Source organism: Sorangiineae bacterium MSr11954, assembly GCA_037157815.1.
Lineage (GTDB): Bacteria > Myxococcota_A > Polyangia > Polyangiales > Polyangiaceae > Pendulispora > Pendulispora albinea.
Map to the genome: position 1 here is coordinate 10,251,205 of CP089984.1, position 57,671 is coordinate 10,308,875.

Sequence of the window (57,671 nt, forward strand, 5' to 3'; positions counted from 1 at the left end):
TCGTGCACCGCGATGCTCTGCGACGCGACGCCGCCCGCTCCCCCGAAGTTGCCCCCCACGAGCACATCGGAGCCCGACACGCCGAGGCGCTGACGCGGCATTTGCCAAACCGCGTTCGGGTTCGGCTCGAATCCGCAGAGCCCCGACGAGAACCAGCCGTTGCTCACCGGTTTGGCGCCATCGTCGAGCGACGTCCACTTCGTACCGTCCCATTTCGCCATGCCCGCCGAGGCCATGCGATCCGGAGAGCTCCGCGCGCCGCCCACGTGGTCGAAGCAGCCGGTCACATAGAGCGCCCCATCGTGCGGGAGAAGGTGGCTCACCACGCCGGTGCCACCTGTAAATGCAACACCGTTGCCGGCGAGCTCCCACTTCGTTCCATTCCATTTCGCCAAGCTCGCGGAGCCTTTGTTTTCATCGCCCAAGGTAAAGAGCCCACCCGCGTAGAGCGTTCCATGCGGATCGCGCGCCAAGGTCAGCACGCGCACCTCGGGCTTGGCCATACGGTACTTCGCGCTCCAGGCAGTGCCATCCCAATCGGCGATGAGGTCCGAGGCCACGCCGCCGATGGAGTGAAACTGGCCGGCCACCAAAACATGGCCGTCGTCGGGGACGATATCGAACACGAACGAGTCGGGATCACCGCCTTTTGCGCCGCTCCATGCGGCGCCGTCCCAAATCGCCAGGCCCTTTGGCCCGCCGTTCTCGAACTCGACGCCGCCGCCGACCCAGAGCTTTCCATCGATCCATGCGAGGCGGCGCGCGAGCCCCATGTAGCGGCCCACCACCTCGAGCCCCTTGCCGCGGTCGACCCAAATCTCGTCCGGATCGCCGGATTGCCCCACATTGGCGGCCAGCGCGAGCTCGCCGGAAGGCCCCACCGCCACCGCGTAAAAGCCGCCCGGTCCGAGCGCGCGTCCATTCCAATTCGTGCGCCCCGGCTCCCACGCACCATTGCGCCATCGCGCTAGACCGTCGACGCGTAGATCGCCCGCCCAGCGAAAATAACCCGCCACGAGCAAGCTGCCATCGACGTCACGGGCGATATCGTGAACGGTCGGCGTCGCGCCATCGCGCCCCGTGAGGCCCGCGAGCGTAAATCGTGTATCCCAATCGCCGAATGGGGCGCCCGATGCGGGCAGCGATGGCGGGCATTTCCGCGGTGCGTCTGCGTCGGGGCCCGCATCCGCGCCGGGGCCGGCATCGACGCGGGCATCGGGGGCGCCGCCATCGGGGATGTTCGTTCCGGAGTCGGGCACGGGGTGCGGATTCGTGCCATCGTCGCTGCAAGCGCCGACCGTGCAAGCCCCCACGCCGAAGGCGACCGCCACGAGCGAAGACACACGCGTCTTCATGGCGCCTTGACGGCAAACGGGATGCGCGCGACGCCCACCGACGGGCGAAGCGTGTCGCCGTCGCCGGTCTCGGCGATGGATCCGGCGAAGTAGACGGCGTCCGCGCCAAGGGCGAGCGACTCGACATTGGTCGCGGAGACGCCGCCCCCGAGGGCCGAAAACTTGGTGCCATCGAAGTAGAAGGCGTTGCGTCCTCCCGTCTCCGGCAAGAGGCTGCCCGCCGCCACCAGACGGCCCCCGCTCAGCGCGAGCAGCGACGCGACGTGGTGCACGCTCTGGCCGCTGGGCGCGGGGATACCATTGGCCGGTGTGGCGAGCTCCGTCCACGCATTTCCGTCCCAGCGCGCGAGCACCTTGCGGTTCGGTTGGTCCTCGAAATACGTGGAGACGTACACGGCATCTTTCGTGGCGGCGATGGCCGAGACGGTGCCGCCTGCGCCCTCGCCGAGCGCGCTCCACGCGCTGCCATTCCAGCGCGCGATCCGGTCGGCCGGGAACGCTCCAATCCGCGTAAAGTAGCCGCCGACGAGGGTGTCGTAACCCGAATCATTCGCGTGCGGTGCAAACGCGATGCGGTAGACGCCGCCATTGAATGCGCTGCTCCCCGTCTGCTGCACCAGCTTTCCCCCCTCCGAGCGCGCGAGGAAGGCCTTGGTGGCGTCGCCGCCGGCGACCCACAAGGATCCATCGGGCGCATACCCGATATCGTAAATGTGGGGCAGCTCCTCGGTGACGAGCGGCGACCACGCGCCGTCTTTCAACACCAGCACGAGGCCCGGCCGCTCCATCCCCGTCCGATTCTCGCACGCGAGCGCGACGACATCGCCTTTGCCGACGGCGATGCGCTCGCAATACGTGTTCGCGGGCAACGGCGGGCCGGCCGGCTTCCATGCGCCGCCCTCGTAGCGAACGAGCCGCGAAGAGAGCGGCGCGCCGCCGGCATGGCTCGCCGACGCGAGCCCGTAGACCGTGCACGACTCCGGCGCCGATGCCACCGCGGCGATGGATCCGGAGATGCCCTGTCCGCCCGCCCCCGCCGGCTTCCACGTGCGACCGTCGTGCACCACGATGCTCTGCGACGTCACGCCGCCCGCGCCCGCGATGTTGCCGCCCACGAGGAGATTCGCGCCCGAGACGGCCAGGCGATGGCGCGGCATCTCCCAAACCGCGGCGGGATTGGGCTCGTAGCCGCAGCCGTTCAACGATTGCCAGCCGTTGAGCACCGGCTTCGTGCCGTCGTCGAGGGACGTCCACTGCTTACCGTCCCACTTCGCCATGCCGGCCGATGCGATGCGCTCCGAGGAGCCCTCCCCGCCATTGACGTGGTCGAAGCAACCGGTCACGTAAAGTGCGCCATCGCGCGGGAGAATGTGGCTCACCACGCCATTGGCGTAGGTGAATGCCACCCCGTTGCCCACGAGCTCCCATTTCGTCCCATCCCATTTCGCCAAGCTCGCGGAGGCTCGGGTCTCCTCGCCGAGCACGAAATATCCGCCGGCGTAGAGCGTTCCACTGCCGTCGCGCGCCAAGGTGAGCGCGCGCGCAACGCTCTCCTGCTTGGGCAGCGAATACGCTCCGCTCCACGCGGTGCCATCCCAATCGGCGATGAACTCCGCGGCCACGCCGCCCATCACGCTGAATTCGCCGGCCACCAGGACATGGCCTTTCGCATCGGGGACGATATCGAACACGTACGAGTCGGGATCGCCGCCTTTCGCGCCACTCCATACGGTGCCGTCCCAAATGGCGAGCCCCTTCGGCCCTCCATTTTCGAACTCGACGCCGCCTCCGACCCAGAGCTTTCCATCGATCCAAACGAGGCGTCGCGCGCGGCCCATATGGCGGCCCACCACCTCGAGCCCTTTGCCTCGGTCGATCCAAATCTCGTCCGGATCACCGAACGACTTCCCATGCGCCGCCAGCGCGAGCTCGCCGGAAGGCCCCACTGCGACCGCAGAAAAACCGCTGAATTTTTGATCGAGCCCGTTCCAATTCGTGCGCCCCGGCTCCCAAACGCCGTTGCGCCAGCGCGCGAGGCCATCGGTGCGGAGGTTGCCCGCCCAGCGGAAATAGCCAGCAACGAGCAAGCTGCCATCGACGTCCCGGGCCATATCGAGCACGGAGGGCGTCCAGCCATCGCGCCCGGTGAGCCCCGGAAGGGTAAAGCTCGTATCCCATGGACCAAATGAGGCGCTCGCTGCCAGCGATGGCGGGCATTTCCCCGGTGTGTCGGCGTCGGCGCCTGCATCGCTGCCGGAATCGACGCGCGCATCGGGACCGCCGCCGTCCGGAGCTCCGGAATCGAGCCCAGGGTGCGGGCTCGTGCCATTGTCATCGCACGCCGCCAGAACACCGGCGCCCACACCGCAAGCGGCCGCTAAAAGCGAAAACATACGCATCTTCATGGTCGAGCTCCTTCGAGAGCGCCGCTCGACCCCCCAACGCGGCCATCCTATGGGACGGCTCAACCTTAGATCGATGTATACGTTTTGACATCTGGGAAGTTTGTTTTCTCTCTCATTGACGCAATGAGTACACAACGGCGCACTGCTCCACGCCAATGGAGCCATCGAGGCGCCGCGCGCACGTTCACGGTGCCTTCGCGGCAAACGGGAGGCGCGCGACGCCAACCGATGGGCGAAGCGTGTCGCCGTCGCCGACCTCGGCGATGTTCCCGGCGAAGTAGATGGCGTCAGCGCCGAGCGCCATCGATTCGACGGCGATGGCGGACACGCCGCCGGAGATGGGGGAGAACTTGCTCCCGTCGAAGTAGAACGCGTTGCGTCCTCCCGTCTCCGGCCAAACTTCGCCGGCCGCGATGAGACGGCCGCCGTCGAGCGCGAGCAGCGAAAGGAACGTGTGCACGCTCTTGCCGTGCGGCGCGGCGATGCCGTTGGCCGGGGTGGCGAGCTCCGTCCACGCCGTTCCGTCCCAGCGCGCGAGCACCTTGCGATTGCGCTGATTTTCGGGGTGCGTGGCGATGTACACGGCGTCCTTCGTGGCCGCGATGGCCGAGACGGTGCCGCCTGCGCCCTCACCGAGCGCGCTCCACGCGCTGCCATTCCAGCGCGCGATCCGGTCGGCCGGAAACCCTCCAATGCGCGTAAAGAAGCCGCCGACGAGGGTGTCGTAACCCGAATCGTTTTTGTGCGGTGCAAATGCGATGCGGTAAATGGCGCCGTCGAACGCGTCGCTCCCCGCCTGCGGCACCAGCTTTCCGTCTGCCCCGTGCGCGAGATAGGCCTTCGAGCCCTCGCCGCCGGCGACCCACAAGGTCCCATCGGGCGCATACCCGATGTCGTTGATCTTGGGCAGCTCCTCGGTGACGAGCGGCGACCACGCGCCGTCTTTCAACACCAGGACGAGCCCCGGCCGCTCCATCCCCGTCCGGTTCTCGCACACGAGCGCGATGGCATCGCGACCCCCGCCTTTGCCGACGGCGATGCGGTCGCAATACGCCGCCTCGGGCAGCGGCGGGCCCGCCGGCTTCCAGGCGCCGTCCTCGTAACGTACGAACCGCGAAGAGAGCACCACGCTGCCCGCGTGGCTCGCCGCCGCGAGCCCGTAGACCGTGCACGACTCGGGCGACGAGGCCACGGCCAGCATCTTTCCGGAGATCCCTTGTTCGCCCTTTCCCGCTGCCTTCCACGCGCGACCATCGAGCACCGCGATGCTCTGCGACGGCACACCGCCCGCGCCCGCGAAATTGCCACCCACCAGCACGTTCGAGCCCGACACGGCCAGGCGCTGGCGAGGCATGCTCCAAACCGCACGGGGGCTGGGCTCGAAGCCACAGGAGGACTCGAGCCACCCGTTGCTCACCGGCTTCGAGCCATCGTCGAGCGACGTCCACCGCGTGCCGTCCCACTTGGCCACGCCGTCGGATGCGATGCGGTTCGGGGAGTCCTCGCCGCCGTTGACGTGATCGAAGCAGCCAGTCACGTAAAGCGCGCCGTCGTGCGGAAGAATGTGGCTCACGACGCCGGTGGCCCAGGTGTAGGCGACGCCGTTGCCGGCGAGCTCCCACTTCGTGCCATTCCATTTCGCCAAGCTCGCGGAGCCGCGGTTCTCCTCGCCGAGGGTAAAGAGACCGCCTACGTAGAGCGTTCCATGGCCATCGCGCGCGAGGGTCAGCGCGCGCCCCGTGGGCTGATCGGGTATGCCATACGCCGGGCTCCACGCGGTGCCATCCCAATCGGCGACGAGCTCCGCGGGCACGCCGCCGATCTCGTGAAATTGACCCGCCACCAAGACATGGCCTTTTGCATCGGGGACGATATCGAACACGTAATCATTGGGACCGCCGCCTTTGGCGCCACTCCAGGTGGTGCCATCCCAAATGGCGAGCCCCTTTGGTCCGCCCTTCTCGAGCTCCAAGCCGCCGCCGGCCCAGAGCTTTCCATCGATCCAAACCAGGCGCCGCACGGGCCCCAGGTAGCGGCCCACCACCTCGAGCCCCTTGCCTCGGTCGACCCAAATCTCGTCCGGATCATCGATCCCACCCAAGGTGGCCGCCAGCGCGAGCTCGCCGGAAGGGCCTACGGCGACGGCGGTAAAACCGCCCTGGCCGGGATTGTGCCCATTCCAATTCGTGCGCCCCGGCTCCCATGCTCCATTGCGCCAGCGCGCGAGGCCGTCCACGCGCAGGTTGCCCGCCCAACGGAAATAGCCCGCGACGAGCAAGCTGCCATCGGTGTCGCGCACGATATCGTGCACGGTGGGCGCACCGCCATCGCGCCCCGTGAGACCTGCGAGCGTAAATCGCGTATCCCAATCACCGAATGCAGCGCCCGACGCCTGCAGCGATGGCGTGCATTTCCTCGGTGCGTCCGCGTCGGCTCCTGCGTCGTTTGCATTTCCCGCATCGGGGCGCGGGCCACCGCCATCGGGAACTCCACCGTCGAAGCCCGGGTGCGGGCTCGTGCCACTATCGTCGCACGCAGCCAGAACACCGGCGCCCACACCGCAAGCGGCCGCCAAAAGCGAAAACATACGCATCTTCATGGTCGAGCTCCCTCGAGAGCGCCGCTCGACCCCCCAACGCGGCCATCACATCGGACGGCTCAACCTTAGATCGATGTATACGTTTTGACATCCGAGAAATGGTTTTTTCGCCGTTGGCGCAAAGAGTACGACGGCGCACTGCTTCCCGCGCCAATGGATCCATCAGGGAGCAGTGCGTCGTCAGGGCGTTCAATTATTCAATCGTAACGTCATCCACGAACACATTGCCTTGGCCAAACCAGCCATGGACCCACACCGTGACGCTATTGGACGCGCCGGTGGTAAACGGCAGCGAGACCTGCTTCCAGGTGGAGGACGAGGTCCAGGTGCTGGCGGATGCGCCTCCGGAGACACCGACGAAGGCAAAATTGCCCTGGACCCAGGCCTTCAAGGTGTAGCTCTTATTGGGCTCCAATGTAACCGTCTGTTCGGCTTGACCATTCTGAGAGGCGGTCGCCGCCACCAAGAGCGCCTTGCTGCCTCCGTGCGTCGGAGTGCTGACAATCGCGTCGCCCGGCTGCCCCCTCCAGGGATCGAGCACGCCGCTCTCGAAGTCGCCATTGACGACCTTGCCCGGGGGCGGGCCGTTGCTCACCTTGAGCGTATAGATGGCGGTGCGGGAGCCGGACGGCGCCGCCCCCGTTACGGTAATGGGGTACGAGCCGAGCGCGGTCGTTGCCGAGGTCGACACCGTCAGGGTCGCGGAGCCACCGGCCGTGACCGAGGAGGGGCTCACCGTGGCGCTCACGCCTTGCGGCGCGCCGCTCACTTGGAGATTCACGGTCTGCGCCTGCCCCGACGTGACGGAGGTGCTCACGGTGGCCGTGGCCGACTCGCCGGGTTTCACGGTGCCCGATTCGGGGGCTACGCCGATCGAAAAGTCGTTTCCGGTGCCCCCGCTGGTGAAGGGCGCGAACGCTTGGGTGAAGAACCACGTGGGTTGGTCGATGCCGGAGCAATCGTTTCGCGCGCCCGTGCCCGGGCACTTGCCATTGTCGCGCTGCAGCGCCCAGAACGATATTTGGCTGATGCCGAAGGAGTTCGCCCAATTGAGCACGGGGTTGGCGTCGGCCTTCTGGAAGGTCTCGCCCGGGCCGAAGTCGTCGATGCCAATCATCTCCGTCACGCCGATCATGGCGGCGAGCTGCGCGGGTGTTTTACCCGGATACAGCTGCCCCAATTGATTGCGCAGGCCGGCGGCGGCCGTCTTCGTGTCCTCCGCCATTTGATGGTTGGGATTCCCATCGTAATAGTCGAAGGTCATGATGTTGACGATGTCGATCCGCGCGTTGTTGGACACCGCGTTGCGCATGACGGCGAGCCCCGTCTCCGCCAGGCCGTTGACGGTGGTGGGCAGCGTGTAGGTAACCTGGAGGGTGCGGCCATTGGCGGCCGCCCAATCCTCGACCTGCTTGACTGCCTTATTTCGGCGGTCGATGCCGGCGGTGTTGGTGAGCGAATTGTCTTCGATGTCGAAGTCGATACGCGTGATATTGTAGGTGGTGATGACGCTTTGGATGGCGGCGGCGATCTTGGAGACGTCCGTGCAGCTATCGGCGATCTCGGTGCCCGTATTTCCGGCGGTGTAGCCGCCGAAGGCCGGAATGACATCTCCGCCATTGCTGCGGATGGTCGCAAAGTCATTGCCGAAGATGGATTGGGACACCGGCATACCGGCATCTCCGTTCCAAAGAACGGTGCACGAGCCTCGGGACGCGGTTTGCAAAAACGCCATCGTCAGGAATTTTGCGCCGGACTGCTGAGACAAGGTCGCGGGGCTCTCCCCGGTCCAAGCCTCGAAGTAGGGAGCAAAGACACGGCTGGGAATCGCTGCGGCCGTCTTGACGGGGCCGGCAGCCTTGGTCTCGGCAACGCCACCCGTTGCAACGACGGCGGCGGTTGCCGCCGCGAGCACCATGGCCGGAAGGGCTTTGAACAATCGCATTTGCGCTCCTGTAACGTGAAGAGGAACTGAACGACGAGCGCGCGCGACCGTGCAACACGGGGACCATGCCCCCATCAATCGTCATCCCGCGGCGATGCGACCTCCCCGGTGATGGCCATGATCAACGCGATCAGCGTTACGGATCAACTTCGCCATGATCGACTCGATCAGGGTCCATGATTTTACCGCCAGGGCGCAAGCACCGCCACGCGGGGCTCATAAATCAAAAAATCAAACTCTCTATCTGCATCCATCAATCAATCCCGGCTGCATCTGTGCGGCCCCAGCATCCTGGCGGTCGATCCTTCTTCGCGACCACCCCGAAGCATCAACCGCCAGGGCGCTAGCGCCGCCAAGAGAAAGAGAACGAGAAAAATCAAACATCATAATCCCTGGCGATCCTGGCGCCCTGGCGGTTGATCCTTCTTCGCGACCACCCCAGAGCATCGAACCGCCAGGGCGCTAGCGCCGCCAAGAGAAAGAGAACGAGAAAAATCAAACATCATAATCCCTGGCGATCCTGGCGCCCTGGCGGTTGATCCTTCTTCGCGACCACCCCAGAGCATCGAACCGCCAGGGCGCTAGCGCCGCCAAGAGAAAGAGAAGAGAAATCAAAACATCATAATCCCTGGCGATCCTGGCGCCCTGGCGGTTGATCCTTCTTCGCGACGGCGCTCTCACTCATGAACGATGACGCGCGTCCCCGGATTTTTGTCGGTGGCCCGCACGGCGTGCCAACCCTTTGGCAAGACGGGCCCCGCCCACTCGAAGAGCACCTTTGCGTCGTGCGGTGTCATGTTTACGCAGCCGTGGCTTCGCTCGTGCCCGAAGTTGGAGTGCCAAAAGGCGCCGTGGGTGGCGTAGCTGCCGTGGAAGTACATGATCCAGGGGACGTCTTGGATCGAATAGGGCCCCTCGCTGGTGGCGTCGTCGTCCATGGTGGCGGCCGTGAACTTTTCACGGATTTGGAACGAGCCTTGGATCGTGTGGTGATCTTGGGTCTTGTCCTCGTCGTTGTGGCGGCCGGTGGAGACGATGGTGGCGTAGACGGGCTTTTCGCCTTCGTAGGCCACCAGCGACTGCGACTTTACATTGATATCGATCCACTTCTCGCCAGGCTTCAGATCGGGCGGGGGTGGCATGGCCCGAAGCGCGCGCCCGTCGAGATCCTTCATCCAGAAATTTTCGGCTGTCTCGTAGTAGGCGCGCTCGTCGACGATGTTCTTCTTTCCCGTGAGCTGCAGGATGGAAAAACGCGACAAGCTCTCGTGGCGGCGCACCCGCTTCTCCGCGTCGTCGTACTCGTAGCGCCAGGCGCGGGGGTTGGTGACGAAGCCGAGCGGCAGCTTTCGCTTCTCGTCGTCGCGGCCGACCCAAACGCCTTCGAACTCGGTCGTCGGTTTGTGCACCAGGATGTGATCCGAAGGGACGTAATAGCCGTCGGTGGTGCGCCACATTTTTCCGCCGGGTACTTTGATTTCTTTGTCGAGCGACAAATAAAACCCGCGCACCATACGAAGTACGATGAGGCCCGTCTCGCCCTTCAGCTCCTCGAAGGTGACCTGCGGCCGGCCCCCGCCATGGTTCTTCACGTACCAGGGCGCGTCGGCCCCGGACGCGGCCATCGCGGCGGCTTCGGGGGTGGGGAGCGCCTTGCCATCGGCCCCGCGCTTGGTCTTGCCGATGGCGAGCCCGCGCTCGGCCTCCGCGCGCTCTTTGCGCTGGGGAATGCGGCGGTAGAGCGGTGTGCCGTTGGTGAGGTTCAACCCGTAGTCGTAGGGCAGCGGCCCGTCGGTGTACGGGAGGTGCGCGGCGTTGGCGAGCTCCTTGTTGTTCAAATCGGGGGTCACGAACTTGCCGCACATGAAGCCGCCGGAGACGAGCTCGTACCAGCCCTCGGGGCAATTGCTCTTTTTGATGACGTGGGGCTTTACCTCCACGATGGCCCCTTTGCGAAGAGAACCGAGTCGGATGACGCCCTGACGCTCCTCGGCCGCCTTGCTCGGATCGCGCGGTGGAAATTCGGTCGCACTGAATACCGGCGCGGGCGACACGAGGGCCGCGACGCGCGGAAGGGCGGGGGCCGCTGACGCCCCGGCATCGCCCGGCGCCGAGGCCATGGGCACGACGGTTCCTTCCACGGCGGCGTCCGGCTCGTTCTTGGCCTCGTTTCCGCTGCCGCGGCACCCGGCGGAGGTAAATGCAAGCACAGCGGCCCCGAAGAACCAGGCTGAGCCGACCCTTTTCACCGACATGTTGCCCCGGTATCATAGCTACTGCCGTGGTTCCACTTCGCGGCGTCCCGCGGCGGCGCTAATCTCTGCCCCGGAGCACCATGATCCCCTTCGAGGAAGCGACCACAGCGGCTCGACGCACGCCCATTCGGGAGCTCGGGCTGACGATCGCGGGAACCGTCCTCGAGCCGGTGATTGCTCAGTTCGAAAAGGAGCTGCTGCGCGCGCGCATCACGCGCGTTCGTCCGCGCTATTACCTCTCGACGGAGTGGGGTGTTCCGGAGGAGACCGTCGCCATCGCGATTCCCTTCTACCTGGTGCGCCCGGAGCTCACGTTGATCCACGCCGAGCGGGCCTGTCACGTGGAGGGCGCGGGGCCAAAGGAGATACTGCAATATCTGCGGCACGAGATGGGCCACGTGATGAACTACGCGTACCGCCTGCACGACCGCAAAGATTGGTCGGAGCGCTTTGGCTCGATGTCGCGGCCGTATGAAGAGGAGTATCGCCCGCGCCCTTTCAGCCGCGAGTTCGTTCATCATCTTCCGGGTTGGTATGCGCAAAAGCACCCCGACGAGGATTGGTCGGAGACATTCGCGGTGTGGATGACACCCGAGCTGGATTGGCGCAAAGAGTACGCAAAGTGGCCGGGGGCGTTGCGCAAGCTCGAATATTGCGATCGCGTGATGCTCGAAATTCGCGAGCGCGATCCGATAACCACCTTGGCGGAGCTGGATGGAGACGTGGCGACGCTCTCGATGTCGCTCGAGCAATTTTATCAGGAGGCCACCAGCCTCCCCGGCGGGCATGTATCGGGGCTCGATCGCATGCTCTCCACCCTCTTCGCCGAGAGCCCCGAAATCGGCGTGCGCCTCGCCGTTTCGGACCTGCTCCGCCGCGTCGAGCGCGATCTTCCAGGCTCGGTGTTCCATTGGACGGGACATATGCCCGAGCGCACCCGATGGCTCATCGAGCAGATGGCCGAACGCGCCGATGCGCTTGCGCTCACCTTTCGCGTCGAGCGCGAACAAGAGCTGACGATTGCCATTACCAGCTTGGTGACGGCGCTCGCCATGAATTGGCAACAGAGTGGCCGCTACGAGACGTGACGGCGGGTACGTGACGGCACGACGTGGCCGCGGTGACCGCGGTTGACGACGCATCGTTCCATGTCGATAAATGGCGGAATGCTTACCCGAGGAGCATGGGCGTCACTGATCCTCCTCGCATTCGCGTGCGGTCCGTCCGATCCGGCGAGCCCGACCCCGGTGCGACCGAAGGACGATGCGACCATCATCCGTGAACCATCCAGCATCGCACGCGTCACCGCCGACGGCCCCCTTCGACAGGGATTTGGCGCGCCACCCACCGACACAGCCGTGACGGTGCACGTGGTGGGCACGCGCCTCGAGGGCGCGGAAGAAGTCCGCGTGGGGCCGGCGGACAAAGCCATCTTCGGGATCGTCACCGAGAACACGCCCACGACCCTCGCGTTCACCGTGAAGGTCCCGCACGGCGCGCCGCTCGGAAAGCAGCCGCTCACGGCGCGCGTCGCAAACGGTACGGTTTCGTACGCGGACGCGGTGACCATCGGCCCCATCGTCGCATCGCCGGACGGTCGCGACAGCCGCGACGCTTCGACGATCGACGCGAACCCCGCGTCGAGCGCGGAGCCGGCGGGCACCGAGGGTAGCCCGTTTCGCTCGCTCACCAAGGCCATCTCCGTGGCAGGCGAGGGCGATACGATTCTTCTTCGCGACGGCACCTACGACGCCCAGCACGGAGAGACGTTCCCGACCATCACGAGCCACTCCCCCGTGACATCCGCCCCCAACGTCCTCGCGGGGCTCACGATTAAAGGGGAGAGCGCCGAGAAGACGCGCATCGTGGGCCCGAGCAGCGAAGTGTGCGCGGTGGGCAAAGGGCAAGTGGGCCTCGCCCTCGCGGGAGATGCGCGGATCGAGAGCCTCGACGTGTCGGGCTTTTGCGAAGGCGTTTCGGTCAACGCCGGCGCGGCGACCGTGGTGGGGGTCCGCGTTCACCACGTCTATGTCGGCATCTATGCGCTGGGCCATGCGAACGTCACCTTGGAATCGGTGGACGCGGACGCCTGGGCCGACGCGGTGGAGGCCGTCGAGCAAGCGTCGCTCCATGTCGTGGGCGGGCGGCTGCACCACAGCTGGAACGGCATCAGCTTCCGCAGCCGCGGTACGCTCACGGTGACCGGCACCGAAATCGACGCCAACGGCGAGCCCGATGACGATGGAACGGGCGGCATTTGGCTGCCGTACGAATCGGTGGTCACCATCACCGACGCGAAGATTCACGACAACAACCCCTTCGGGATCCTCACCGGCTACAAGATAACGAGCCTGCCGCTCACGGTGACCCGCACCAGCTTCGTCAACAACGCTCGGGCGGGCCTCTATATCGGCGGACGGTGTACGGTCAAGGCGCGCGAGTCGACCTTTGCCGACAAGCAGCACGACGTATGGATCGAGTCGGGCGCCGTGCTGGACTTCGGCACCCCGAAGGATCCGGGAAAGAACACGTTCATCATTTGCGGCGCCTGCAACGCGTTCCTCGACGGGCGTTCGGCGGGAAACAAGCTCGACACCCCGCCCATCACGGTGACGGGAAATACCTGGATTGGGATCCCCGCGTCGCCCCCGGTCGGCTGTTCGGCCGCCGACAGCTCCGCGGCGACCCCACGCTATTGGCAAATTCGGAACCCTGGCTATTGCCCATCCGCCATTGGCAACGTGATCCTGAACTCACCCGCGGAGCAGTGAGCGCGCCGTCGGCGCGAGCCGCAGAACCTGCGGTTTGCCGACGGCGTGGCGGCCGAACACGTGCCGGCGCGGCGATTGCTCGAGCGCCGCGAGGTAGGCCTCGTGGGCGGCATGATCAGGAAAGCGCGAAAACCAAGCGAACCAATTCCCCTCGCGCACCGGAAGCGGTGGATAGGTATTCGGGCTCTCCTCGCTCACCAGGACGGCGGCCATCGATGCACCGCAATCGTTCAGCACCGGTTCGAGCTCGCGTTCGAAGAAGTCGAGGTAAGCCGAGTCGATGGGTGCATCGAGGGACAGGAGCGTGCCGCTCAAAAGGCCGCGCGCGGGCGCATCGGGCGCATCGGATGCATCCCGCGGCGCGCGGTCGCCGTCCGGGAGCTCGAAGCCGGAGCCTTCACGCGCGGGGCGCAAGAGGATGGCGTTGTTCGTATCGACCATGGTGGCGCGGGCGGCATCGCGGTGTTCTTTCCAAACCGTGCCGTCGTCGTAAAATGCGGTGAGCGCATTTCGGCGCGCGGCCATATCGTCGAAGCCGCGCAGCCATACGAATTGATTGGGATCGTCGAGATCGCGAAATTGGCCGATGATCTTCATGCCCGTGGCCTCTTGCGTCTCCACGAACTCGCGGTCGAAGAGGGCGATCATGGTGTCGCGTGTTCCAGGGCGAAGCGTGTATTGCCTGAGCTCGATGATGGGGGAGTAAGTCGGCATGGCGTCCAGATGCTCCAAGGTGCAACGTAAAACAGACCGGGTGTCCGGTTTTGTTAATACCGGCGGGTCGTCCGGTTTGTCAATCGAGCCGCCTGCGATTTGCGCTAGGGTGCCAAGCATGAGCGAGAGGCGTGCGGCGGGACGCAAGCGCACCAACGATCCGGACGGGATGCGGCGGCGCGTGCTCGACGTGGCCGCGGAGGCTTTTCAGGCGCGCGGCTATCACGCCACGAGCATGCACGAGATCCTGAGCGCGGCGGGGATGACGGGCGGCGCGCTCTACCATCACTTTCCGACGAAGAAGGATCTGGGGCTGGCGGTGATCCGCGAGCGGGTCGCCCGCGAAGTGAACACGACCTGGATCGAGCCCGTTCAATCGGCCCGCGCCGCGAGCGAGGGCATCTTCGAGGTCTTCGACGCGATCATCGCGAGCTTGGACGAGCGCGGCGCCGTGCAAGGCTGCCCGCTCGGCAACTTGGCGCTCGAGCTCTCGCTGGCCGACCCCGACTTCCGCGCGGCGGTTCGCGAGGTCTTCGAGACCTGGCGGCGCGCGCTCGCCGAGCGCCTGCGCACCGAGCGACGCGCGGGAAAAGGCGAGACGGATCCGGAGGCGCTCGCCACATTGATCGTGGCCTCGTACTCGGGGGCGATGGCCATGGCCAAGGCCGAACAAAGCTCGGAGCCGCTCAAGGTCTGCGCGGACGAGCTGGCTCGCGTGCTCGGTCCGCGAACGCGAAAGGGACAGGAGCACGCGCGCGGCGCCGCGTCTTCCAGGTAGACGCGCCGAGCATCCTGGTAGAGTTCTTGGCTCGACAACGATGGGCTCGAACCTCCCTACGCTTTCACACACCTTCGTCACCGCCCCCGATCACGCGCCGTCCCGCTGGATCTTCTTTCTCCATGGGATCCTGGGGAGCGGAAACAACTTCCGAACCTTGGCCCGGCGCTGGGTGCTGGCGCAGCCGAGCCTGGGGCTCGTTCTGGTCGACCTGCGCATGCACGGGCGCTCGCAAGGGTTCGAGGGGCCGCACACCATCGAATCGGCGGCGCGCGATCTCGCGACCCTCGAGCCAACCGTGGCGGAGCGAGGCGGAAGCGTCGCCGGCGTGGTGGGGCACAGCTTCGGTGGCAAGGTAGCGCTGCAGTACGTCGCGCAGCGCGCGGAGGCGGGGCGCGCGCTCGACGAAGCGTGGATCATCGACTCCACCCCGGGCGCCCGACCGAACGCGGCGGGCTCGGAATCGACGGTCCGCGTGTACAATCTGCTGCGGTCCCTCCCTCCTCTCTTTCCGACGCGCGCGGCCTTCAACGAGGCGCTCGCCGACGGAGGTCTCGACATCGGCATGATCCAATGGCTCGCCATGAACGTGGACAAGACCGAAGGAGGCTTCCGTTTCCGGCTCGATCTCGACGCCATCGGAGCGCTGCTTCAGGACTACTTCGCGCGCGACTTCTGGCCGGTGGTGGAGTCGCCGCCGGGCACCTCGGTGCACCTGATCATCGGCGGGCGCTCGCTCGTCCTCGATGAAGCGGACCGCGAGCGCGCAGCCCGCGCGGCCAAGAACGACCCCAGGGTCACGGTCGACATCATCCCCGACGCTGGCCACTGGGTTCACGTCGACGCGCCGGATGCGCTCTTCGACGTGCTCTCGCAACCCGGACCCGCCACGAACGGCTGATGCGCGTCACCGTCCTGACGCACCTCGAGAAGAAGGGGGACACGAAGTACGACGTGGTCGTGGACCAAGTCGCCGAGGCCCTGCGTTCGGAGAAGCACACGGTGAAGGTCCTGGCCGTGCACGGCGACGTGGCGGCGCTCATCGAGGGCATCCGCGCGCAGCGGCCGGGGCTCGTGTTCAACTTGGTCGAGTCGTTCGGGCGCCACTTCGCGGGTGAAATCGGGGTGGCGGGGGCTCTGCAGCTTTTGTGCGTGCGGCACACGGGGGGCGGGCCGGGCGAATACTACCTGCAGCAGGACAAAGCGCTCACCAAGGAGATCCTCGCCTACCACGGCGTCCCTTTTCCCAACTACGCCGTCTTCCGGCACGATAGCTATCCCGATACGAGCGGCCGCCTGCGCATGCCGCTCATCGTCAAGCCGCTGCGCATGGACGCATCCATCGGCATCGAGACCGACTCCCTCGTCCGCAGCGCGACGCAAATGATGAAGCGCATCGTGGCCATCCACGAGAAGATCAAGGACGCGGCGCTGGTGGAAGAGTACATCGAGGGCCGCGAGTTCTATGTGGGCGTGCTCGGCAATCGAAAGCCCATCGCGCTGCCGCCCATCGAGATGGACTTTTCGGGGCTGCCCGCGGGGATGCCGCGCGTCCTCGGGCGCCGCGCCAAATGGGTCAAGTCGAGCCCCGAGTACAAAGGCACCAAGTCGAAGATCGCCGAAATTCCAAACGAGACGAAGCTGCAACTGCAACGCGTGGCCCTCGACGCCTACCGCGCGCTCCGCGTGCGCGACTACGGGCGCATCGATCTGCGGCTGACGCCCGCGGGCGAAGTCTACGTGATCGAGGTGAACGCCAGCTGCTACCTCGAAAAATCCGGGGAGTTCGCCACCGCGGCGCAGGCTGCGGGGATTCGCTACGGCAGCTTGGTGAACGCGATCGCCAAGCTGGCGCTGGCGCGCTTTCGCCGTCCGTATTGAGGCGTTGGGGCTTGCGGCGGCGAGGACGCGCGCCCTTGCGCCGGCGGCCGCGGCGGATGTGCTGCGCGGGCGCGGATTGACAGCGGGGCGCGTCACCTTATTCTTTGCGGGTGGGCTCCCCCGAGCCCGGCGCCTCGCAGGTCCTCCCGGCACGACCATCGCGATCGCGAAGAGGGCTCGGCCCTTCGGGTCGTCGCTGCATGGTTTTCTCCCTATCGCACCCGAGCCGGGCGGGGCAATCGCGAGGAGAGCCATGGCCAATCGGCATTCGCACAAGAAACTACGGGCAGAAGTTCGGGCCCGAATGCGGGAGACGGGGGAGAGCTACCAAACGGCGCACCGGCGGATTGTCGCAGCCGCCGAGTGGAGGCAAGCCAAGCGACACCAGCCCGGCGCCGTCGATCTCGTGCCGTTCACCTTCTTCGGTACGCCCGCGTTCTTGTCCGTAACGGATGCGACCTTCGTCCAGGTGCTCACGGTGATGCAGCATACGCCGCCGTCGGCGCGCACATGGATGCCTCCCCGGACAGCCTGGCTCCGCCCGCGGGGGAAGAATTGAGCGCCTCGGCCGAAGGCGCGCCGCTCGGTGATGTCTCGGACACCGCGCGATGGGTCGCCTACTTTCGAGCCTTGGAGTCCGAGCGCCGCGATGCGCTCTTTCGCGATCCGCACGCGCGGCGGCTGGCCGGCGAGCGCGGACGCGCCATCGCCATGCGCCTTCGCAAAGGGCCGCTCGCATGGTCGCTCGCGGTGCGAACGCGGGTGTTCGACGAGCTCATCGTCGATGCCGTTCGAACGAAAGGCGTTCGCACGGTCGTGAACCTGGGCGCGGGGCTCGATACCCGGCCCTATCGCCTCGCGCTCCCGTCGAATCTGCGATGGATCGAGGTCGAGCTGCCGGACCTGCTCCAGTTCAAGCAGGACGCGCTCGCCGGCGAGCGTAGCGTGTGCGCCGTCGAACGCGTGCCGCTCGATTTGGGCGATCGCGCGGCACGCAACGCGCTTTTCGAGGGCATCGGCCGGAGCGATCCGCGCGCGTACCTCGTAACGGAGGGATTGCTCGTCTACCTCGACGAGATGGAGGTCGCCTCCCTGGCAGGCGATCTCGCGCGCGCCTTTCCCGATGGATCGTGGCTGCTCGAAAACGTGGCGCCGTTCGTCTTGGCGCGGCAGCGGCGCAGGTGGAACGAGCCCCTGCGCGCTGCGCGAGCCGAAATGAAGTTCGCCCCCGCCGAGGGCCTTGCGTTCTTCGCACGCCATGGGTGGGCGCCTCGAACGACGAAGTCGCTGCTCGACGAGGCCGAACGCTTGGGACGCGAAATGCCCTTTGCCAGACTATCGCGTTTCTTGTTCACACTTTTCCCATCGCACTACGAGAAGGTGCTCGGTGCGGTGGTGCACGCGGTGATGGAGCCGCGCTCGCCTGAAGACCCCTGAAAGCGCCGGTTACCGTACCGCGACCGTGCTCGCCTGAGGGCCCTTGTCGCCGTCTTCCTCCGCATACCGAACTTCTTCGCCGATGCGGAGACGGTTGAATCCGTGGTGCAGCACGCTGTTGCGGTGGAAATAAATCTCGCGCCCGTCGCGCGTCTCCAAGAAGCCGTAGCCCTCGTCGGCGAAGAGCTTCTTGACGCGCGCCCGGCTCACACCATCGTGCCGTTTCACGTCGCGGCGAACGCGGCGCGCGTGCTCGTGCAGCACCCGCTCCGCGTCGTCGAACGCGTCTTCGATGGCCGCATAGGCGTCCTCGTGTGCGGCTTTTTCCGGTGGATCGCGTCCAACGACGAGCTCTCCGTTGGGCACCGTGATGTCGATGCGCACGTGGTAGTGCCTGCCGTGGTGATGCTTCCGATGCGGTGCCTCGATGACGACGCGACAACCAATGATGGCGCCGAACAGGTGATCGAGCTTGTCGACCTTCTTTCGAATGAGATCGCCCAGGGATGGGGACGGTGAGAAATCACGAAACGTTAGCTGACACGGTAGGATCATGAAGGCTCCTCCGTAGGATGTCGGAACCCCAACCGGGGATTCGTCGAATCCTCGTTATGGAAGCAAGATGCTCGCACGTGGCGTGCCGGCCCATCTGCGCGAATCCGCCACAGTACGTTGCCGTCCATCTTGCTTCCCTCTGTTTATAAGTTTGGGTAAACCTGTGGAAAAGAGGGCAGTCGGATCAGGCTTGCTCTTTCATGCTTTGGTTCGAACTCCGGGGGGAGGGATCCGTGGCACCACACGAGCGCGCCATGAGCGGCGCAGGGTTCTGCAGGATTGTCTTGGCTGATGAGCCAAGCGAACGGCCGGCTTTTTTGGCCTACGGGCTGCGCCAACGCGGTCACGCGGTATGGATCGTCGACACGGCCGCGCGCGCGCTCGACGCCGTACAACGGTATCGCACGCAGTGGCTGGTGACCAATGTGGCGCTGCGCGATGGGAGCGGCCTGACCCTTCTGCGCCGCCTTCGCCAATCGCTGCCCGTGCGCGGCATCGCGCTGGCGAGCGTGGACGTCGATGTCCCATTCATGCACGCGGCAGGATTCGACGCCGTGTGGATCAAGCCTCTGTCCATCGCGCACGCGTGCATGTCCATCGAGCGCTTGCTGGGGCATCATCCTTCGAGCTCCGCCACCACTGGATCCGTCGCGCCGAAGCTCGCCCGCCTTCCGACGTGACATGACCGCACCATGCGGGTGCACGCCGGGTGCATGCCTCGTGCACGCCGGGTGCGGGAGAACGTCTGGGGCGAGCGGACATGCCACGTGTGTGGCGGGATGGTCACCGAGGCCTGGGGAGGCACGCGTGTGCGACACGTGCCAGGACCGCGACGTGCAATGTACACACATTCGGTCGCGAAGTAGGCCCGGCCATTTTCGCCCGTCGGCGTCGTTTTGAAACTCGGGCAGAAGCCCTCGCGCCGGACCGTGCGTTTTGACGTCTCTTGAATGACGTGCGGGCCGAAATCTGGGCGATAATGAAGGTCCCTTGTCCGAGCCCGAGCGTTCGAAGGCGGTCGCGAAGGAATCGATGCTGGTCAGCAGCATCCGGCCAGCCCTGCGGGCCGAGGCATCCGATTCGACGCTCGACGTTTCGTCGCCCTCGCTCGAGCCTTCGTCCCCTTCGCTCGGAGTATCCTCGCCGTCGCTCGGCGTATCGTCTCCTTCGCTCGGAGTATCCTCGCCGTCGCTGGACGGGTCGTCGCCCTCGCTCGACCTCCTCGGACCGCCGAGCTCGCGAACCTTCCAGCGAATCCCCTGGCACGTCCGCGCCCGCGTCCTGGCGCGCAATGTCGCGCACGGGCTCTATGTGCACCATGCCTTCGATCATGCGGCGGCGATGGCGTTCTACTTTTTTCTCGGCATCATCCCGCTGCTCGTCTCGTGCGGCATGATCGTCGGGCAAATCGTGCGCACGGAGGGGTCCGACGCGTTTCTGGCGCCGCTCTACCGCATCATGCCGCCCATCGCGGCGGATCTGTTGCGCGGGGAGTTGGTGGACATCGCATCGTCGGCCGCGTCGGCCCCCCAGGTGGCGCCCATCACCTTGCTCGTGTTTCTGTGGCTCACCTCCAACGGCTTCCACAACTTGATGGACGTGTTCGAGCTGCTCACGGCGGCGCAGCGGCGCTCGTGGCTGCGAAAGCGGATCATCGCCGTGGGCTGGGTGCTCGGCATTTTCGTGGTGGTCGCGGCGGCCACCTGGATCCTGCTCCGCGGCAGCGGGCTGCTCGCGGCCATGGGGCACCACGACTGGCTGCCGAAGGTGGTCCGGCGGGTGCGGGAGCTGCTCGAGGAAGGGTGGCAGCGGCAGGGCATCGTGCTCCTCTTCGCGGCGATCAGCGTGCTCGGTTTGGCGACCTTTTACCGGTTCGCCATCGTGCATCCGCCGGGGGTGAAACGTCATGTGTGGTCGGGGACCGCGGTGGCCATCGTGCTCTGGGGCCTCGCGTCATGGGGGTTCTCCGCGTACGTGAAGACCCTGGCCAACTACGCCCTCTACTATGGAGGCGTCGCCACCATGGCCACCACGCTCCTATGGCTCTATCTCACCAGTCTCGCGCTGGTGATCGGGGCCGAGGTCAACGCTCAGCTCGAAGGGATCCGTGCCTCGACGAACTCGATGATGCGGCGTAAGGGCGTGCTATCTGCACGTAACGCTTGACGCGACGGACAAGACCGACAAGACGCGGAGGCAGTCCCATGGAATATCGAACTCTGGGCAAGAGCGGGCTCAAGGTGTCCACCCTTTGCCTGGGCTGTATGACCTTCGGCGAGGCCGACGACAAATCCTTCATGTACCAGGTGGGCGCGAACGAAGAGACGTCGCACTCCATCCTGAATCGCTCGCTGGAGAGCGGGATCAACTTCTTCGACGTGGCCGACGTCTATGGTCAAGACGGCTTGTCCGAGCGGGTCGTCGGCAAGTGGTTCGCCCGCGAAAAGAAGCGCAATCAGGTGGTGCTCGCCACGAAATTCCGCTTTCGCACCTGGGATGGTCCCAACGGGACGGGCGCCTCGCGCTACCGCATCCTGCGCACGGTGGAGGCGAGCCTGCGCCGGCTCGGCACCGATCGCATCGATCTATACCAGATCCACATGCAGGACATCGATACGCCCGAGGAAGAGACCCTGCGCGCGCTCGACGATCTGGTGCGGCAAGGCAAGGTGCTCTACATCGGCGCGAGCAACTACGCGGCGTACCGGCTCACCGAGAGCCTGTTTTTGAGCGAGCTGTCGCGGCTGGAGCGGTTCATTTCCTTGCAGGCACAATATTCGCTCTTGGTGCGCGAGCTGGAGCGCGAGCATGTGCCGCTTTGCCGAAAATTCGGGCTGGGCATTCTCCCGTGGTCACCGCTCGCCGCCGGCTTTTTGAGCGGCAAGTACGACAAATCCAAGCCGCTGCCCGACGACGCGCGCCTGGCGAAATGGAAAGAGCGCTGGCAGTCCTTCGACAAGGACCGAAACTGGCGCATCCTCGCGGCCGTGAAGGCGGTGGCGGGGGAGCTCAACGCGACGCCGTCGCAGGTATCGCTCGCGTGGCTCTTGCAGAAGCCGACCGTCACGTCCGTCATCTTCGGGGCGCGGTCGGTGGCGCAGGTGGAGGACAACCTCAAGGCCGCGGCGTTGGTGCTGCCGGCGGGCGCGGTCGCGCGGCTCGAGGAGGCCAGCGCGTTCGAAATGGGATATCCGTACGACTTCATTAAGAACATTCAGGGTCGCTGGTAGCCGCCAGTAATCTTGTCGAGAAGTTGCACCTCAGCGCTCGAGGTTGATGCAATACGCCCATGCGATTGCACGCGGTGGCGCACTTCTCGCTTTTGTCGGCCTTGTTTCTCTCGTCTACGGGGTACGCGCTCCCGGGGCGCGCGCTCGCCGAGCACACGCACCCGACGGCGCCGGCATCTGCCGCACCGGCGTCGCCCGCGCCCGCACCGGCGTCGGTCGTCGCGGCGGCGCCGGATGCACGCCCGGCGGCCGCCGTGCAGACGCCGCGGGAGGCGCTCGTTTCATGGCTGAAGCCGCGGATCCCCGCGGGGGGGACCTTGATCGATCGCGTCGATGCTCCCGTGGCGGTCGCGCACGTGGCCCGGCAAGGCGAGACGGTCGAGAGCGTGGCGGACGCGTACCTCGATTTGACCGACGTCTACCTGCGGTCCGACCTGGTCGCGGCGATCGTGCGCGAAAACGCGCTGGGCCGGGCGCTGCTCGCCAAAGGCCCGCTCGCCAAGGGCACGCGCATCGTCATCCCCCGCATCGTGAGCGCGCCGCGCGAGACGATCGAGGGCGCGCGCTTGCCGGCCGCGAAGCCGGGCGAGCCGATGCGCGGCTTGTACATGCGCGGGCAGACGGCGGGCACGGCGAACTACACGCGCATCCTCGATCGCATGGCGCAGCACGGGCTGAACGCGCTGGTGCTCGATACGAAGGACTACGACGGATGGCTGACGTATCCCTCGCAGGTGCCGCTGGCCAAAGAAGCCGGCGCCATCAAGTCGCCGCCCATCGCCGATCTCCGGCGCACCATTCGGTTCGCGCACGACCGCGGCATTCGCGTGATCATGCGCGTGAGCTGCTTCGACGACGAGCTCATGGCCAAGGCCCGTCCGCGCTTGTCGGTGCAATCCAAGGCGGGGCGCGCGTATCCCATCGGCTGGCTCGATCCCTCGAACGAGGAGGCGCAGGGCTACATTCTGGCGCTCGTCGAGGAGGCACTCCAGGCGGGCGCCGACGAGATTCAACTCGATTACATGCGCTACCCGGTACTCGGGATCAAGAACGCCAACTTCAAACTTGCCGAACGAAATCTGACGCAGACGGTGGTGATTCGCGACTTCGTGCGGCGCGTGCATCACGTCACGCAATCGCGCGGGGTGCCGCTGTCGCTCGACATTTTCGGCGTCGTCGCGTTCGGGCATCGATCGGACATCGAGGGGCTCGGACAAGATCCGGCCATGCTCGCTACCGAGTGCGAAGCGCTCTCGCCCATGGTCTACCCGTCGCACTACGCCAAGGGATTCAATGGCTGGGACGAACCTGGTGATCACCCCGAGATCGTGGGCATGGGGACCAAAGCGATCCGCGAGCTGATTGCCTCGCAGGGCATCAAGGGAGGCGCGGTCATAAGACCCTGGCTCCAAGCGATGCACTACAAGTCGCCGAGCTTCTCGCCGCGCTATTTGGCCGAGGAAATGCGCACGGGAGAGAGCGCGGGGGCATCAGGCTGGCTGATGTGGAACCCAGGTCAAGACTACGGCTACACATGGGCGGTGGCGTCGAGGCAGGAGAAACGCGGCCCGACCGCCCGTAAGCCGTGATAGCTTCTGGACCGATATGGCCGATTTCGAGCTTGCGGTTCCCGGCGTGATCTACATTGGGTCCACGGGCGGCCGCCGCCAAAAAGACCAAAAAGAAGGGGAAAAAGAAGGAAATAAGGGCGAGAGCCCGGAAGCTTCGGCGGCGCCTCACGTGGTTCATCTGGGCGCCGCGGCGGGGTGGATGAGACCGCGTGGCATTCGCCAGTGGGCGCGCGAGATCACGGTCATCCGGCGCAGCGCCCTGAGTGAAGCCATCCGCAAAGATCTCGGCGTGACCTTGCCGCAGGAGCAGGTGCCGCCCGCGAAATTGCCGCTGACGAGCCGCGCGGCCGGCGAAAGTCCATTCATCGCGATCGCGCAGAACCTGCTCCAAAAATTGGTGGACCGAGGGGTGCGCGTCCATACGGTCGGTTTCGATAAAATTTCGGGCGGCTTTTATTACCTGGCCGAGGGCGGACAGAGCCCGCCGGCGCGGGTCGAGGGCGATCTGATCGAGATGATTTCGCCCGCGCTCGAAGCCGCCGGCGAAAACGCGGATCTCGACGCGCTGCTCGAAGGGGTGATCGATCGCATCCTGCTCGATGTCTCGAAGGGCGATCTGGGCGAAGCCGCCGTGGAGCTGGCGGCCGCACTACCACGCCTCTGCACCGACGGACGCGGCACCGAGGGCTGCGATCTGGAGGCGTTCGAGCGCGAGGCCGCCACCTTGGCCCAGGGCTCCACCGCCTACGAGACCTTGGCGCGCGTGCTCGCGAGCCGCTTGTCGTCGACCAAGCACAGCGACGTGGTGACGGTGCCGCTCTTCGGCGAAGCCCGCCGCGAAAAAGAGCCGGTCATCACCGTGCACCTCGGGAGCAACCACACGCAGCTGTCCGCGCGCGATCGCTGGCTCGTCACCGGGGCCCCGAACCGCGAGATCACGCTCGCCCCGCAGCGCGCCAACACGGTGCGCGTGCCGACCATCGAGCCTTCACCGCCGAGCTCCAACGGCGGCAAATTCCCGTCGCGCGCGCCCTCCCCGAGGCCCGCCGCCGGCCTCCCTGCGGCCGGCGCCCCCGCCGCCACCCCGGCACCGGCGCCCGCACCTGCCGTCATCGCGGCAGCACCCGTGGTGAGCAAACCCGCGGTGACGAACGCGCCATCGCTGCGCGCTTCGCTCCCGCGACCGGCGCCCGCGGCCGAGCGCAAGCCCGCCCCCGCGCCCGAAATCGTTGCCAAGGCAACTCCTTCCGAGCTGGCCCCGCCGGAGCCAAAGCTCGAAGATCTGCCGCTGCCGCCCAACGTGCCGCCGGAACCCGACTTCAAAGAGGACGCACCGCTCTCCGAACCGGTGTTCGCCGCCGCACCCGAGCTCGCGGAGCCGGTCTTCGCCGAACCGGTGTTCGCGGAGCCGGAGCCGGAGTTGGAGCCCGAGCTGGAAGCGGCGGAGATCGAAGCCGAAGAAGAAGCGCCCGCCCCCGAGACCGAGGCGCCGCCGTCACCCAAGGTGACCGAGGTGGAGCCCTCCCCCGCCGCCAAAGCCAAAAAGCCGCTCCCCGAAACGCCCATCTTCGCGGCCGCCCCCGCCCGAACCGGCCGTCAGGAGGTGGAGCCCGAGCCAATGACCCAACCTTCGCAGCGCCGCCGCCGCGAAATGGAAGAGGCCCAAGAGCGCGCCGTCCGCGACGGCCGCCGCCTCGCGCTCTGGCTGGTCATTGGGCTCATCTTCATCCTGGTGGCGGCGTACGTTCTCTGGAGCCGGCACTAAATCCGCTTCGTGCTTCGCAGGGAGAGGAACCCGCCAGGACGCGAGGGTCGCGAGGGGTCGAAGGACCGCGATCCTCGCGCTCGAGCTCGAAGACGGGGCGGTTGATTCGCGCGGAGCGTTGAATCCGTTCGCCCCCCCTCGAGGGATTCTGCGCGCCCTCCCTAGCTCAGCGCGGAGGACCGGCCGCCAGAAAGGTCCGGTAGTGCGCAATGAGCCCGTCGGTCGATGGATCGTGGTTCGAGGCGGCGGGCGCGGACTCGGAGAGCTCGGGCTCGATCTTTTTGGCGAGCTCTTTCCCGAGCTCCACCCCCCACTGATCGAAGCTGAAGATGTTCCAGATGATGCCCTGGGTGAAGATCTTGTGCTCGTACATGGCCACGAGCTTGCCCAGGGTGCGCGGGGTCAGCTTGTCGAAGAGGATGGTGTTGGACGGCCGGTTACCCGGGAACGTCTTGTGCGGCACCAGCTCGGCGATGCGCTCGCCCGGCATACCGCGGGCGACCAGCTCGGCGCGCGCTTGCTCCTCGGTCTTGCCGCGCATCAGGGCCTCGCTCTGCGCAAAGCAGTTGGCGAGCAGCACCCGGTGGTGCTCGCCGATGGGGTTCTGCGACTGCAAGGGCGCCAGGAAATCGATGGGGACCAGGCGGGTCCCTTGGTGCAGCAGCTGGTAGAAGGCGTGCTGGCCGTTGGTGCCCGGCTCGCCCCAGACGATGGGGCCCGTGGTGTAGTCGGTGATCGGGCGGCCCTGGCGGTCGACGCGCTTGCCGTTGCTCTCCATGTCCCCTTGCTGGAAGTAGGCGGGGAAGCGGTGCAAGTATTGGTCGTACGGTAAGATCGCGTGCGTCTGCGCGCCGAAGAAGTTCGAGTACCAGACGCCAAGGACGGCCAGGATGACGGGGAGGTTCTCCTCCAGCGGCGCCGTGCGAAAGTGCTCGTCCATGGCGTGCGCGCCGGCCAAAAGATCCTCGAAGTGATCCATGCCGATCACGGTCGCGATGGAGAGACCGATGGCCGACCAGAGCGAATAGCGGCCGCCGACCCAGTCCCAGAACGGGAACATGTTCTCGGTGTCGATGCCGAACTTCGCGACCTCCGCGGCCGCGGTCGAAACGGCCACGAAGTGACGGGCGACCGCGCGCTCGTCGCCGCCGAGGCGCTCGAGCAGCCACGCGCGGGCCGAGCGCGCGTTCATCAAGGTCTCCTGGGTGGTGAACGTCTTGGAGGCCACGATGAAGAGGGTGGTCTCGGCGTTCAGCGGCTTGACCGTTTCGGCCAGGTGGGTGCCGTCGACATTGGAGACGAAGTGCACCGCCAGGCCGTCTTGCCAGTACGGACGCAGCGCCTCGGTGACCATCACCGGCCCCAGATCGGAGCCGCCGATGCCGATGTTGACGATGTCGGTGATGCGCTTGCCGGTGAAGCCGGTCCAGGCGCCGCTCCGAACGCGGTCGGTGAACGCGCGCATCTTCGCGAGCACGGCGTTGACGTCGGGCATCACGTCTTTGCCGTCGACCAAGATGGGACGGTTCGAGCGATTTCGAAGCGCGACGTGCAGGACGGGCCGGTTCTCCGTGCCGTTGATGCGTTCGCCGGAGAACATGCGGTCGCGCCAACCTTCGACGTTGGCCTGCCGCGCCAGCGCGAGCAGGAGCTCGAGCGTCTTGCTGTCGACGCGATTTTTCGAGAAGTCGACCAGCAGATCCTCGTGCCGCCTCGAAAAACGCTCGAAGCGTTTCGGGTCGGAGAAAAGCGACAGGATCGGGAGGTCGCGCACTTCGGCAAAATGCTCGGCGAGGGCGCGCCAAGCGGGGGTTTCGGTCAAACGCTCGCTCATGGCGTCCCATGCTAGTCGCTTGACGGGGCTCGCGCGACAACCGTAGCCTCGCGGGGCCAGTGGACCGTTCTGCTCGAAACCGTATCTCCTCCTTGACCGCCGCCGCCAGCACGTGGAGCGCGGCTGCGCTCGTGAGCTGCGCGCTCGCGGGCGCGTGCGGCGGAGGCTCGCGCGCACCGGTGGGCGTGTCGACCGCCGCGCCCGGCGGACCTTCCACGACCGTGGCGCGTGACGCGGGCGCGGCGCGCGGACCCGAGGGCATCCCCTCGGATTTTCGAACGAACTTAACGAAGATCAACCGGGCGCGCTTCGTCTCGAATGGTCACGCCGGAGGTCGCTACGAGGTCGACGTGTACGCCAACCCCGCCGGAAAGAACGCCGCGCTCTCCGCGAGCGGCGACATCCCGGTCGGGGCGCGCCTCGTCAAGGAGCACTTCGAGCGTGTGGGCGATGGTGTCCAGCCCGGCCCCGTCATGATGATGGAAAAGATGGAGCGAGGGTTCGACCCCGATCACGGTGACTGGGCGTACGTGGTGGTCAACTCGGCCGGCGCCCAGGTTCAGAACGGGCGGGTCGAGGCCTGCGCCGGGTGCCATGACGATGCCCCGCACGACCACGTTTTTCGCGTCAGCGAATGAGATCTCTCGCAAACTGAAAAAAGTCTGAACGGTCGCCCGGGGTGCGGGCACGTATGGGGCAAAACCGGCGCGATGAAGGTCGCGCGCGACGGCGGCAGGCTCGTTTCGAGTGCTCCCGCAGGTCGCGCGCGATCGGTGGGACGTCGCGCCTTCACCCTTTCACCACGAGCGGCGGTGTGCATCGCGCGCCACCGCAATGGGGACTTACGTGCTTCGAACCAACAGGACATGTCACGTTCTCGTATGGCTTGCCCTCGGCTCTTCGGGCTTCGTCGCGCGCCGCGCTCTCGCCCAGAACGCGCCCGCCGGTGCGGCAGCACCCGATCCATCGACGGTAACTGCCCCCGCGGCCAGCGCGCCCGGTCCCAATGCGCCAGCACCGGCGCCTGCGGGCAGCGCGCCGGCGGGCAGCGCGCCGGCTCCGAACGCACCGGCGCAGGCGCCCGGAGCGCCTGCGGATCCGGCCGCCGCAGGATCGAGCACGCAAAATCCACTGGCGCCTCCGGACGGTGCGCCGCCGGACGCGCCGCCGCCCGATCTCAGCGCACCCCCGCCTGCGCCCCCGCAAGACAGCGAGTCGTTCGGTGCATCGGCCCGCGTCGATCCGCCGCCGCGTGAGGTGACGGCGCGATCGATGGGGACCACCGAGCTGACGCGCATGCCCGGAACGCGCGGCGATGCGCTCCGCGCCATCGAGCTGATGCCGGGCGTCGCGCGGCCGACCCCCGGCCCCGCCTTCGGCCTGCCGATCATCCGCGGCGCGGGCGCGAACGACAGCGAAGTTTACCTCGAGGGCATGCCCGTTCCGCTCCTGTATCACTTCGGCGGCATCACGAGCTTCATCAACTCGCGCATGCTCGATCGCGTGGATCTTTACCCGGGCAACTTCTCCGCCCGGTACGGCCGAAAGCTCGGCGGCATCATCGACGTTCGCCTCAAGGAGCCGAAGACCGAGAACGGCGTGCACGGCGTCGGCGACATCAATACGTTGGACGCGTCGGTCATGGCCGAGGTCCCCATCGGCTCCAAGGCGGTGGTGGCCGCGGCCGCGCGACGAAGCTATGTCGACTTTTGGTTCACCAGCGTGGTGCCCAAGGACACGTTCAGCGTGGTGGCGGCGCCCGTTTATTACGACTACCAGGCGATGGGGTACATCGCGCTGGGCGAGAAGACGCGCCTGCGCCTCATGGCCTACGGCAGCAGCGACCGGCTCGACCTCATCTTCAACAACCCGCTCGACGCCGATCCGAACGTGCGCGGCAAGTTCGGCAGCGGCATGGATTTCCACCGTGCGCAAATCGGGCTGCGCACCGAGTTCTCCAAGACGGTCGACCAGAACATCGAGCTCTCGGCCGGCACCACCAAGTACGGCCAGCAAGCCGGGAACATCGCCGACCTCGACATCCGCACCCTGGATCTCTACGCCCGCGCGGAGTGGCGCTTTCGCATCTCGCCGGCCTTTCGCCTCATGGCCGGCATCGATCACCTGACGAACTTCGCCGACGGCACCTTCCGGGGGCAGCCCATCTCGGCCAACCCCACGAACAATACGGAGGACAACCCCGCGAACCTCGGCCGCGTGTCGACGTCGCTCTCCATGACGGCGGTCCATCAGCCCGCCGTGTACCTGGAGGCGCAGATCCGGCCGATGGAACGGCTCCTGCTCATCCCGAGCGTGCGCGCCGACTACTCGTCGCAGATCGAGTCGGCCACCGTCGACCCGCGCTTCGCTATGCGCTTCGATGCGACTGATACCACGGCGTTCAAGGGCGGCGTCGGCGTCTTTTCGCAGCCGCCGGGGGTCGTCTATGCCCTCTCCGGGATCGGCAACCCCAACTTGGGATACCAGTCGTCCGTCCACTCCAGCTTCGGCATCGAGCAAAAACTAGGAGACGCGGCCACCATCAGCGTCGAGGCGTTCCACAAGTCGCTCTACAAGCTGATCGTCGACACGCCCGGCGGGCGCAAGCCGCTCATCGAGAACGAGGGGCGCGGCCGCGTCTATGGCGCAGAGTTCATGCTGCGCGTCCTGCCCAAGGGCCGGTTCTTCGGGCTCGTCTCCTACACGCTCTCGCGCAGCGAGCGGAACGAATACGGCGGCGCGTATCATCTCTTCGATCTGGATCAGACGCACAATTTGGCCATGGCCGGCGTCTATCGTTTGGGGCGCGGCTGGGAGCTCGGCGCGACCTTCCGCCTGGTGAGCGGCAACCCGATGACCCCCGTGGCATCGGCAACATACAACGCAAACTCCGACGTATACCGCGCACGCTATGGCGATTTGAACAGCGATCGAAGCCCGCTCTTTCACCGGCTCGACGTGCGCATCGAGAAGAAATGGACGTTCACCGCGTGGAAGCTCGCGGCGTACCTCGACATTCAGAACCTCTACAACCAGCAGAACCGCGAAGGCTTTCAGTACAACTACGACTACTCGGCGAAGAAAGATCTGCCAGGCATCCCGATCCTGCCCAGCCTGGGACTGCGAGGCGAGCTATGAAACGCGTATTCGCGACTCTATTTCTGGCGGGGCTCTGCGCCACCGCGTGCAACGACGATTTCAGCCAGGGCTGGCGCATCGACAAGACGCGCGTGCTCGGCGCGAGAGCGGTGGTCGACGCCGATCCGACGCGCTCGTCGCCCGCGGCCGGCGAGTCCTTTCACGTCGATTGGTTCGTGGTCAGCCCGGGCGGACCGCTCACCACCAACTGGCGCCTCACCGCCTGCCGCCGCGCGGACGTCCTCCGCGGTGTGCAGTGCGAGGGCCCCTCGCTGACGGAGGTGTCCGGGACCAGCAACGCTCCGTCCATCGGCCTCACCGCTCCGCAGAGCGACACGGGGTATCTCTTGGTCTCGGGCGACATCGACAAGACCAACGTCGAATACTCCGTCATGTTGCAGACGGAGAAGAACGGCACCAACCGAAATCCGCGCATCGAGAGCACCGATGTGCGCCTGCGGGACATCACACTGACCGCCGAAGACGGCGCGTGCGATTCGCTGCCGCAGTTCCTGGCCGATGGCGCCAAGTTCAACCTCGAGCTCACGGTGCACGATCGCGATCGCGAGCCCATCGAGGGCGGGCGAGAGACCATGACGCTCTCGCACTTCACCACCGCCGGCAAGCTCGAACGGCTCTACTCGGCGCTCGATGGCGCCGCCGCGGCGGGGGACGGGGTCCTCAGCGTGCCGTGGGAGATCAAGCGCGATATCAATCCTCCCGCGGCGGGGCTGGTCGTGCGCTTTTATTTCGGGCTTCGCGATTCGCGCGCGGGAATGGACTTCGCCACGCGCGCCATCTGCGTGAAGCCGGCGCCGACGTGATTTACGGCTCTTCTTTGCCTCATTTTTCCGGCTCCCCTGGGGAGGACGTAAGGCTTCGGGCTTCTCCGAGGCTGGGGGCGCGTGACGTAGGGCTTCGGGCTCTTCCGAGGCTTGGACGCGCGTGACGTAGGTTCGGGCTCTTTCGGGCCCTTTGGTTTCTCCGATTCCGATTTTTCCTCGAGGTCATCCATGGGTATCGATCAACGTCTTGCGGTCATCGTTCACGGCGGCGCCGGTTGGGTCATGTGGGTCCTGATCGGGCTCTCCGTCATCGCCGTCAGCATCATTTTGGAGCGCACGGTCAGCCTCATGGCGTCGCGCGACGACGTGCGCAGCATGAAGGAGGATCTCTTGGCCTATCTGGCGCAAGGGGATCCCACGGGGGCCATCGAGCGGCTCGAAGGGTCTTCGTCGGTGGAGGCCAGGGTGCTCATCGCCGGGCTCGGGTGCGCCGATAAGGGGCCCGCCGCGGCCGAAGAGCGCATGGCGAGCACCTCGCAGTTGGCCAAGCTCTCCATGGAGAAGAACCTCTCGTTTCTCGCCACCGTCGGGTCCAACGCGCCGTTCGTGGGGCTGCTCGGTACGGTCATCGGCATCATCCGCGCGTTTCAGGCGCTCGACGCGGCGCATGGCCAGGTCTCGTCGCACCTCATGGCCGAGGTGGGTGAGGCGCTGATCGCGACCGCCATGGGCCTCCTGGTCGCCCTGCCGGCAATTGCATTCTACAACTTGTTTACCCGCATCATCGGATCGCGGCTGGCGCGCGCCGATGCGCTTGGCCGTGAGGTGCTCGCCTATATGAAGACGGAGCGTTGACCATGGGCGCATCGATCTCGAAGCAAGAAGGTCCCCTCGTCGGCATCAATGTCACCCCCCTCGTCGACGTGGTTCTGGTGCTGCTCATCGTGCTCATGGTGACCGCGAACTTCCTCGCGGCGCAGAGCATCCCGCTCGATCTGCCCAAGGGCTCGAGCGGCGAAGAGGTGGGCACCACGCTCGCCGTCAGCGTGGACAAGGAAGGCGCGATCTTCGTCGATGGGCAGCCCTCGAACGAAGAGGGGCTCCACCGCGCGGCGCACGCTGCCCTCACCAAGGATGCGAACGCGCGCGCCGTCATCGCGGCCGACGGCCGCAACACACACGCCCGGGTCGTCAAGGTGATGGATATCTTGCGCGAGGAAAAGATCGTGCGCTTCGCCATCCAGGTGGAGCCCGAGAAAGCGAAGCCCTGACCGTGATCGAACAGCGTGGAACCATGCCGGTCGGCATGCGCCATGTCGCCGAGGACGGCGAGCCATCGTGGTTCGGTTCGGCCTGCGCGGCCGCCAGCATCATCCTGCACATCGGGGTGGCGTTCGCGCTTCAACACGGAGGACACGACGAGGCCCCCGCCCCCAGGATCGTCGAGCTGACGATGACGGAGGCGCCGCCTCCCCCACCGCCGCCGCCCCCGCCGAAGGTCGATGAGCCGGAGCCGCCCAAGCCGAAGCCCGTACCGGTGCCCGAGAAGGTGCGCGTGCAGCAGCCGGTGAAGGAGGTGCCGCCCGAGGCGCCGCCGCCGCAGATGACGGGGCGCACGCTCACCGATCCGGGCGAGGGCGACAAGTCGTGGTCGTCGCTCACGGGAAATGGTCAGGAGATGAAGGGGCCCCTGGTGGTCAATCCGCAAGGCTCGCCCACGGGAACCGGCACCGCCCCCGCGCCCCCTGCCCCGCCGGCGCCACCGCCCGGACCTCGTTTCGTGGCCGTGGGCGATCTGTCGCGCGCGCCGCGTCCACCGAACCTGGACGATGCGCTGGAGCGGAACTACCCGAAGTCCGCTCGGATGCAGGGCATCGGTGGAACCGCCGTTCTTCGTGCGCAAATTTTGCCGGATGGCCGTATCGGGGTGGTGCGGCGTACGTCGGAGAGCTTCGCCGGTTTTGGCGAGGCGTGCGAGCGCACCTTGCGAAGCGCCAACTGGTCGCCGCCAATTGACCGTGCGGGTCTTCCTGTTGGGACAGAGATCACCTACACGTGCCGCTTTGACGTTCGTGAATGAGGCCATTCGAAAACTAAAGCGAGCTCGAGCTCTTCAAGGTCTTTGCGTGGCGCTCGTGCTGGGCTTTGCGGCCAGCACGGTGGCGGGGGCCGAGGCGGATACGCGTCCGGTGGTGGTCATCGCCGAAGGAGACGCGAGCGCCTGGGCGACCGAGCTTCGCCAAGCGATCGGGCGCGAGCTTCGGACGCAGGCCATCGCGCCGGAGGATCCCAGGGCCAAGACCTCGCGCGGGACGCTCCTGGTTTCGCTCTCGACGGCGGACGAAGAGGTGCTCGTCCGCTACAAGCCCGTCCAAGGCAGCGAGATCGCGCGACGGGTGCGCGCCCCCGCCGACCATGCGCGCGCCGTGCGAGCCACCACGTTGCTCGCGGGAAACCTGGTGCGGAACGAGGCGCAGGAGATCCTGGACGCCGCGCGAAAGCCCCAGGGCCCGGCCACGGGGGCCGCGAGTGGGAGCGTGCCCGGCGCCACCCCGAACCCCACCGCGGAAGACGAAGCGGCCAAGGCTGCCGATGCGGGCGCCGGCGACGCGGGCGCAAAACCCGGCGAGGGCGATCCCCATGCGCCCGCGCCAGGCGATCCCCATGCCGCAAAACCCGGCGACCCTGCGGGACAGGGCGGCCCCGCGGGCCAAGGCGCGGCGGGCAAGCCGGGCGATGCACCGGGCGCCAACCCGCCCACGAGCCTCACGCCGCCGCCGCTGGCCACGAAGCTCACCCCCATCGAGCGCCCGTGCGTGAAGCGCCACGCGGGTGAGCCATTCATGCCCATCATTGGCTCGCTGGTGCACCCGGTGGCCACCAACTTCAACCGGCCCCACGCGCGGACCGCCTTTGCGTTGAGCCTCATCTACGGCCGCGCTGGACAGATCAAAGGGGCGGACATCGGCGTCGCGAGCAATGTCGACTGCGACGTCGAGGGCGCGCAAATGCAGCTGGCGGTCTCGCGGGTGGGCGGCGAGGTGCGTGGCTTTCAGCTCAGCGGGCTCGCGTCGATCGCCGACGAAACCGTCAAGGGCGTGCAGGCTTCGCTGGTCTTCGACCGCGCGAACCGGGTCGAGGGGCTCCAGATCGGCGGCGTGAATGTGGCGAAAGAGGTCGATGGTGCCCAGATGGGCGTCGTGAACATCGCGCGGAACGCGGACGGGCCGCAGCTCGGGCTCTCCAACGCGGCCGAGAACGTGCCGGTGCAGATTGGCATCGTGAATGTGGGGCGGAAGGTCGCGTACGCGCAGATCGGGCTCGTGAATGTCGCCAGCGATGCCGACGTTCAAGTCGGCTTTTTCTCCTTTTCCAAGACGAGCTACATCCGGCCGGTCGCGTGGATCGGCAGCTCCACGTATCGGAGCATCAACGCAGGCGTTCGCTTCGATACGCGGTGGGTGTACGCCCAGCTTTACTTTGGGTATGTGGACGGCTCGAAGGTGAACGACTTCGTGACCGGGGGTGCTCTGGGCTTCCACGTGCTGAAGCCGGATCAAGAAGGCTTTCTGCTCGATCTGGAGAACGGCACCCAGCAGCGCTTCGGGGAGAAGACCGAAGAGAACGACAACCTCCGGCAAATGGCCCACATCGTAGCCGGCTGGAGGGTATCCAAAAGGCTCGCGTTTTTTGCGGGAATGGGCATCGTCTTCGCGCAGCGAAAGAGCGACTCGTTCGTGGGTCCCGATGTGCTCGCAGGAACGATATTCTGAGTGTGACGATTCGTTGAAACTCGTTGAAACACTTTTGGCGGTGATGGGCACCAAGGTTCGAGGACTTGGGACCCGTGAAGGAAATCCTTGTGAATCGCTTCTCCCTCTTACCGACCACCGGTCCCGTGGTCGACAAAGACGAGCTCGTACTCTCCCTGCAGCGGGGCGAACGAGAAGCCGTTGCGCGCGCCTATGAACTTTTCCATGAACGAGTGCGAAGCTTCGCCCGACGGCTTCTCCATGACGAGAGCGCCGCAGAGGACCTGGTCCACGAGGTGTTCGTCACCTTGCCATCCGCCATCCGGTCGTTCCGAGGGGAGTCCGCCCTCCCGACCTTCCTCATTGGCATCGCAGTGCGCCATGCGCGTCATCACGTACGCGCCGCCGCACGGCGGCGCGCCGCCATGGAACGCTTGGCACAAGCCCCCGCGCCCGACTCGTCGCCGGACGCGGAAGACCGAGCCTACTCGGAGCAACTCGCGCGAGCCTTGTCGCGCGCCATGGATCGTCTCCCCGACGACCAGCGCGCCGTTTTCGTCCTCTGCGAAATGGACGAACGCACCTCCGCGGAGGTGGCCGTGATTGTCGGAGCACCCGAAGGAACGGTGCGCACGCGCTTGTTCCACGCAAAACGCAAGCTCCGTGAGATTCTAGAGCGAGAGGGGTTCCGATGAGTCCCGGCGAAGACATCCTTTCGAGAGCGACGCGCGAGCTGCGCACCAAGAGCGACGCCACCAACGGCGAGAGCGCCACGGCCAACGTCACACGCACGCGCATCATGATGTCGCTGCGCCAGCAAGAGCGCCGCCGGCTCGCAGCCATCTACGTGCTCCTTCCGGCCGCCGCGGTGCTGGTGGCCTCCACGGCCTGGGCGGCAGCCAGCGGGCGGCTCCCCACGGTGATGAAGACCATCGGCGCCAAGCTTGGTCTGATGGAAGCACCGTCGTCGTCACTCCCCATGTCGCCACCGACCACGGCGCCCAAGGCAAAGCCCACGGGCAGCGGCGCGCTTGCCTCCGCGGCGAACACCGAGGAGCCGCAGGCGCCTTCTGCGCCGGCTCCTGCCGAGCCGCCCGCGGCGGCAGATGTGCCGCCATCGGCGAACGTCGCAAACTCCGCAAAGTCGCACGCGAGCGCGGCACCGGCGCCGCATCCCAGCGACGAACCCGGCTTCAAGCTCTACGAAGCTGCGCACCGCGCGCACTTCGGGGCGCGCGACTGGAACGCGGCGCTCGCGGGGTGGGACCGCTACCTCGCCACCGCGCCCCACGGCCGTTTCGCCCCCGAAGCACGCTACAACCGCGCCATCGCGCTGCTCCGCCTCGACCGTCGCGACGAAGCCATCCGCGAGCTGACCCCCTTCGCCGAGGGCCGCTACGGCGGCTACCGTCAATCCGAGGCCCGCGGCCTCATCGAGGCGATGAGCGGCGCGAACAAGTAAGCGACGCGGTCCTACCGCCCCGGGCCCAAGCTATGTGTCACAAAAGAGCTCGTCGGTGGAAGCCAGCGTTACCGCCCGGCGTATCCAACGTTCGAGCACCGTATGGTCCGTGCAGGCGAGGATTCGCTGGCGCACTTCATCGGGCACATGCACCTTGCGCGCTTCGAGAACAGAGAGAATGGCACGCGCCTCGCCCTTTGCGACCCCGATGGCTTCACCTTCTCCGCGGTGCTTGCGGGCAAAATCGCTTTGATACTCGAATTGTCCGGACGCCATGAGTTTCTCCAGTATGATCTTTGCGGCCTGATTCAGCGAGAGAAGGACGAGCTCCGAATAAGGTAGCGCACGATCGTCCGGCAGGTCGTGGCAAGCGATGAGCGCCGCCTTAGCCATTTCGACGGCGCGTTCAGGCTCCTCATCCTTTCCATGCGCCATAACGCCGAGAACGGCGAGCTCCGGTGTCTGTTGGGCTTGAGCCACATCGAGAATGCGGGGGATCTCGTTCGGTCCTAGAACGAGCGCCGTCAGGCAAAAACCAGGGTGGCCGAGAGGAATGGGCGTGGCAGCCCAGCGAGCAACGTTCTCGTCGATGGTCACCACCAAGGATGGCGTCGCAGTCCAACTTCGCGCGTGTGCCGGTCAGGTAGTGAGGCTATGTTCGGCGTTTGTCCGCCTTGGGATCGAGCTGGGGCTCGAGAATGAGGGCGCAGACGGGCTTTTGCGCTTGCTCGAGCACGACCAGGTCCGCGGCAAAGGTGATGGGCACAGCCTCGGTCTGATCCTCCCCCGGCACGGTGGACACGGTAACTATGCCGCAAGAGCGGCGACTTGGGACTTCAATTCGAACGCCATCGGACTGACATAGCCGACGTACGAATGTCGGCGTACGGTGTTGTAGAATTGCTCGATGTAGTCACCGATGGACGCGGTCGCGTCGTCGCGCGTGGCGTAGCGTTGGTGGTGGACGTGCTCAGCCTTCAGCGTCGCGAAGAAGCTTCAGCAACGGCATTATCGTAGCAGTCGGCCGTGCGACTCATGCTCACGACGACCCCCGCAGCGGCGAGCGCCTGGCGATAAACCTCGCTCGCATACGGGCTTCCGCGGTCGGTGTGATGAATGAGCCCTGGGGCAGGTCGACGTGTTCGCAGGGCCTGGTGGAGCGCGGCGAGGACGAGGGAGCGGTCGTTGATGGCGCTCGTTGCCCATCTCACGACACGACGTGAGAAGACGTCCACGAGAACGGCAAGATAGAGCCTGAACCTCCCCCGTTCGCGTAGACACTTGGGTTAAGCAGCTTCTCTTCTTATCCTTCTCGCCTTCAATTTCAACTCAAATTCGATTGGGCTCACGTAGTCGAGCGAAGAGTGTCGTCTTTCTGTGTTGTAAAATACATCGATGTACTCGGAGATCGATGCGATGGCGGAGCGTCGTGTCGCGTAGATCTCATGATCGACCAGTTCACCCTTGAGGGTCGCGAAGAAGCTCTCGGCCACGGCGTTGTCCCAGCAGTCGCCTTTGCGGCTCATGCTGGCGATCATGCCATGGGTCGCCAGCTCGTTGCGGTAGTCGTCGCTCGCATAGGTACTTCCTCGATCGGAGTGGTGAAGCAGCCCAGGGCTCGGCGTGCGATCGGCCAGAGCGCACCGGAGGGCTGCCAATGCGAGGTGACGATCGTTGTTCTCACTCGCAGCCCAACCAACTACCCGGCGGGAGCAGAGGTCCAGAATGACCGCCAGATAGAGCCAGCCCTCCAGCGTCCAGACGTATGTCACGTCGGTGACCCATGCCGTATTCAAGCGTGCGGCATCGAATCGGCGTTCGAGCAGGTTGGGAGCGATCGGGTGCAAATGCTTCGACTCCGTCGTGCGACGAAAGCGCCTCCTTCGCTTGGCGGCGATGCCGTGTTCCCGCATCAACCTCTCCACGCGCTTCTTGCCCACATAGATCCCGCGAGCTCTAAGATCGCGATGCACTCGTGGACTGCCATAGGTGTTTCGGCTTCGCTTGTGCGTGGTGGCAATTTCGACGGCGAGCTGTGCGTCGCTCGTCTCGCGAGCTGGCGCCGGACGGATCGTCCATGCATAGTAGCCGCTCCGTGATACCCCCAGTACCGTGCACAATACACTGATCGGGCAAGACGCCTTCTCCTCGTGGATGAACGCAAACCTCACGTCGATTCCTTCGCGAAGGTGAGTAGCGGGAGGGAACCACCCCCTCCCGCTCTCGCAGAACCGTACGTGAACCTCTCGATTCATACGGCTCCTATCGCCCAGCCGCTACGGTGGGAAACAGGGCGGGGATTCCCCAGTGGGCAAAGAGCCCACGTTCCTTCGTTGCGATGCCATGAAGCCACGCCTTGGCCGCCAAAGGTCGTCGTTTGAAGCGCTTGTACTTGCGCATCGCCCAGATTCGCAGTGCGAGGTTGATCCCGTTGAAGACAGACACCAGCTCCGTCGGGCGGAAACGGCCATAGTACCGGATCCACCCACGAAGTGCTGGATTAACCTTCTCGGCGAGATCGTTGAGGCTCATCTCCGTGCGGTGTGGCACTCGCCAGGTCCTACGCATCGTGGCGCGGAGACTCTTTGCCGCCTTGCCACTTATCGCGGGACCGAACGTGGTGAAGATTTGCCCCGTCCTCGATTTGGCGATTCGGGGTCTGAACGTGAACCCAAGGAAGTCGAAGCTCTTGGCTTCTACCTTCTTGGCGTCGGGCCGGCAACACACGACCCGGGTTTTCTCCGGGTGAAGTTGCAGTCCACAACGCTGGAGGCGCTCGGCAATCTCGCGCCGCATTCTCTCGGCGTCCGCTTTGGACCGGCAATGCACAAGGACATCGTCCGCGTACCGCTCAAACGGCACGTCGGGGAAGTTCTCGTTCATCCACCGATCGAAGGCGAGATGCAGAAAAATATTCGCAAGCACGGGGCTGACGACTCCCCCTTGTGGTGTACCTCGATCGCTCGGCTCAATGTGACCATTCGATCGTTGAACGCTGGCTTTCAACCATCGCTCGACATAGAGCAGCACCCACCGTTCCTCCGTGAAGCGCCGAACCGCACGCATCATGAGCGAGTGATTCAGACTGTCGAAGAAGGCGCGGATGTCGAGATCCAGAGCCCAAGGATACCGCCAGCACCGTTGCCGAGCCTGTTCGACTGCCTGATGGGCGGAACGCCCAGGGCGGTAGCCGTAAGAGTCCGGATGGAACTGGCGCTCCGTGATCGGGCCCAGGTGCATCGCGACGACGGTCTGCGCAACGCGGTCGCCCACAGTGGGGACGCCGAGTTCGCGCACGCCGCCGTCACGTTTAGGAATTTCCACCTGCAGAACAGGTGGAGGGAAATACGACCCCGAAGCCAGACGATTCCAGATGCAATAAAGGTTTCGAGCGAGATTCTGCTCAAACGACTCGATGCTCTGGCCGTCTATCCCCGGAGCCCCTTTGTTGGCCTTTACGGCCTTGAACGCCTCCCACACCATCCTTTTCGAGATGGCGAACGGCTTCGTCGGCGTCATCGGTTCATCCCGCAAGCGGTTGGCCGATCTCGTCGACTGGACAATGCAATCCCTTCGCTCGACCCGCTTTCACGGGCTTCATTGCTACTACAGATTGCTCCGCCCCTGTGCTCCGCATCGGTACTTGCACGCTCATGGAGGCCATCCACTTGCGTTCTTCCCTTCGCATCGGAGCGACAGGTTCCCACGTTCCGTATCCGAGCCTGGTCCGGGCTCACGCCGCCTTTATGCCGAGTGCCGCCCAGCCAGTATTCAGGTATCCGCTGGGCTCTATCCCGGACCAACCTTCCATCCCGGTTTCGACACTGTTGGTAAAGCTTACGACACGTCATCAGCGGTTCACTCACGTTCGTCTTCTCGGACCACACCTGCCGCGATCTTGTCGCGACTTTTGGCTCAACGTTCACCACGGTGGCTCTTGACCAACGCAGCTTGAGGTGGTTTGGAGTCTGGCCCTGACGCCCGACTCCGAGGGGCCAACCCTCATCTCAGATACAGTTGTCGCCCGGCTCATCACCGTGCGCTCTCGTGGCACACGAAGGCCGCCGCTTTTTTTAGGATTTCTCGTTCCATCTCTAGCCGCTTCACTTTCCGCCGCAGTTCCGTGAGCTCGTCGCGCTCAGCGGTCGTCAAGCTTTCCTTCGGCCCTTCATCCGCATCCTCTCCCGCGCGCTTGACCCACGCACGGAGCGCCGTCTCCGTCAGATCCAGGTCCTTCGCCACCTGGCCGACCGTGCGGTCGCCTACCTCACAAAGCCTCACCGCTTCGGCCTTAAACTGGGGCGTGAACACTCTTCGCTTCCTCTTCGACATCGAACACTCCTCGCGCATCTTCGCGCGTTTCGGGGTGTCTACGGAAGCGGGGGAATTTCATGTCGCGTCCAAGCATTCCAGTGCTTATTGCCTTGCTAAACGGGCCTGCGATCTAGCTCATGCCGACCCCAGACTTTCCGCCGTTCGCACTTTCGTGACATGCTCTGCACGTGAGCGAGGGCCGCCTGCTGTTCGCCTGGTTGCACCTGAGTGACATCCACCACTCAAAATCGCTCGGCGCGGACAGCATCGATCGGGAGCTGATCCTGACGGTCCTGCGTCGCGACGCCGAAGATCTTTTGGCGAAGAACAGAGTACCCAAACCGCAAGTTATCCTCGTGACCGGAGATATCGCTGCAACTGGCGATGAGCCGAAGCTTGGACAATCAGCCGACGAATATGTGGTCGCTGCCCGATGGCTCGACCAGTTTGCCGAGACATTCGGCCTCCATCGTTCGGACGTGCTCGTCGTGCCGGGGAACCACGACGTGCAACGCCCCCAGGACCTTGACCACGATGTTTCGAGATTGATCAACGCCGTGCGTCAGGGAGCTGAGCGCCTTGATGACGTCCTCGACCAAACCGCCGATCGCGCGAAGATCGTGATGCGCCAAAGGAACTATCTCGCTTTCGCCGCGAGTTTCGGCCCAACCAGCACGTGTCGCGAGCCAGATGGCCTCTGGTGGACTGCAACGCTCGCGGTTGGCACGAGGTTGCTTCGATTGATTGGGCTGAATACCGCCCTTTTGGCTCGCGACGACCAAGATCAGGGCCTGCTACGGCTTGGCGGTCAACAGTTGGCGCCCCTCGTCGTCGGAACCGATGCTGGCCAGCTTACCATCGCGCTCACCCACCATCCGCTCGCAGGAAGCTGGCTTCACGATGAGGAAGAGGCCCTCGCGTGGTTCAAGAACAACGTCCATGTCCACCTTAGCGGCCACGTGCACAGTCCATCATCCGAGGACCGACGTTCCGGGTCCGGGCTTGGGCTCGTAAGCGTGATGGCCGGTGCGGTGCACGCGGGTGCTCCCGGAGCGAAATCGCCCCGCAATCACTGTTACAATTTCTCGGCGCTCTACGAGCTGGCGGATGGGCGTCTGGTGTTGCGCGTTTGGCATCGGCGCTGGTCGAAGCCGAACGCGGCTTTCCGGACTGACGTTGACCACGTGGGCGAAGATGGGTTCGCCGAGCATGCCATCCAGCGCGTGCCGAACGGCTGGAGCAAGTCCATGTCCGCGGCAAAGAACGACCCTCGATCGTTCATCTATCCGGATCCCATGGACCTGAAGGCCGCAGCAATCGGCGAGACTGCTGCTCTCGTTCAAGCGGCAACGGGATTGCGGATCGAACTCCTCTTCCAAGGAAAACGGACTGTCGCGCTGTGGGCCAAACGCGTTCACGGCCCTGTGAACGAGTGGAAGCGTCTCCTCCTCAAGGTGGCATGCTTGCTCGCAGGCGATGAGAGCGTTGAGCAGCTCTCCATAGGCTTCGCGGATACCTCGCGCCTGCGAAACGGGACCGGCGAGGACGATCTCCTCATCGAGAGACTGATATTCCCCGCCGCAATGGTTCGTAGGGTTGCATTCGAGAAAAGGGCAGCCCCGGACTTCTGGAGCAACGTTACCGTCGAGATGTTTACCATGCCCGTGTCCCCGTTCGAGGACCCTGTGTCGATCCCCTTTCCAGATTACGAAGCGAGGCTTCGATGAAGACAGCTGGCGAGCGTCGCACTTCTCCTCCGAATGAATCGTGGTTGGAAGTACACGTTCTCGATGGCGAGTCCACGCTCGCGGTTTTGTTCAGTTCAGTGATCGACGCGGCTAGCGTGTCGGAGAAGAGCGCCGCGATCACGGGATGCCGGGTCCTCATCAAGCTCGAAGACCCCGACGTCGGCGCGCTCATCTCGCAGGGACGTGGACTTCGGATTCTCGTCGGCAACGCGCTGGTTGCGGAGCCCGTCTGGCTGTTCCGCGGGACGATCGACTATGTCGAGAGACGACGCGAAAGTCCGGATGCGCCCATGTACCTTGAAGTCCATGCGCGCGCCTATGGGTCAAGGCTCTTGGATGAGGGCTTCCGCGGCGAGATAGCTGGCAGCCTGATGGCCGCGATCAACCAGTTGACCAAGGTCGAACCGGTGATCCACGTCTCGATGCCACAAGAGTTCGGTGACGTGCGAGCTTGGGTAGACGCCGGATCGATCTTTGGCGCAGTGCAGCTCTTGGCGGTGACAGTAGGCGCTGTTATCACGAGTGAAGGTCGCGAACGATTTGTCCTGAGTACCCGTGAAGCCGCCTTCGAGAGCTCGGAGGCGCAACCGGTCGCATTCATAGACGCGAGCACGGCCAGGAAGATAGCCGTTCGCGAGGGGACACCCGTTCGTGGGCTTTCGGACGAAGACGAGTGAAGCGGTTTGCTAGGTTGGACCTGGTACGATGCGGACGATCATGGCCCTTCGCCACCCTGTTTCCACCGCGCGCCCGCGGTCGTCTTCGCTCCCGACGCGCTTCGCCCTTCTATCCGCTCTTCTCCTCACCCTCGGCTTTGCCGCTTGCGCGCACCACGATGCATCGCGCTCGAGCTCGGACGCGGCGGGCCATGCGGCCATCGCGGCTCCTCCGACGCGCAAGGTTCGCGGGGGAGAGCCGGACTTTGCAGCCTTCGAGCGCCACGCCGGGGAGGCGTGGGCGCTCTATCGCAAGCACGACGATCGCGGTGCGATGCGGGCGTACGAGCGGGCGCTGGGCGCGAAGCCGGATGACGAACAGGTGCTCTATCGGCTCGCGGCCGCGTCCCTGCGCGCGGGGGAGACGGCGGCAGCGCGCAGGTGGCTCGGGCGGCTCGCCGATACGGGGAGCGATCTCGTTCCTACCCTCGACCAGTTTCAGGCGCTCGAGACCGATGCGGAGTTTCGCGCCATTGCGGCGCGGATGATCGCGCAGGCTGCGCGCCATCGGCGCGCGGCCTTCGCGTTTCGCGTTCCGGAGAGAGGGCTCTTGGCCGAGGCCATCGCCTACGATCCGGTGGAGCCCGCGTTTTACGTGGGGAGCGCCACGCGGCGGAAGATCGTCAAGTATGCGCCGGGAAACGCGCCGCGCGATTTCGTGAGCGCGAGGCCCGATCTGGATGCCATCGGCGGCATTCGCGTCGATGCATCCCGGCGCAGGTTGTGGGCCGTCAGCGGCACGGATCCGCGCATGGATGGGTTCAACGCGGCCGAGGCCGAGCGCAATGCGCTCGCGGAGCTCGACCTCGGCACGGGGGCGTTGGTGGGGTTGTATCGCCTGGACGCACCGGGCGAGCACGGGCTCAACGACGTGGCCGTCGATGCGAAGGGGCGGCCGTTTGCGACGGATACGTCGTCGGGGCAGATTTATACGATGAACGAAGGGCAACGGGCGCTGGTGCCGCTGTTCGACGTGCCCCCGTTCGCGGGCCCCAATGGCATCGCCTTCGACGACCAAGGCACCACGCTGTTCGTGGCCGACGCCACCGGCCTGCATCGGATCGATGTGGCCGCGCGCAAAACGCGACGGCTCGCGCAGCCGACAAATGTCGCGCTGGGGTTCATCGACGGACTTTACTTCGCGCGAACCGCCCGCGGTCCGCGGCTCTTGGGCGTTCAAAGCGGGGCGGGACCGGGACGCGTGGTCTCCGTGTCCCTGAACGCGGCGCTCGACGAGGTGACCGGCCTGGAGATCCTCGAATCGAACCATCCGTCGTTCGACGGCCCCACCACCGGCGCCATCGTGGGCCCATGGCTGTACATCATCGCCAACAGCCAACTCTGGGTCCCCCGCGAGCCGCGCGAAACCATCGTGCTCAAGGTGCCCCTCGACCCATCGACCCCGGCGCGCTAGTCCCGGTGCGCTAGGCTCGCGCGTGCGACGCCCGCGAACGAATCACGCCAGCGCCAGCGCGACCAGGAACCCCAGCACCGCCGTGGCGACGAGCACCGAGAAAATGGCCGCCGTCAGGTACGCCACGCGCATCGCGCCATCGGCGCGCTTGTCGTAGAGGTGGTAAGCGCCGCGGAGGAAGGCGCGCGCGCTCGCACCGGGGAGCTTCATCCCTTGCTTGCCGAGGGCCGCGGCCGACGAGAGGCCCTCCGTCAGGGCCACGATGAGCGCGCCGAGCGGACCGAGCACCAGGTCCCAACCCGTGGCGTAGAGGCCGAATCGGAGCGCGCGGGTGCGCTCGGGTCGGGCGCCGGTGCGGCGCGCGCCGATGTCGAGGGCCAGGCCGTGCGCGGCGTGGGCGAGCACCAGCATGCCCGCGAGCACCGGGATGCCCACCACCAGGGCGCGGATGGCGAGCGCGCGCGAGGCGCTGTTGGTGACGAGCTCCTTGGCCCAGAGCGGTGAGACGATGGCCACCAGCGGGAGCAGCGCGAAGATCATCGCCGAGGCGGCAAGAATTTCGCTCGTCAGCGCGAAGCTCAGGGCGGGCGTGATGGGCCCGTCGGGCAGCGCTTCGAAGAAGGACTCGGGATCGCGGGTGGTGGCGCGGGCCGTCATCCAGAGGCGGCGCAGGAAGGGGGCGTCGCGGCGCTCCCAGGCCACGATGGCGATCACGCCGGAGAGGGTCTCGTCGTGCTCGCACCCCGGGCAGTCGACCGAACCGCAGCGCGCGCACACCACCGTCGCCGGAACGTCGACCTGGTCGAGCAGATCGTCCGCTGCACCCCCGCTTTTGCGATTTGGCGCCGGCAACCCCATCTCGATCCAAAGCATGGCACGGAAGACACCGCCCTTCCACTTCGGGGCGTCACTTCGCACGTTTCGAGCGTGCGGCTCGTGCGAAGCGCCCCGCGGCTCGTGCGAAGCGCCTCAGTGAACGTGCTGACCGACCGACGTGCCGCGAGCCACGGGGATGTCGTCGAGTCGACCACCCAAACGAAGCGCGCAGACAAGCGAGGCAAGCGAGAGGGCGAGCGTCGTCCAGAACGGCCACACATACAGAAAGTGGACGGTGATGAGCGCGGTTTTCTGCTGCGGAAAGGCCAGAAAGATGGCGACCGTCACCCCGGGAACGGCCGAAAGAAACGCGGCGGCGACGCGGGCACCGCGCATTTGGGCGATGCTGCGACGGCTGAGAATGGTGGGCACCAGAACCATCCAGCCGACGAACGCGCCCCATTGCCATCCGCGAATTCGCGCGAGATCGAAGCCCGACAGGATGAACGTATCGGGCATGGTCACCTCGATCCACGGGAGGAAGAAGAGAACCATCCCGGCGAGGGCGAAGAGCGTGAGCAAACCCTTTCCGCGGCCGAGATAGGTCCACGCCAATGGCTCATGCTCGGGCTCGTGTGGCAATCCGTCATCGTCGCGCTCGGCGGGCGGAAGCTTTTCGAAGGGCTTGAGCTCCATACCGCACACAGGGCAAAGGGCGGCTTCGCCCTCTTCGAACATCTCGCGGCAAAATGGGCAGGCGACGATCGGCACAGCGCTAGTCACGCAGCATAGTCGAAGACAAGGCGAAGTTCCCGTGGCAATGTCGGGCACCATGAGGCCGGACAAACTCGACGATTCGACCATTGACGCGTGGCTCGCCAAGCACTCGGAGTGGAAACGCTCCTCGCCTGCGGGCGCACCCGACCGCGGCGCCATCGTGCGCGAGTTCGCGTTCAAAGACTTCGTGACGGCGCTGGGGTTCGTGGTGCGCGTCGGGTGCATCGCCGAGCGCCGCGATCACCACCCCGACGTGGAGCTGGGCTGGGGACGCGCGCGCATCCTCTGGTCGACCCACGACGCCAAGGGCATCACGCGGCTCGATCTCGAGCTCGCCGAATCGACGGACGGATTGCTCCCTTGAAACGCGACCTCGAAGAGCGGAAGAAGAATCGCGTCACCCTCCTCGCGCGCCTTCGGGCCATCGTGGGGGACATCGACATTCCGCGATTCGAGGAAGCGCTGACCCACCCGAGCTTCGCCAATGAAGCGGGCGGTACCGCCGACTACGAGCGCCTGGAGTTCCTGGGCGACGCGGTGCTCGGCCTCTGCGTGAGCGAGCTGCTCGTGAGCATTCACCCCGGCGCGGACGAGGGCACCCTGTCGCGCATGCGCAGCGCCCTGGTCAACGCCGATGCGCTCGCGCGCTGGGCGCGCACCGAAGGACTGGGCGGCTCGCTGGCCCTCGGCCGTGGCGCGGCCGCCGCCGGTGAGCAGTTTCGCACCAACGTCTTGGCGGACGCCGTCGAAGCGCTGGTGGCCGCCGTGTACGAGTCGGGAGGGCTCGACTCGGCGAGAGCGCTGGTGCGCGAGGTCGTTCGCGAGCCGCTGGCCACCGCCGGCGCCGTGCTCGCGGGGCGCGATCCGAAGAGCGCGCTGCAAGAGTGGGTGCAAGCGCACGGAAACCTGCCTCCATCGTACCGCGTGGTGGCGACCTTGGGGCCCGCCCACGAGCGGGTGTTCCAGGTGGAGGTGCTGCTCGGCGACCATGTGCTGGCGCGCGGCGAGGGACCTTCGAAGCGCCTGGCGGAGCGCGCGGCGGCCGCTCGGGCGCTGGAGATGCAGAACCTCGACGCGACGGCCCCGGACGGGGGCGAGACGACGGGCAATCGGTAGCTGCGGGCTGTGGGCGGCGCAGCTACGGGCTGCGGCAGTTGCGGGCGGCGGCAGCTGCGGGCGGCGCGCCTACGGAGATTGCGGGCGCTTGCGGGGGACGACGGCGCTGTCCTTGGGGCCGATCTCGAGGCCTTGCAGGAGCGACTCGTTCAAATCGCGAACGTTGCGCGCGCGCAGCTCATCGAGCAGCTTCGTTTGCGCATCGGACAGCCGCTGCTTGGCGATCAGGTCGCGGAGCTGCGGCGTGAGCTCGTCGAGGGTGCGGCGGACGGCCCCCGACGTTCCACGGCGCCAGATCACGGCCCACGATCCGGCTTCTTCGACGGGCGTCGGTACGAACTCGCCGTCCTTCACGGCCATGGCCGCCTTGACGATCCCCGGCTCCACGCGAAGCCCCGCTTCATTGGAGACGCCCTCGAGGTCGACGAACCCCAAGTTTCCACCCCGAAGGTGGGTGGCCTTGTCGAGGCTATGCTTCTCCGCCAGCTCCTGGAACTTCGCCAGCTGACCGTCCTTCTTGGCCGACTCCAGCACCGACAGCGCCTCCTCGCGCGTTTTGCAGAGGATGCGCCAGAGATTGTAACGCTCGGGCGCCTCGAAGCGCGCGCGGTTCTCTTCGAAGTAGCGCTTCACGTCCTCGGCCGAGACCGCGGCCGGCCCGCCCACCTGCGCGCGCAGCGCCCGCACCGTCGCCTCGGCGCGCGCGCGCACCAGACGTTGCGCCACGTCGAGATCGCGCTCCACGTGGCCCGCCTCCGCGCCTTGATCCAAGAGCAGCTCCGGCACGATCACCTGCTCGAGCACCGCCTTTTTCACGGCCTCTTGTGTCGCCCCCCACGTGCGCAGCTGAAACGCGGGAATCGCCGCGAGCCGATCCTCGAGCTCGCCTGCCGTCACCGTCCGCGCCCCCACGCGCGCCACCACCGCCGCCCGCGCCCCATCTTTGCCCGCCCCCGCATCGGCCGTCTTCGCACCCGGCGCCTCGGCATACGTCGCCGGCGCGTGCACGAGCAGCAGCGCGACCAGCGCAGCCCGAACACCGCGAACACCGCGCAACCGACGGAGCTTATCGACCATGGCCGGGTGACTCTAGCGCATCTTCAACGAGTCTTTCGCGTACGACGGCGGCCGGGCTCGTCCGCCAGCACGCCGGCTTCGCGCAGCACGTCTTCGCCGATGCCGACGAAGCGGTATGTCTCCGGGCGGAAGCCGTAGGCTTTGTGGAGTCGCTCGACCACCTCCACCACCCCCTCGGGGAACTCGGGCAGCTTCTTCATCTTGGAGACTTTGCGGATGGAGCTGAGTGGCTCCCCCAGCTCGAGGAGCTGCTCGACCCTCTGGAGCACATCGAGCGGCTTCAGATCGCGCGCGCCGCGGGCGGTGCCGCGTTCGAGCTCGGCGAGCAGGCGCTGGCGGCGCTTTTCGGTTCGCCCGTCGAGCTTCTGCGACGCGAGGCCGCGACCGCCGAGGACATCGTTGAACATGCGCGCCGCGCGGCGCTTCTCGATGGCCTCCGGGCTACCACGGCGATTCGGAGCAGGAGCGCGACCCCTCGAGGGTTTAGCTGGTGTCTTCTCTTTCGCCATCGATAAAAAGTAGCCCCCGTCAATGGAACTTGTCAAACGGCATACTTGGCGCGCTCAATTCCTACTCCATGTGAGCGCCGCCGCCGCGATGAGAGCGAGGATCCAAAAGAACCAGGTGCGCCGCCAGAAGTCCCAGACGTCGTAGCCAAACGCAGCGACGTCGCGCCGCATGAGCGTGCGCCTTCCATGGATCCGCACGGCCTCCGCGTCGATCTGGTCGCGCTCCTCGTCGTCCTTCGGGTCGTCGCCGCGCAGAAATCCGATGTGATGCTCGAACTCGTGCTCGATGGTCTCCCCGAGCTCGCCCGTCCAATCGAACCCTTCGTCGCTCTCCCAAGTAGCGCGGAACGTCCGGTAAAATACGGTAATTTCGCCGAGGCGCGAGGGGTTCATGTCGTCGCCGGGGTGAGGAGGCACGTAGCTGCCGAGCAGCGGATCACCGCCGTCGTCGCAGGCCGGCGTTCCGCCCTCCACCAAGAACGTGAGCTCGCGGCGAGCCTCTTCGGGCACGAGCTCGGCGTAGAGCGCTTCGGCGCGCAGCGCGAAATCATCGAACGATACGAAGGATTCTTTCTCGTTTGAACGCGCGTCGCTGCCGGATTCGGGGCCTTCGTCTTCGAAACCGAATTCACGTTCGTACGGCGCGTCGACATCGTTGCGCGCGCCGCACTCGGGACAGCGAGCCATCGCGAACAGACGCGGCGGATAATGCGTCATTAGAAAGAGGCGCGTTATCGCGTGAAATGCGCGATCGGAACAATCGCGAAGAAGATCGGCGATGCGCTCCGGCGAGCGCTCGCGCCCGATCGCTTCGATCCCCATCGCGCGCACCAACGCCTTGGTGACCCGCACCTGCGATCGCGCCAGCGCCGCATGGAGCGGGCGCGCCTCGCCCAAGGTGAGCGCGCGAAAGGTGATCGTGCTGGCCGCCTCGGCGGATGCGCGCGTGGAAAAGAGCGATGGCACTGGATGCGGGGTCCCCACCGGCAAGGTCACGTCGAGCTCGGCATCGGACAGCGCCCCCTCCTCGAACGGACCCAGCGCAAAAGATTCACATGGCGCCACGATCAGGGTGTGCTCGCAGTTGATGCACTGAATTTCGATGGTTTTCTCGTGGAGCCAGCCAAGTCGGACGGCGATGGCACGCAGCGCGTGAAAATCGCCCAGGGCCAGGGAATCGACGTCGACGGCGAGCTCTTTGTCGAGGATGACGACGTCCCCCGACGCAAAGAGCTTGCGCGCCCCGGTAAACGGTAGGTCGGCGGTGCGAGGGAGGATCTCCCTCTCCGCCCGCAAGGTGACGGTGCGATGACTCGGGAGCTCAACCCGGATCGTGCGCGTGGTCACTCGGTGATCCTGTCAGAAAGCGGGGCACTTGTCAGAGTTTGTAGCAGTGCGCGCCCATGCCGCAGGTCCCCTCCGCGCCCGGCCCAAGCGACTTGGCGTGGCGAGGTGGACGTCCCCACTCCCCCGAGCCATGCGCCCTCGTGTATCTTGTGCCTCGTATGGCGGAAGAGGTGAGCCCCATCACCACCCCGGTGGAAATGCCCAAGGAGGGCGAGATTATCGCCGGCAAGTTCCGCGTGGAGCGGGTGCTTGCCGTGGGCGGGATGGGAATGGTCTTCGCTGCCCAGCATATGATCATGGGCCAGCGCGTGGCCGTCAAAATGCTGCTCCCCGACGCGCTCATCGTCCCCTCGGCCATCGAGCGCTTCCACCGCGAGGCGCAGGCCGCGGCCAACATCCGCAACGAGCACGTCGTCCGCATCATGGATGTGGGCCACACGGAGACGGGCGCTCCGTACATCGTGATGGAGTACCTGGTCGGCTCCGATCTCGGAGAGCTGATCGAACGGCGAAAGAATATTCCAATCCAGGAAGCCGTCGATTACGTGCTCCAGACCTGCGAAGCGATGGCCGACGCGCACCGCATCGGCATCGTGCACCGCGATTTGAAGCCGGGGAACGTGTTCCTCACGCGCCGCTCGGACGGCACGCCGCTCATCAAGGTGCTCGACTTCGGCATCTCCAAGCTCGGCGAAGAGATGATGGGTCAGAAGCAATGGCAGCTGACCCGAACCCACGTGATGATGGGCTCGCCGCTGTACATGTCGCCCGAGCAAATCCGAAACGCGAAGACCGTGGATCGGCGCTCGGACATCTGGTCGCTGGGCATCATTCTGTTCGAGCTCCTCACCGGGCAGCTCCCCTTCGAGGGCGAGACCGCCATCGCCATCTGCGCGCAAGTCGCCGCCGATCCGCCCATCCCGCTGCGCCTCTTGCACCCCGAGATGCCGGAGGAGCTCGAGGACATCATCCTGCGCTGCCTCGAAAAAGAGCCGGAGCAGCGCTTCGATGACGTGGCCGCCCTGGCCGAGGCGCTCGCGCCCTTTGCGTCCGAGGCAGGCCGCGCCTCCGCGGTGCGCGTGCGCCGAACCTTGTCGGACGCCTCGCAGATGCCGACCTTGAACGCCGCGCGCATCAAGGTGGATCCGCCGCGCAAAGCAACGCCGCGACCGCTGGCCAAGACCGACGCTTCTTGGCAAAAGAAGGCGATGCGGGAGGCGGGGCTGCCTCCCAAGCGACGCGGGCGAACGTTTTTGGGGCTCGTGTTCGTGGGGGCCCTCGGCTTTGGCGCGTGGGCCATGCGCGATCAACTCATGTCGGTGACCAAGGACAACCTCCTTCCGGATCCCGACTCGCTCGGCAAGGCCGCGGCGTCCTCGGAGAAGATGGTCAAAGACTTGATGGCCACCGCGGCGATCCCCGACGGCGATGCCGCGCCGGGCACGCGGGTCGATTCGGTCCCCAGCACCTCGTCGGCCGCGGTGGACGCGAGCACCGCGAGCGCGATCGCACCGAACGCAACACCGTCGAGCACCGCGGTCGATGCCGGCGCGGGGAGCGCCGATGCGGGCGCGCTCGACGCGGGGGACGACGACGAGGAAGAAGACGACGCGACGCCGACCCCCGCGGCGCGCGGCCCTGCAGGCGGTGGCACGGGCGCGACGCCGGCGCGCACGGGGACCGCGCCGCGCAAGCCCGTGGGGCACCCCGCGGGAAAGCCGAAGAAAAAGGGCGTACGTCACAAGTAAGCGCCCGCGGCGCGCTCCGACCGTCCGCACGGATGCGGCGATGCGTCGAAGTTTAACTCTTGCGCATACAGGGAACTGTCGCGGGTGAGTCACACGATTGGCACGCGGTCCCCGTAAGCACGGGCGAGCTCTCAAGGAGACGTACCATGATCGCTTACCCACGCCACGCGCGCCGATTCGGCTATGCGCTGGGCACCGCTACCCTTGCGACCATCGCGTTGATCGCCGCGTGTTCCGACGATGGAACCGCCGCCAACCCCAACAAGCCGGGCGACGACGCGGGCACCGCGAAGCCGGACACCTCGGCGCCGGACGGCAGCACCGCCAACCCCCTTTGCGCGTCCGACGTGACCACCGCCGGCAAGGCGAAGAACGTGATCTTCTTCCTCGGCGATGGAATGGGCATTTCGGTGCTCACCGCCGCGCGCATTTACAAAGTCGGTGAGGAGGGCGAGCTCCAGATCGACAAGCTCCCCGAAACGGGGTTCGTGCGCACCTATTCGAACAATTACATGGTGACCGACAGCGCGCCCTCGATGAGCGCGTACATGACCGGCGTCAAGATGAACAACAATGTCATCTCCATGTCGCCGGAGACGATCTCCGAGCAGGCCAAATGCGTCGGCACCTCGGGCTACAAGGCCGACGCGGGGGTGGCGCAGCAAAATGGGACGGCGGTCACCACGTTCCTCGAGCTGGCCAAAAAGGCGGGCAAAGGCACGGGCATCGTCACCCCCACGAACCTGACCGACGCCACCCCGGCCGCGACCTATGCGCATATCTGCCAGCGCGGCTTGGAGTACGATATCGCCGCGCAATTGGTCCCCGGCGGCGCCGGATACAACCCCGCGCTGGGCGCCGGGGTCGACGTCGTGCTCGGCGGCGGCTCGGACATGTTCGATCCGGCGAGGCGCACCACCGAGGGCCTCAAGGACGGCCGCGACCTGTTCAAGGAATTCGCGCAGCAGAACTACACGGTCGTGCGGAAGGCGGCGGAGCTCGCGGCCTACGATGCGAATTCGGGCAAGAGGCTCTTCGGGAGCTTTGCCACCGGCAATATGGAGTACGAGGTCGACCGGGCGACCAAAGCCCCGGATCAACCGAGCCTGACGGAGATGGCGCTCAAGGCCCTCGACGTCGTATCGAAGAACCCAAAGGGCTATTTCCTCATGGTCGAGGGCGGCCGCATCGACCACGCGCTCCATGCCACCAACGCGCGGCGCGCGCTGGAGGAGACCGTCGCGTTCGACAGCACGATCGAGGCCATCCTGAAGAAGGTGGATCTCTCGAATACGCTCGTGGTCGTGACGGCGGACCACGATCATACCTTGGTCCAAAATGGATATGCGCGGCGGGTGGGCAAGACGACCGATTCGAACCCGGGCATCCTCGGACTGGTGCGCAAAGTGGAGCCGAACGGCGCCGATATTTACGAATCGGATCAGGACAACGCCACCTATACGATCCTCGGATTCGGCAATGGCCCCAACCGTAAGGCGAAGCGCGAGAAGCTCGACGAGGCGGTGGCGGCCGGTCGCGATTACAAACAAGAGGCGACCTTCGCGCTCGGGCAGGAGACGCACGGCGGCACCGACGTGTCGATTTGGGCGGCGGGCGCCTCGGCCGAGCAGGTCCACGGCTTCATGACGAACACCGAGGTGTTCAATCTTTTGCGCTGCGGCGCGGGGCTTTGAGAGGAGATTCCAGATGAAGCTAGGAACCACGTTGGCGGCGGCGTCGATCGCCGTCGCGCTCGCCCCGTCGACCGCCCACGCGAGCGGCGAGGCCAAGAACGTCATCTTCTTCCTCGGCGATGGAATGGGGCCGGCGACCGTCACGGCGTCGCGCATTTACCGCTACGGCGAGGCGGGGCGCCTGACCATGGAGACGTTGCCCCGCACGGCGCGCATCAAGACGTTCTCCAAGAACGCGCAGACCACCGACAGCGCGCCCTCGATGAGCGCATACATGACCGGCGTCAAGATGGATAACGACGTCATCTCGATGTCCGAGGACACGAAGCTCCAAAAGCCGAAGTGCGATACCACCAACGGCAAGGCGGCCAAGACGATCCTCGAGCTGGCGAAGGCCGCCGGGAAATCGGTGGGCGCGGTCACCACCGCCGAGGCCACCCACGCCACGCCGGCCGCGACCTACGCGCATATCTGCAATCGCGATATCGCCCGGCATATCGCGGTTCAAGCGGTGCCCGGAGAGCCGGAGTACAATGCGGCGCTCACGGACGGTTTGAATGTGCTCATGGGCGGCTCGCAGGCGCATTGGTTGCCAGTCACTCCGCCGAGCCCGGGTGGCTCCAATCCGCCGTGGGCGCCCGATCCGGATTCGCGCAACCTCTTCGAAAAGCTGAGCCAGGGGCCGCAAAAGTACACGGTGGCCCTGACGAAGGAGGCGTTCGACGCGGTGGACCCGTCGAAGACGACCAAGCTCGTGGGCATCTTCAGCCCCAGCGGGCACCTCGACTACGAGCTCGATCGCGTAAAGAAGGCCACCCCGGCGCAGCCGAGCCTGGCCGAAATGACGACGAAGGCCATCGACGTGCTCGTCAACGCATCGAAGACCAGCGGCGACAAGGGCTTCTTCCTCATGGTCGAAGGGGGCCGCATCGACCACGCGCTCCACGCGACGAACGCCAAGCGCGCGCTGGCCGACACCATCGCCTTCGACGAGGCGATCGCCGCCGCGCTCAAGAAGGTGGACCTGAAAAATACGCTCATCGTAGTCACGGCCGATCACGATCACACCATGACGATCAACGGCTACAGCCGACGCGCGGGCGCGACGACCGCGCAAGATCCCGGCATCCTCGGGTTCGTGCGCGATCCAAATGGCGATTTGGCCAAAGACGGGAACAATCTGCCTTATACGATTCTGTCGTTCGGCAACGGCCCGCGCCGCCCGGACTTGCGCGGCGAAGACGATATGAAGGCGCTCGCCGAAGATCCGAACAAGCCCGGCACGCCGCTCGCCGGGAGCGGGGGCGCGCTCACCCTCGATCCGAACGCCCCCGCCGGCGGAGACCCCGGGGCCGACAATTATTACCAGCTCGGGGGCGTCCGCACCAAGGTGGGGAGCGAGACCCACGGCGGTGGAGACGTCATGCTGATGGCAGGCGGCGCCGGCTCCCAGTCGTTCAAAGGGACATTGGACAATACACGCGTCTTCACGTTGCTCAAAGAGGCGCTCGGACTATGAACCTCTCGCCCTGGGCCCCGCGCGCATTCGCATTGGCATTGGCGCTTCCATCGATCGCGTGCTCGAAGGGCGACGCCAACGAGGCGGCCCAGGGCGCGCCGTTGCCGAGCTCGAACGGTTGCATCGCGGCGACCCTCGAGCACCACGAGCACACCGACGATCAAGACGGCGTCGCGCACGACGTGCGCTACAAGGAGCGCTTCGTGCGCTGCGGCGGTCGCGTTTGGAGGGAGCGCGTTCTCCCTCGCGGGGTGCCCAAGGACGCCGCGCACGCCCGCGCGAACGACCATCGCGAGATGCCCCCGTCGTTCACCTTGGCGCGTTTCATCGAGAAGAGCAGCGACGGCGCCACCTTGTCGCTGGTGTCGCGCGCGCAGCGGCGGATCATCGCGATAAGCCCCGAGTCGTACGAGGCCACGCAGTTCGATGCCGATTTCGACGCCGCGGCGCACCTGATCGGGACGCGATCCATCGCCACCATGACCCCCATCCCGGACCGCTCCGCCCCCGCCGGCGCCGAGTGGCGCTCGCGTTCGAGCGCCGCGGGTGTGGTGCGCGTGCTCTGGTCGAAGCTTTACGAGTTTCCGCTCGAGATCGAGAGCGAATCGGGCGGCGGTACCAAGCTCGACTCGCTCAAAGTCGTGCTCGAGCCACCGCCGGTCGCCTCCGACCTTCCTTGGGCGGACGTGGGTGGCTACCAGAAAGAGCGCGACACGGATTTCATGGACTGAAGGCGCCGGAGGCTCGCCGGGATGCCGGGCGCCTCCGTCGACGGGCGGCTCGAGCTCAGGCCAACAGATCCGGAAATCGCGCGAGCAAGGTCGCCCAGAGCTTCGCCCGGGCCGCCGGCAGCGGGCTCACCGTGAACACGCTGCCGAGACGGCGCATCGCCCCGAGCTGCTCGTGCGCGCGGCGCCATCGCGCTTCGTCCTCCGTGCCGTCCTGGTACACGGGCAAACGCATGCCGGCGCGCTGCTTGGCGATGACGCCGCGCTCGCAGCGGCATGCGTTCGCGGGGCCGGCCAGACCGCAGCGCTCTTCCAACAGCGGGCGCAGCTTGGCGCGGGCGCGGGCCACGCGCTGGCGGAATGCATCGGGCTGAATGCCGCATATTTCGGCGCCGGCCGTGTCGGTGGCGCCGAGCATCTCGGCGAGCAAGGCGGCCAGGCGCTCCTCGCGGGTCAGACAAAGGAGCATCGCTTGCGTGCAGGTGCGTTGGACGTCGCGCGCGAGCAGCTTCGTCTCCTCCGCGGCGAGCGCCGTGACGTCGTAGGTGGCGGCGACGCCCAGGTCGATGACCCGCGCCACGTCATCGATGGGAAGAGGCCGCGACTCCGCGCGCGAGAGGCGGGCGCGCAGCAAGCGCCGGCTCGCGATGGTGTACGCCCAACGCAGGAGCGATCCGTCGCCGCGAAATTGGGCGAGGTGGGTGACGATCTGCACCAGGATTTCTTGCGTGCAGTCCTCGGCGTCTTGCGGGTTGCCGAGCATGCGCTGCGCCAGGCGGTACATCGGTCCTTGCAGCGCCGCGCAGAGCGCCTCGACGGCCGCGCGGTCGCCCGCCAGACCGCGCGCGGCGAGCTCCTCCAAGGACAGCGACCCGAGCGGCTCGTCGGGGGCGCTCATGGCTCAACGACGGACCACGAGCTTGGTGGCCGGCTCCAACCAAGCCTCGGGCGCGCGCTCCCAGGGGACGACGGTGGTCGCGATGGACGCGAGATCGAAGGCGCCGCGCGCGGCGAGGGCGAGCGCCGTGGGCAGGACCCCGCGGGCGTGAACGCGACCGGTGACGAAGTGAACGCCGCGCGAGTACATGTCGAGAAGAGGGAGCGGCACATCGCCGAGGTAGATGCCCACGCTGGTGCAAATACCGTCGTTGTCGGTGCTGGCGAGGCAAAACCGAAGCCCCTCTTCGCGCGAGGTGCCGTCGACGGTGATGGGGAATCGGCCGATGCGAAGCGCGGGCTCGCATTTCGCGCGAACCACGCGAGCGCCCAGCTTCTCGGCGATGGCGCCGCGCTCGGGTGACGGGTCCACATAGACGACCGAGCTGGCGCCCAAGGCGCGCGCGGCCGCCACGGCGTACAGCGCAACGCTGGGTGCGCCACCTCCCGCCACGAGCACGCTCGCGCCGGGTGACTGCTCGAGGGCCGCATGGACCGTGCGAAAACCATCGACGGCGTTGTCGCCGAGGGCAGCCGCCACCACGGGATCGACCTCGTCCGGGAGCGCGACGAGCATGGCGTCGGCGTAGGGAACGAGGAGCAGGTCCGAGAGGGCGCCGCCGAACTCGGTGCCGGAGAAGAGCGCCATTCCATACGAGGCCAGCTTGGGCACGGCCGTGCAGTTGCCGGTCTGCCCGCGCGTGCACCGTGAGCATGCGCCGCAGCTGATTTGAAAAGGGACGAGCACGCGGTCGCCGGGCCGGACGCGGGTCACGCCTTCGCCGACGGCGATGACCTCGCCGGCGCACTCATGGCCGAGCGCAAACGGATCGGCGGCGGGGATCTTTCCCTGCGCCAGGAGGAGATCGATATCGCACCGCGCCACCGCCAACGGGCGGACCAGCGCCTGCGCGGGCCCGGAGATGCGCGGGGCGGCCCGCTCGCGAAATGCGACCTGTCCCGGCGCCACGAGGGTGAGC

The 57,671-nt window shown here is 66.1% G+C and carries 50 protein-coding genes (2 of these 50 only partly in view); 30 read left to right on the plus strand and 20 right to left on the minus strand.

What is annotated here, in order from left to right; genetic code table 11:
* The 5 genes from LZC94_40065 to LZC94_40085 form a co-directional block, all read right to left on the minus strand.
* On the minus strand, positions 1 to 1,355 hold the 5' portion of the coding sequence (locus LZC94_40065) for a hypothetical protein (GenBank protein ID WXB14014.1). Its footprint begins 1,060 nt before the window's first position; 1,355 of the gene's 2,415 nt are visible here — the first part of the coding sequence; it begins with the start codon at positions 1,353 to 1,355; its stop codon lies off the left edge, out of view.
* Entirely contained in the window at positions 1,352 to 3,760 is a 2,409-nt protein-coding gene (locus LZC94_40070; protein WXB14015.1) for a hypothetical protein, read from the minus strand. Before LZC94_40070 ends, LZC94_40065 begins: the two co-directional genes overlap by 4 nt.
* 184 nt (positions 3,761 to 3,944) lie before the next feature.
* A complete protein-coding gene (locus LZC94_40075; GenBank protein ID WXB14016.1) occupies positions 3,945 to 6,359 on the minus strand; it encodes a hypothetical protein in 2,415 nt (804 codons plus the stop codon).
* A 193-nt stretch (positions 6,360 to 6,552) separates the two neighbouring features.
* Positions 6,553 to 8,304, minus strand: a complete 1,752-nt coding sequence (locus LZC94_40080) for a glycosyl hydrolase family 18 protein (GenBank protein ID WXB14017.1) — start codon at positions 8,302 to 8,304, stop codon at positions 6,553 to 6,555.
* A 677-nt stretch (positions 8,305 to 8,981) separates the two neighbouring features.
* On the minus strand, positions 8,982 to 10,559 hold the full coding sequence (locus LZC94_40085) for a L,D-transpeptidase (GenBank protein ID WXB14018.1): 1,578 nt from the start codon (positions 10,557 to 10,559) through the stop codon (positions 8,982 to 8,984).
* Between the two features lie 80 nt (positions 10,560 to 10,639).
* On the opposite strand from LZC94_40085, the gene LZC94_40090 reads away from it, so the two are divergent.
* Together LZC94_40090 and LZC94_40095 are read left to right on the plus strand one after the other, a co-directional pair.
* The gene (locus LZC94_40090; protein WXB14019.1) at positions 10,640 to 11,647 is read left to right on the plus strand and encodes a hypothetical protein; all 1,008 of its coding nucleotides are present in this window, start codon (positions 10,640 to 10,642) and stop codon (positions 11,645 to 11,647) included.
* 78 nt (positions 11,648 to 11,725) lie between these two features.
* Positions 11,726 to 13,330 (plus strand): right-handed parallel beta-helix repeat-containing protein, encoded by a 1,605-nt coding sequence (locus tag LZC94_40095; protein ID WXB14020.1) that lies wholly within the window; start codon positions 11,726 to 11,728, stop codon positions 13,328 to 13,330.
* Here LZC94_40095 and LZC94_40100 read toward each other — a convergent pair.
* A complete protein-coding gene (locus LZC94_40100; GenBank protein ID WXB14021.1) occupies positions 13,313 to 14,164 on the minus strand; it encodes an NIPSNAP family protein in 852 nt (283 codons plus the stop codon). The genes LZC94_40095 and LZC94_40100 overlap by 18 nt on opposite strands.
* Between LZC94_40100 and LZC94_40105 the strand changes: the two genes are divergently transcribed.
* The 5 genes from LZC94_40105 (at position 14,163) to LZC94_40125 (ending at position 18,140) form a co-directional block, all read left to right on the plus strand.
* Positions 14,163 to 14,822 (plus strand): TetR/AcrR family transcriptional regulator, encoded by a 660-nt coding sequence (locus LZC94_40105; GenBank protein ID WXB14022.1) that lies wholly within the window; start codon positions 14,163 to 14,165, stop codon positions 14,820 to 14,822. The genes LZC94_40100 and LZC94_40105 overlap by 2 nt on opposite strands.
* Positions 14,823 to 14,862: 40 nt before the next feature.
* A complete protein-coding gene (locus LZC94_40110) occupies positions 14,863 to 15,723 on the plus strand; it encodes an alpha/beta hydrolase (GenBank protein ID WXB14023.1) in 861 nt (286 codons plus the stop codon).
* Entirely contained in the window at positions 15,723 to 16,703 is a 981-nt protein-coding gene (locus LZC94_40115; GenBank protein WXB14024.1) for an ATP-grasp domain-containing protein, read from the plus strand. Before LZC94_40110 ends, LZC94_40115 begins: the two co-directional genes overlap by 1 nt.
* Before the next feature lie 253 nt (positions 16,704 to 16,956).
* Positions 16,957 to 17,262, plus strand: coding sequence for a hypothetical protein (locus tag LZC94_40120; protein WXB14025.1), 306 nt, complete (start codon positions 16,957 to 16,959; stop codon positions 17,260 to 17,262).
* The gene (locus tag LZC94_40125; GenBank protein ID WXB14026.1) at positions 17,214 to 18,140 is read left to right on the plus strand and encodes an SAM-dependent methyltransferase; all 927 of its coding nucleotides are present in this window, start codon (positions 17,214 to 17,216) and stop codon (positions 18,138 to 18,140) included. The genes LZC94_40120 and LZC94_40125 overlap by 49 nt, the downstream gene beginning before the upstream one ends.
* Positions 18,141 to 18,149: 9 nt before the next feature.
* Here LZC94_40125 and LZC94_40130 read toward each other — a convergent pair whose 3' ends face one another.
* The gene (locus LZC94_40130) at positions 18,150 to 18,695 is read right to left on the minus strand and encodes an HPF/RaiA family ribosome-associated protein (GenBank protein ID WXB14027.1); all 546 of its coding nucleotides are present in this window, start codon (positions 18,693 to 18,695) and stop codon (positions 18,150 to 18,152) included.
* Positions 18,696 to 18,979: 284 nt separating this feature from the next.
* Here LZC94_40130 and LZC94_40135 point away from each other — a divergent pair, with 284 nt between their 5' ends.
* From LZC94_40135 to LZC94_40155, 5 genes are all read left to right on the plus strand, one after another.
* The gene (locus LZC94_40135) at positions 18,980 to 19,375 is read left to right on the plus strand and encodes a hypothetical protein (protein WXB14028.1); all 396 of its coding nucleotides are present in this window, start codon (positions 18,980 to 18,982) and stop codon (positions 19,373 to 19,375) included.
* A gap of 310 nt (positions 19,376 to 19,685) precedes the next feature.
* A complete protein-coding gene (locus tag LZC94_40140; GenBank protein WXB14029.1) occupies positions 19,686 to 20,861 on the plus strand; it encodes a YihY/virulence factor BrkB family protein in 1,176 nt (391 codons plus the stop codon).
* Between the two features lie 38 nt (positions 20,862 to 20,899).
* Positions 20,900 to 21,925: an aldo/keto reductase gene (locus LZC94_40145; GenBank protein WXB14030.1), complete on the plus strand. Its 1,026-nt coding sequence runs from the start codon at positions 20,900 to 20,902 to the stop codon at positions 21,923 to 21,925.
* Between the two features lie 59 nt (positions 21,926 to 21,984).
* Positions 21,985 to 23,514, plus strand: a complete 1,530-nt coding sequence (locus tag LZC94_40150; GenBank protein ID WXB14031.1) for a putative glycoside hydrolase — start codon at positions 21,985 to 21,987, stop codon at positions 23,512 to 23,514.
* A gap of 16 nt (positions 23,515 to 23,530) precedes the next feature.
* Positions 23,531 to 25,261 (plus strand): hypothetical protein, encoded by a 1,731-nt coding sequence (locus tag LZC94_40155; protein WXB14032.1) that lies wholly within the window; start codon positions 23,531 to 23,533, stop codon positions 25,259 to 25,261.
* Between the two features lie 166 nt (positions 25,262 to 25,427).
* On the opposite strand, the gene pgi is transcribed toward LZC94_40155, so the two are convergent.
* On the minus strand, positions 25,428 to 27,095 hold the full coding sequence (pgi, locus tag LZC94_40160; protein ID WXB14033.1) for a glucose-6-phosphate isomerase: 1,668 nt from the start codon (positions 27,093 to 27,095) through the stop codon (positions 25,428 to 25,430).
* Positions 27,096 to 27,187: 92 nt separating this feature from the next.
* On the opposite strand from pgi, the gene LZC94_40165 reads away from it, so the two are divergent.
* From LZC94_40165 to LZC94_40205, 9 genes are all read left to right on the plus strand, one after another.
* Positions 27,188 to 27,733: a cytochrome P460 family protein gene (locus tag LZC94_40165; GenBank protein WXB14034.1), complete on the plus strand. Its 546-nt coding sequence runs from the start codon at positions 27,188 to 27,190 to the stop codon at positions 27,731 to 27,733.
* 700 nt (positions 27,734 to 28,433) lie between these two features.
* Positions 28,434 to 30,233, plus strand: coding sequence for a TonB-dependent receptor (locus LZC94_40170; GenBank protein WXB20308.1), 1,800 nt, complete (start codon positions 28,434 to 28,436; stop codon positions 30,231 to 30,233).
* A complete protein-coding gene (locus LZC94_40175) occupies positions 30,230 to 31,057 on the plus strand; it encodes a hypothetical protein (protein ID WXB14035.1) in 828 nt (275 codons plus the stop codon). The genes LZC94_40170 and LZC94_40175 overlap by 4 nt, the downstream gene beginning before the upstream one ends.
* Positions 31,058 to 31,246: 189 nt before the next feature.
* The gene (locus LZC94_40180; protein WXB14036.1) at positions 31,247 to 31,873 is read left to right on the plus strand and encodes a MotA/TolQ/ExbB proton channel family protein; all 627 of its coding nucleotides are present in this window, start codon (positions 31,247 to 31,249) and stop codon (positions 31,871 to 31,873) included.
* Between the two features lie 2 nt (positions 31,874 to 31,875).
* On the plus strand, positions 31,876 to 32,289 hold the full coding sequence (locus LZC94_40185) for a biopolymer transporter ExbD (GenBank protein ID WXB14037.1): 414 nt from the start codon (positions 31,876 to 31,878) through the stop codon (positions 32,287 to 32,289).
* A 2-nt stretch (positions 32,290 to 32,291) separates the two neighbouring features.
* On the plus strand, positions 32,292 to 33,098 hold the full coding sequence (locus tag LZC94_40190; GenBank protein ID WXB14038.1) for an energy transducer TonB: 807 nt from the start codon (positions 32,292 to 32,294) through the stop codon (positions 33,096 to 33,098).
* A gap of 46 nt (positions 33,099 to 33,144) precedes the next feature.
* A complete protein-coding gene (locus LZC94_40195) occupies positions 33,145 to 34,791 on the plus strand; it encodes a hypothetical protein (GenBank protein WXB14039.1) in 1,647 nt (548 codons plus the stop codon).
* Positions 34,792 to 34,865: 74 nt separating this feature from the next.
* Positions 34,866 to 35,465: an RNA polymerase sigma factor gene (locus LZC94_40200; protein WXB14040.1), complete on the plus strand. Its 600-nt coding sequence runs from the start codon at positions 34,866 to 34,868 to the stop codon at positions 35,463 to 35,465.
* On the plus strand, positions 35,462 to 36,232 hold the full coding sequence (locus LZC94_40205; protein WXB14041.1) for a hypothetical protein: 771 nt from the start codon (positions 35,462 to 35,464) through the stop codon (positions 36,230 to 36,232). The genes LZC94_40200 and LZC94_40205 overlap by 4 nt, the downstream gene beginning before the upstream one ends.
* A gap of 30 nt (positions 36,233 to 36,262) precedes the next feature.
* Here the strand turns inward: LZC94_40205 and LZC94_40210 are convergent, their stop codons facing one another.
* The 5 genes from LZC94_40210 to LZC94_40230 all read right to left on the minus strand — a co-directional run bounded on the left by LZC94_40210 (position 36,263) and on the right by LZC94_40230 (position 40,564).
* A complete protein-coding gene (locus tag LZC94_40210; GenBank protein WXB20309.1) occupies positions 36,263 to 36,832 on the minus strand; it encodes a hypothetical protein in 570 nt (189 codons plus the stop codon).
* Between the two features lie 52 nt (positions 36,833 to 36,884).
* On the minus strand, positions 36,885 to 37,034 hold the full coding sequence (locus tag LZC94_40215; protein WXB14042.1) for a hypothetical protein: 150 nt from the start codon (positions 37,032 to 37,034) through the stop codon (positions 36,885 to 36,887).
* Positions 37,035 to 37,518: 484 nt separating this feature from the next.
* Positions 37,519 to 38,403 (minus strand): IS3 family transposase, encoded by an 885-nt coding sequence (locus tag LZC94_40220; protein WXB14043.1) that lies wholly within the window; start codon positions 38,401 to 38,403, stop codon positions 37,519 to 37,521.
* 91 nt (positions 38,404 to 38,494) lie between these two features.
* Complete coding sequence (gene ltrA / locus LZC94_40225; GenBank protein WXB14044.1) at positions 38,495 to 39,751, minus strand: group II intron reverse transcriptase/maturase; 1,257 nt, start codon at positions 39,749 to 39,751, stop codon at positions 38,495 to 38,497.
* A 513-nt stretch (positions 39,752 to 40,264) separates the two neighbouring features.
* On the minus strand, positions 40,265 to 40,564 hold the full coding sequence (locus tag LZC94_40230; protein ID WXB14045.1) for a transposase: 300 nt from the start codon (positions 40,562 to 40,564) through the stop codon (positions 40,265 to 40,267).
* A gap of 170 nt (positions 40,565 to 40,734) precedes the next feature.
* On the opposite strand from LZC94_40230, the gene LZC94_40235 reads away from it, so the two are divergent.
* The 3 genes from LZC94_40235 to LZC94_40245 are packed head-to-tail and all read left to right on the plus strand — an operon-like array spanning position 40,735 to position 44,424.
* Complete coding sequence (locus LZC94_40235) at positions 40,735 to 42,273, plus strand: metallophosphoesterase (GenBank protein ID WXB14046.1); 1,539 nt, start codon at positions 40,735 to 40,737, stop codon at positions 42,271 to 42,273.
* On the plus strand, positions 42,270 to 42,971 hold the full coding sequence (locus LZC94_40240) for a hypothetical protein (GenBank protein ID WXB14047.1): 702 nt from the start codon (positions 42,270 to 42,272) through the stop codon (positions 42,969 to 42,971). Before LZC94_40235 ends, LZC94_40240 begins: the two co-directional genes overlap by 4 nt.
* Before the next feature lie 28 nt (positions 42,972 to 42,999).
* Positions 43,000 to 44,424 (plus strand): tetratricopeptide repeat protein, encoded by a 1,425-nt coding sequence (locus LZC94_40245; GenBank protein WXB14048.1) that lies wholly within the window; start codon positions 43,000 to 43,002, stop codon positions 44,422 to 44,424.
* 42 nt (positions 44,425 to 44,466) lie between these two features.
* On the opposite strand, the gene LZC94_40250 is transcribed toward LZC94_40245, so the two are convergent.
* Entirely contained in the window at positions 44,467 to 45,297 is an 831-nt protein-coding gene (locus tag LZC94_40250; protein ID WXB14049.1) for a hypothetical protein, read from the minus strand.
* A gap of 96 nt (positions 45,298 to 45,393) precedes the next feature.
* Entirely contained in the window at positions 45,394 to 46,104 is a 711-nt protein-coding gene (locus LZC94_40255) for a hypothetical protein (GenBank protein ID WXB14050.1), read from the minus strand.
* Between LZC94_40255 and LZC94_40260 the strand changes: the two genes are divergently transcribed.
* On the plus strand, positions 46,073 to 46,381 hold the full coding sequence (locus LZC94_40260) for a 4a-hydroxytetrahydrobiopterin dehydratase (protein WXB14051.1): 309 nt from the start codon (positions 46,073 to 46,075) through the stop codon (positions 46,379 to 46,381). The two genes, LZC94_40255 and LZC94_40260, sit on opposite strands and share 32 nt — an antisense overlap.
* Positions 46,378 to 47,133, plus strand: a complete 756-nt coding sequence (rnc, locus tag LZC94_40265) for a ribonuclease III (protein ID WXB14052.1) — start codon at positions 46,378 to 46,380, stop codon at positions 47,131 to 47,133. Before LZC94_40260 ends, rnc begins: the two co-directional genes overlap by 4 nt.
* A gap of 69 nt (positions 47,134 to 47,202) precedes the next feature.
* On the opposite strand, the gene LZC94_40270 is transcribed toward rnc, so the two are convergent.
* The 3 genes from LZC94_40270 to LZC94_40280 are packed head-to-tail and all read right to left on the minus strand — an operon-like array spanning position 47,203 to position 50,066.
* Entirely contained in the window at positions 47,203 to 48,210 is a 1,008-nt protein-coding gene (locus LZC94_40270; GenBank protein WXB14053.1) for a peptidyl-prolyl cis-trans isomerase, read from the minus strand.
* A 23-nt stretch (positions 48,211 to 48,233) separates the two neighbouring features.
* Positions 48,234 to 48,719, minus strand: coding sequence for a hypothetical protein (locus LZC94_40275; protein ID WXB14054.1), 486 nt, complete (start codon positions 48,717 to 48,719; stop codon positions 48,234 to 48,236).
* 54 nt (positions 48,720 to 48,773) lie between these two features.
* Positions 48,774 to 50,066: a hypothetical protein gene (locus tag LZC94_40280; GenBank protein ID WXB14055.1), complete on the minus strand. Its 1,293-nt coding sequence runs from the start codon at positions 50,064 to 50,066 to the stop codon at positions 48,774 to 48,776.
* 158 nt (positions 50,067 to 50,224) lie between these two features.
* Between LZC94_40280 and LZC94_40285 the strand changes: the two genes are divergently transcribed.
* From LZC94_40285 to LZC94_40300, 4 genes are all read left to right on the plus strand, one after another.
* Positions 50,225 to 51,814, plus strand: a complete 1,590-nt coding sequence (locus LZC94_40285; GenBank protein WXB14056.1) for a serine/threonine protein kinase — start codon at positions 50,225 to 50,227, stop codon at positions 51,812 to 51,814.
* A gap of 146 nt (positions 51,815 to 51,960) precedes the next feature.
* Positions 51,961 to 53,508 carry an alkaline phosphatase gene (locus tag LZC94_40290; GenBank protein ID WXB14057.1) on the plus strand — a complete coding sequence of 516 codons (1,548 nt, stop codon included), beginning with the start codon at positions 51,961 to 51,963 and terminating at the stop codon, positions 53,506 to 53,508.
* A 13-nt stretch (positions 53,509 to 53,521) separates the two neighbouring features.
* Positions 53,522 to 55,027, plus strand: a complete 1,506-nt coding sequence (locus tag LZC94_40295; GenBank protein WXB14058.1) for an alkaline phosphatase — start codon at positions 53,522 to 53,524, stop codon at positions 55,025 to 55,027.
* Complete coding sequence (locus LZC94_40300) at positions 55,024 to 55,758, plus strand: hypothetical protein (protein WXB14059.1); 735 nt, start codon at positions 55,024 to 55,026, stop codon at positions 55,756 to 55,758. Before LZC94_40295 ends, LZC94_40300 begins: the two co-directional genes overlap by 4 nt.
* Before the next feature lie 55 nt (positions 55,759 to 55,813).
* Here the strand turns inward: LZC94_40300 and LZC94_40305 are convergent, their stop codons facing one another.
* Both LZC94_40305 and LZC94_40310 read right to left on the minus strand, forming a co-directional pair.
* Positions 55,814 to 56,653 (minus strand): RNA polymerase sigma factor, encoded by an 840-nt coding sequence (locus tag LZC94_40305; GenBank protein ID WXB14060.1) that lies wholly within the window; start codon positions 56,651 to 56,653, stop codon positions 55,814 to 55,816.
* Positions 56,654 to 56,656: 3 nt separating this feature from the next.
* Positions 56,657 to 57,671, minus strand: partial view of an alcohol dehydrogenase catalytic domain-containing protein gene (locus tag LZC94_40310; protein WXB14061.1) — the 3' portion only. Its footprint extends 20 nt past the window's final position; 1,015 of the gene's 1,035 nt are visible here — the last part of the coding sequence; its start codon lies beyond the right edge, outside the window; it ends in the stop codon at positions 56,657 to 56,659.

Bases quoted from the DNA above. Each gene is read 5' to 3' on its own strand.
- LZC94_40295 (WXB14058.1), top strand. From the start codon at position 53,522: ATGAAGCTAGGAACCACGTTGGCGGCGGCGTCGATCGCCGTCGCGCTC.
- ltrA (WXB14044.1), bottom strand. From the start codon at position 39,751: ATGACGCCGACGAAGCCGTTCGCCATCTCGAAAAGGATGGTGTGGGAG.
- LZC94_40230 (WXB14045.1), bottom strand. From the start codon at position 40,564: ATGTCGAAGAGGAAGCGAAGAGTGTTCACGCCCCAGTTTAAGGCCGAA.
- LZC94_40275 (WXB14054.1), bottom strand. From the start codon at position 48,719: ATGGCGAAAGAGAAGACACCAGCTAAACCCTCGAGGGGTCGCGCTCCT.
- LZC94_40080 (WXB14017.1), bottom strand. From the start codon at position 8,304: ATGCGATTGTTCAAAGCCCTTCCGGCCATGGTGCTCGCGGCGGCAACC.
- LZC94_40100 (WXB14021.1), bottom strand. From the start codon at position 14,164: ATGCTTGGCACCCTAGCGCAAATCGCAGGCGGCTCGATTGACAAACCG.
- LZC94_40185 (WXB14037.1), top strand. From the start codon at position 31,876: ATGGGCGCATCGATCTCGAAGCAAGAAGGTCCCCTCGTCGGCATCAAT.
- LZC94_40300 (WXB14059.1), top strand. From the start codon at position 55,024: ATGAACCTCTCGCCCTGGGCCCCGCGCGCATTCGCATTGGCATTGGCG.
- pgi (WXB14033.1), bottom strand. From the start codon at position 27,095: ATGAGCGAGCGTTTGACCGAAACCCCCGCTTGGCGCGCCCTCGCCGAG.
- LZC94_40170 (WXB20308.1), top strand. From the start codon at position 28,434: ATGCCGGGCGTCGCGCGGCCGACCCCCGGCCCCGCCTTCGGCCTGCCG.
- LZC94_40205 (WXB14041.1), top strand. From the start codon at position 35,462: ATGAGTCCCGGCGAAGACATCCTTTCGAGAGCGACGCGCGAGCTGCGC.
- LZC94_40290 (WXB14057.1), top strand. From the start codon at position 51,961: ATGATCGCTTACCCACGCCACGCGCGCCGATTCGGCTATGCGCTGGGC.
- LZC94_40150 (WXB14031.1), top strand. From the start codon at position 21,985: ATGCGATTGCACGCGGTGGCGCACTTCTCGCTTTTGTCGGCCTTGTTT.
- LZC94_40285 (WXB14056.1), top strand. From the start codon at position 50,225: ATGGCGGAAGAGGTGAGCCCCATCACCACCCCGGTGGAAATGCCCAAG.
- LZC94_40110 (WXB14023.1), top strand. From the start codon at position 14,863: ATGGGCTCGAACCTCCCTACGCTTTCACACACCTTCGTCACCGCCCCC.
- LZC94_40145 (WXB14030.1), top strand. From the start codon at position 20,900: ATGGAATATCGAACTCTGGGCAAGAGCGGGCTCAAGGTGTCCACCCTT.
- LZC94_40155 (WXB14032.1), top strand. From the start codon at position 23,531: ATGGCCGATTTCGAGCTTGCGGTTCCCGGCGTGATCTACATTGGGTCC.
- LZC94_40125 (WXB14026.1), top strand. From the start codon at position 17,214: ATGGATGCCTCCCCGGACAGCCTGGCTCCGCCCGCGGGGGAAGAATTG.
- LZC94_40130 (WXB14027.1), bottom strand. From the start codon at position 18,695: ATGATCCTACCGTGTCAGCTAACGTTTCGTGATTTCTCACCGTCCCCA.
- LZC94_40270 (WXB14053.1), bottom strand. From the start codon at position 48,210: ATGGTCGATAAGCTCCGTCGGTTGCGCGGTGTTCGCGGTGTTCGGGCT.
- LZC94_40115 (WXB14024.1), top strand. From the start codon at position 15,723: ATGCGCGTCACCGTCCTGACGCACCTCGAGAAGAAGGGGGACACGAAG.
- LZC94_40105 (WXB14022.1), top strand. From the start codon at position 14,163: ATGAGCGAGAGGCGTGCGGCGGGACGCAAGCGCACCAACGATCCGGAC.
- LZC94_40255 (WXB14050.1), bottom strand. From the start codon at position 46,104: ATGGTCGAATCGTCGAGTTTGTCCGGCCTCATGGTGCCCGACATTGCC.
- LZC94_40075 (WXB14016.1), bottom strand. From the start codon at position 6,359: ATGAAGATGCGTATGTTTTCGCTTTTGGCGGCCGCTTGCGGTGTGGGC.
- LZC94_40260 (WXB14051.1), top strand. From the start codon at position 46,073: ATGAGGCCGGACAAACTCGACGATTCGACCATTGACGCGTGGCTCGCC.
- LZC94_40245 (WXB14048.1), top strand. From the start codon at position 43,000: ATGCGGACGATCATGGCCCTTCGCCACCCTGTTTCCACCGCGCGCCCG.
- LZC94_40085 (WXB14018.1), bottom strand. From the start codon at position 10,559: ATGTCGGTGAAAAGGGTCGGCTCAGCCTGGTTCTTCGGGGCCGCTGTG.
- LZC94_40175 (WXB14035.1), top strand. From the start codon at position 30,230: ATGAAACGCGTATTCGCGACTCTATTTCTGGCGGGGCTCTGCGCCACC.
- LZC94_40095 (WXB14020.1), top strand. From the start codon at position 11,726: ATGCTTACCCGAGGAGCATGGGCGTCACTGATCCTCCTCGCATTCGCG.
- LZC94_40070 (WXB14015.1), bottom strand. From the start codon at position 3,760: ATGAAGATGCGTATGTTTTCGCTTTTAGCGGCCGCTTGCGGTGTGGGC.
- LZC94_40120 (WXB14025.1), top strand. From the start codon at position 16,957: ATGGCCAATCGGCATTCGCACAAGAAACTACGGGCAGAAGTTCGGGCC.
- LZC94_40180 (WXB14036.1), top strand. From the start codon at position 31,247: ATGGGTATCGATCAACGTCTTGCGGTCATCGTTCACGGCGGCGCCGGT.
- LZC94_40090 (WXB14019.1), top strand. From the start codon at position 10,640: ATGATCCCCTTCGAGGAAGCGACCACAGCGGCTCGACGCACGCCCATT.
- LZC94_40250 (WXB14049.1), bottom strand. From the start codon at position 45,297: ATGCTTTGGATCGAGATGGGGTTGCCGGCGCCAAATCGCAAAAGCGGG.
- LZC94_40305 (WXB14060.1), bottom strand. From the start codon at position 56,653: ATGAGCGCCCCCGACGAGCCGCTCGGGTCGCTGTCCTTGGAGGAGCTC.
- LZC94_40240 (WXB14047.1), top strand. From the start codon at position 42,270: ATGAAGACAGCTGGCGAGCGTCGCACTTCTCCTCCGAATGAATCGTGG.